We start from the raw sequence: 57146 nt of genomic DNA, 5'->3' as shown, positions 1-57146 counted from the left end.
CAGGGCGCACTCATCTTCGTCGGCGAAAGCGAGGCCCCCATCCAGGCTGTGCTGCTCGCCCAGGGCGACGCACTCGTCTCCGCCGAGATCGCGGACAAGGACTGCGCGGCGGCCCTGATGGCGGCGGAGACCGAGGCACGGCGCCAAAAAAAGGGCAACTGGGCTGACGCGTCGGCCATAAAAAACGCGGAAAGTCCGGACGATATTTTGGCCGGGATAGGGCGCTTTATGGTGGTCGAGGGCAAAGTCCTGTCGGTCCGGCAAGCTGGGGCAATCACCTACCTCAACTTCGGACGGAACTGGACACGCGGCTTTGCCGTGACTATTTCAAAGCGTACGCAACCCGCGTTCGAGAATGCCGGGATCACTCTTAAGTCCCTGGAGAATCGACGCATTCGCGTCCGGGGCTGGGTCGAGGGGAATACAGGGCCGCGCATCGATGTGCGCCTTGCAGGGCAGGTCGAGTTGCTGGGCGCAAACGAGCCGACAGGGGTAAGGCCCTAAAAGGGCCAGGCACGGGTTAAGCGACGTGGATGGGGTGCTAGAACGGCACGTATCAAGTGAACGCCGCCGCCTGCGGGCTGCGCCGGCGGCGCTGTGCCTCGTGCTGGGCTCAGCCCTTGCCGGTTGCGGCGACATGAACCGGTTCCAGACCGCGGCGGCCCCGCCGACCGTGGCGATGCCCAAGCCGAAACCGGCCGTCGCGCAGACCCCCGCCACCGAGAAGGAGCACGAGCGCATCCTGGCGAGCTACGGCGGGACCTATGACGACCCCAGGCTCGAATCACTCGTCAGCAAGACCGTCGACCGGCTCGTCGCGGCGTCCGACCGCCCCGACCAGGGCTATAAGGTCACCATCCTCAATTCCGGCGCGGTGAACGCGTTCGCCCTGCCGAACGGCCAGCTCTATGTCACCCGCGGCCTGCTCGCGCTCGCCAGCGACACCTCGGAATTGTCCTCCGTGCTCAGCCACGAGATGGCGCATGTGCTGTCCAAGCACGCCGCGATGCGCGAGGACCAGGCGCGCCAGGCCGCGATCGTCACCCGCGTCGTCACCGACATGAGCAACGATCCCGATCTCACCGCGCTTGCGCTGGCCAAGACCAAGCTCACCATGGCGAGCTTTTCGCGCAACCAGGAGTTCGAGGCCGACGGCATCGGCGTCGGCCTTTCCGCCAAGGCACATTTCGACCCCTATGGCGCCGCCCGCTTCCTGTCGGCGATGGAGCGCAATGCCGAGCTCAAGGTCGGCAAGACCTCGCTCGATCCGCGCGCGCAGGATTTCACCTCGTCGCATCCGGCGACCCCCGAGCGCGTGCAGAATGCGCAGACCATCGCACGGCAATATGCGGCGCCCGAGGGCGCCGAGCGCGACCGCGAGACCTACCTCGCCGCGATCGACAACCTCGTCTATGGCGAAGATCCCAGCGAAGGTTTTGTGCGCGGCCGGCGTTTCCTGCATCCGAAGCTCGGCTTCACCTTCCAGGCACCGGACAATTTCACGCTCGACAACACCGCGCAGGCGGTGATCGGGGTGCGCGACGGCGGCTCGCAGGCGATGCGCTTCGACGTCGTGAGGGTGCCGGCCGAGCAGTCGCTGGGCGATTACCTGAATTCCGGCTGGATGGAGGGCGTCGAGAAGGCCTCCACCGAAGACATCACCATCAACGGCTTTCCGGCAGCCTCCGCCACCGCCAAGGGCGATCAGTGGCAGTTCAAGGTCTACGCGTTGCGCTTCGGCAGCGACGTCTATCGCTTCATCTTCGCGGCTCGGCAGAAATCGACCGAGAGCGAGCGCAACGCGCGCGAGACCGTCAATTCATTCCGCCGCCTGACGCTCGACGAGATCCAGGCCGCGCGCCCCCTGCGCATCAAGGTCATCACCGTGCAGCCCGGCGACACCGTGGAATCGCTCTCCCACCGCATGGCCGGCGTCGATCATCCCGCCGAACGCTTCCGCGTGCTCAACGGGCTCGATCGCAACGCGCAGGTGAAGGTGCGGGATCGCGTGAAGGTCGTGGCGGATTGACGCGCGCAAAGCGCGCGTCATCCCGGGGTGCGCTTAGCGCGAACCCGGGATCTCGGGCCACAAAGACAGTGCCGTAGGGTGGGCAAAGGCGCGTAGCGCCGTGCCCACGATCCGTAATGATAGCGACAGATGGTGGGCACGCTTCGCTTTGCCCACCCTACGAGACCTGCTCTGCCGACCTACCGCGCCCTTTCCTTCAGAAACGCGATGATGTCAGCGCGATCCCGCGCGTCCGGGACGTCGAAGAACATCTTGGTTTCCGGCACCATGGCCTGCGGTCCGGCCAGCCATTTGTCGAGATTGTCCTCGGTCCAGACGATCCCTGAGTTCTTCAGATCGGCCGAATAGTCATAGCCGGGCACGCTGCCCGCCTTGCGACCGACCACGCCCTTGTGCATCGGGCCGACAGCGTTCTCATTGATGGAGTGACAATCTGCGCAGCCCTTGTAGAGCGTTTGGCCGCGCGCGACGTTGCCGGTGGCGTGGGCAAGCCCGGTCGAGAAAACGATCGCGACGATGGTGAGGACCAGGCTTACGGTAAGGACTAGGCTTGCAAAACTTTGCGGGTGGACGGGATTGGACCGGACGTTCATGGAATCTCCTGCTTGCGTCGCCGCAAACAGGATCGTCCGGCCTGAATTTTATTCCCGTCCGCTGGACGCGGCTTAGGCGCCCGCGTCCATGTCGCCCGCCTCGCGCTGGCCGCTGAGCCAGAGTGCGAGCAGGGTCCAGAACGCGCCTGACAGCAGATACGCACCCGACGCAATGACGCCGAGATTGGTGGCGAGCAGAAGCGCCACCAACGGCGCGAAGCCGGCACCGAACAGCCAGGCCATATCCGAGGTCAGCGCGGAAGCCGTGTAGCGGTACGCCTGCCGGAAGTTCGAGGCGATCGCGCCCGAGGACTGGCCGAAAGAGAGACCCAGCAGGATGAAACCGATCACCATGTAGATGGTCTCACCGAACGCGCCGGCATCGAGCAGCTGCGGAGCAAAACCGCTGTAGATCGCGATCGCAATGGCCGATCCCATCAGTAGCGATTTGCGGCCGACGCGGTCGGCGATGATGCCGGAGGCCACGATCGCCGCGACGCCGAACACGGCGGCGACGATCTCGATGATCAGGAAGCGCACCGGGCTTTCGCGGGTGAACAGGAACACCCAGGACAGCGGAAACACCGTGACCATGTGGAACAGCGCGAAGCTTGCGAGCGGCGCGAATGCACCGAGCATGATGTTCTGGCCCTCGCGCGCGACGGTCTCGGAGATGCGCGCGGGCTGCAATTCGCGGGTCTCGAACAACGAGGCATATTCTTCCGTCGTCACCATGCGCAGGCGCGCGAACAGCGCCACGACGTTGATGGCGAAGGCGACGAAGAACGGATAGCGCCAGCCCCAGTCGAAGAAGTCGTCGGCCGAGAGGTTACCGGCGAAATAGGCGAACAGCGCGCTCGCCACGATCAGGCCGAGCGGGGCGCCTAATTGCGGCACCATCGCGTACCAGCCGCGCTTGGAGGGCGGCGCGTTCAGGGCCAGGAGCGAAGCCATGCCGTCCCAGGCGCCGCCCCAGGCCAGACCCTGCGCGATACGCGCCAGCGCCAGCAGCCAGATCGCCGCAACGCCGATGTCGTGATAGCCGGGCAGGAACGCCAGCGCGACTGTGGCGGTGCCAAGCAGAAACAGCGCCGAGACCAGCTTGGCGGTTTTGCCGTACTCGCGATCGACCGTCATGAAAATGACGGTTCCGATCGGCCGGGCCACGAAGGCCAGCGCGAAGATCATGAAGGAATAGAGGGTGCCGGTCAGCTCGCTGGTGAACGGGAACACCAGGCGCGGGAATACGATCACCGAGGCGATCGCGTAGACGAAGAAGTCGAAGAATTCCGAGGTGCGGCCGATGATGACGCCGATGGCGATCTCGCCGGGACTGGCCTGGTCGTGGCCGTGCTCGCCCGAGTGGAGGTCTGCCATTGCAGGGGTCTGTGCCGTCGCCATTCGTGCGCCCTTAACGTCCTGAAAACCAAAGCCGACCGCCCGGCGGGGCGCCAGGCAATCTGCCCCTGTCTGACCCAACATTCCGCACTGCAACATTGGACAAATTGTCCAATGTCCGGATTGCTGCGCCGCAGCTACCCCTTGGGCCCGCAAAGGAAACTCATTCTCATAAGGCTCGGCCCGTGTCCCGTCTCAAGATCCTGGCGCTGCTACCCCTGGCAGCTGCGCTCAGCGGCTGCAACTACGTCGTGCTGGCGCCTGCCGGCGATATCGCAGCGCAACAGCGCGACCTCGTCATCATCTCCACCGTCCTGATGCTCCTGATCGTCGTCCCCGTGATGGCGCTGACGGTGCTGTTTGCCTGGCGCTACCGCCAGTCCAACACCTCGGCCCGCTACGAGCCGGATTGGGACCACTCGACCAAGCTTGAGCTGGTGATCTGGTCGGCGCCGCTGCTGATCATCATCTGCCTGGGCGCGCTGACCTGGATGGGCACGCATCTGCTCGACCCCTATCGCAACATCGGCCGCATCCATGCGGAACGCGCCGTGGACCAGTCCAAGGCTCCGCTCGTCGTCGATGTCGTCGCGCTCGACTGGAAGTGGCTCTTTATCTACCCCGATTACGGCATCGCCACCGTCAACGAGCTCGCCGCGCCGGTCGACCGCCCGATCAACTTCCACATCACCGCCTCCTCGGTGATGAACTCGTTCTACATCCCCGCACTCGCCGGTCAGATCTACGCGATGCCGGGCATGGAGACGTCGCTCCACGCCGTGATCAACCACGCCGGTACCTACAAGGGTTTTTCGGCGAACTACAGCGGCGCCGGCTTCTCTGGCATGCACTTCAACTTCCAGGGCCTCGACGACAAGGGCTTTGACGCCTGGATCGCGCAGGCCAAATCGGCCGGCGGCTCGCTCGGCCGCGCCGAATATCTCCAGCTCGAAAAGCCGAGCGAGAACGAGCCGGTGCGCCGCTGGGGCACCGTCGATTCCGACCTCTACCGCCTGATCCTCAACATGTGCGTCGAGACCGGCAAGATGTGCCAGAGCGAGATGATGGCGATCGACGCCAAGGGCGGCAACGGCCATGAGGGCCTGAACAACACCCTGCCGCTGGCCTACGACAAGTACGCCCGCCGCGGCAGCGCGCTCGGGCCCCAGCCAACCTTCGTCGCCGGCACCTGCACGCCCGATGCGCCGCAGGGCAGGACCACCGCCTCCATCACGGCACCCGCCGACACCGCGCCGCTGCTCGGTGCCGGCCTGAAGCGGCCGATCTTCACGCCGCTGAAGTCCTCGTTCTTCTTCCTCGGACAACGTCCGAAGTCAGACTCCTAAAGAGAGCTCGCATGTCTCCTGATCTTCTCAAGCTCATCTTCGGCCGTCTCGGCCTCGATTCGCTGCCGCTGCACGAGCCGATCCTGGTCGGCACCTTCGTGATGGTCGCGCTCGGCGGCGGCGCACTGTTCGCCGGCATCACCTATTTCCGCCTCTGGGGCTATCTGTGGCGCGAGTGGTTCACCACCGTCGACCACAAGCGCATCGGCATCATGTACATGATCCTCGGCATCGTGATGCTGCTGCGCGGCTTCGCCGACGCGCTCATGATGCGCGCGCAACAGGCGCTCGCGTTCAACGGTTCCGAAGGCTTCCTTCCCGCCCATCACTACGACCAGGTCTTCACCGCCCACGGCGTGATCATGATCTTCTTCGTGGCGATGCCGCTGGTCACCGGCCTGATGAACTATGTGGTGCCGCTGCAGATCGGCGCGCGCGACGTGTCGTTCCCGTTCCTGAACAATTTCAGCTTCTGGATGACGGTCGGCGGCGCAGTGCTGGTGATGGCTTCGCTGTTCATCGGCGAATTCGCCCGCACCGGCTGGCTGGCCTATCCGCCGCTGTCGAACATCGGCTACAGTCCTGACGTCGGCGTCGACTATTACATCTGGGCGCTGCAGGTCGCAGGCGTCGGCACGACCTTATCCGGCATCAACCTGATCTGCACCATCGTCAAGCTGCGCTGTCCCGGCATGACCATGATGAAGATGCCGGTGTTCACCTGGACCGCGCTCTGCACCAACATCCTGATCGTCGCCTCCTTCCCCGTCCTGACCGTCGTGCTCGCGCTGCTCTCGCTTGACCGCTACGTCGGCACCAACTTCTTCACGAACGATTTCGGCGGCAGCCCGATGATGTACGTGAACCTGATCTGGATCTGGGGTCATCCCGAGGTCTACATTCTGGTTCTCCCCGCCTTCGGCATCTTCTCGGAAGTGACCTCGACCTTCTCCGGCAAGCGGCTGTTCGGCTACACCTCGATGGTCTACGCCACGGTGGTCATCACCATCCTGTCGTACCTGGTCTGGCTGCACCACTTCTTCACGATGGGCTCGGGCGCCAGCGTCAACTCGTTCTTCGGCATCACCACGATGATCATCTCGATCCCGACGGGCGCGAAGATGTTCAACTGGCTGTTCACGATGTATCGCGGCCGCATCCGCTTCGAGCTGCCGATGCTGTGGACGATCGCCTTCATGCTGACCTTCGTGCTCGGCGGCATGACCGGCGTGCTGCTCGCAGTGCCGCCGGCCGACTTCGTCCTGCACAACAGCCTGTTCCTGATCGCGCACTTTCACAACGTGATCATCGGCGGCGTGGTGTTCGGCGCGTTCGCCGGCATCAACTACTGGTTCCCGAAGGCATTCGGCTTCAAGCTCGATGTGTTCTGGGGCAAGCTGTCGTTCTGGTTCTGGGTCACCGGCTTCTACATGGCCTTCATGCCGCTCTATGTGCTCGGCCTGATGGGCGTGACCCGCCGCCTGCGCGTGTTCGACGATCCGTCCTTGCAGATCTGGTTCGTCATCGCCGCGATCGGCGCCGGCCTGGTCTTCCTCGGCATCCTCTGCATGCTGATGCAGTTCGCAGTCAGTTTCCTCAAGCGCGAGCAGCTCAAGGACGTCACCGGCGATCCCTGGGATGCACGCACGCTGGAATGGGCGACCTCCTCGCCCCCGCCGGACTACAACTTCGCCTTCACCCCCGTCGTTCACGACAATGACGCGTGGTGGGACATGAAGAAGCGCGGCTATCAGCGTCCGCTCTTGGGGTTCAAGCCGATCCACATGCCCAGCAGCACCGGCACCGGCATCATCCTCGCCGGCCTCGCCACCGCGATGGGATTCGGCCTGATCTGGTACATCTGGTGGCTTGCCGCCGTGAGCTTCATCGCGATGCTCGCCGTCGGCATCGGTCACACCTTCAACTATCACCGCGACTTCGACATCCCGGCCGACGACGTCATCCGGACCGAGGACGCGCGCACCAAACTGCTCGCCGGAGCCAAGTAAATGACTGTCGCTGTCAATCCTAGCCAAACCGGCGAGCCGGTCTTCTATCTCGCCGACGAACACCCGCATCCGGAAGGCTACAGCACCCCGCTCGGCTTCTGGATCTACCTGATGAGCGACTGCCTCATCTTTGCGATGCTGTTCGCCACCTTCGGCGTGCTCGGCGCCAACTACGCCGCTGGGCCCGCGCCGAAGGACCTGTTCGAGCTGCCGCTGGTCGCGGTGAACACCTCGATGCTGCTGCTGTCGTCGATCACCTATGGCTTTGCCATGCTGACGATGCAGCAGAACAAGATCGCCCAGACCCAGATGTGGCTGGCGATCACCGGCCTGTTCGGCCTCGCCTTCATCGGCATCGAGCTCTCCGAGTTCGCCCACATGATCCATGAAGGGGCGACCCCGCAGCGCAGCGCCTTCCTGTCCTCCTTCTTCACGCTGGTCGGCACCCACGGCCTGCACGTCTCCTGCGGCCTGATCTGGCTGGTGACCCTGATGGTGCAGGTCTGGAAGTTCGGCCTGATCGAAGCCAACCACCGCCGCCTGATGTGCCTGTCGATGTTCTGGCACTTCCTGGACGTGGTCTGGATCGGCGTCTTCACCTTCGTCTATCTCCTGGGAGTTCTGCGATGAACACCGATACCCACGCCGCCCACGCGGACGGCCATCACCACGGCGACGACCACGCCCACGGCACGTTCTCGACCTACATGCTCGGCTTCGTGCTCTCGGTCGTGCTGACCGCGATCCCGTTCTGGCTGGTGATGAGCGGCGCGCTGCCGAGCAAGCAGATCACCGCGCTCGTCATCATGGCCTTCGCTGTCGTGCAGATCGTCGTGCACATGATCTACTTCCTGCACATGAACACCAAGTCCGAGAACGGCTGGAGCATGATGGCGCTGATCTTCACCATCGTCATGGTGGTGATCGCGCTGTCCGGCTCGCTGTGGGTGATGAACCACCTCAACAGCAACATGATGCCGATGCACCAGATGACGGGAATGAAGTAAGCGAGACTCCGAAGTGAGCAAGGCTTGGAAGTGAGCAAGGCTTGAAAGTGAGCAAGGCTTGGACCGTGACAGGCAGGAACAAGGACGCGCGTCGCAAGGCTGCGCGTCCGCGCCTGTGGCTCACGGTTCTCTCGCTCGCGGCCTTTGCACTTCTGATCGCACTCGGCGTCTGGCAGATCGAACGGCGCACCTGGAAGCTGGCGCTGATCGACCGCGTCGAGCAGCGCGTCCATGCCCCGGCCCAGCCGATCCCGTCGCCCGCGGCCTGGCCGGCCGTCTCCACCGCAAACGACGAATACAGGCATGTCAGCCTCACCGGCCGCTTCCTGCATGACCGCGAGACACTGGTTCAGGCGGTCACCGAGGAAGGCCCCGGCTATTGGGTGCTGACGCCGCTTCAGCGCGGCGACGGCACGCTGGTGCTGGTCAATCGCGGCTTCGTGCCGTCCGAGCGGCGCGACGCATCGACGCGCCAGAGCGGCAATCCGAACGGCCAGGTCGAGATCACGGGCCTGCTCCGCATGACGGAGCCGAAGGGCGGATTCTTGCGGAACAACGTGCCCCAGCACAACCGCTGGTACTCGCGGGATGTCGCCGCGATTGCGGCAGCGCGCGGCCTCCACGATGTCGCGCCGTTCTTCATCGATGCTGACGCCGGATCACAAACCACCGGCGCGCCGATCGGCGGATTGACCGTGATCCGCTTTCCCAATAACCACCTGATCTACGCGCTGACGTGGTTTGCCCTGGCTTTCATGCTGGCCGGTAAACTTTTCGTCACATTCGGCGGCGGGCTGTTCCGCCGCAAGCGCTTCGTCCACGAACCGGCCGGCGGCTCCGATGCCACCGCCCGCAGGACGGGATCAGATGCTGGAACGATCGTCGAATCTACCTGACGACGGAATGACGCATGACGCCGTCACGCTGCAATCGCAGGCGGACGCGCGCAGCGAGCTGATCGGCGTTGCGCCGACCGACGACGAGACCAACCGCAAGAACATGGCGCTGCTGATCCAGCTGCGCTGGACCGCGGTGGTCGGCCAGATCGTGACCATCGGCGGCGTGCATTTTGGCCTGGGTATTCCCCTGCCATTGGAACGGATGGGCGCGGTGATCGGCGCGCTGCTGCTGCTCAACGTCTCCAGCCTCGTCTGGGTGCGCCATCGCGCCGCGATCACCAACAACGAGCTGCTGGTCGCCTTGATGCTCGATGTCGCGGCGCTGACGGCGCAGCTCTACCTCAGCGGCGGCGCCACCAATCCCTTCACCTCGCTGTTCCTGCTCCAGGTCACGCTGGGCGCGGTGCTGCTTAATGCCCGTTCGACCTGGTCGCTGGTCGCACTGACCTGCGCGAGTTTCATCTGGCTGACCATGGCCTACCGGCCGCTCGACCTGCCGCCGAACCCGATCAGCGAGGCCTACAGTCTCACCGTGACCGGCATGCTGCTGGGCTTCGTCCTCAACGCCGTGCTGCTGGTCGTGTTCGTCACCCGGATCAACAGGAATTTGCGCGAGCGCGATGCGCATCTGGCGGCACTGCGCCAGCATGCGGCCGAGCAGGACCACATCGTCCGCATGGGCCTGCTCGCCTCCGGCGCGGCGCATGAGCTCGGCACACCGCTCGCCTCGCTGTCGGTCATCCTCAGCGACTGGCGCCGCATGCCCGATCTCGCCGCCGATCAGGAACTTGCCGAGGATCTCGCGGAGATGGAAACCTCTCTGCAACGCTGCAAGACCATCGTGACGGGCATCCTGGTGTCGGCGGGCGAAGCGCGCGGCGAAGGTTCCTCGCCGACGACGGTGACGGCCTTCGTCACCGCGCTGGTGAACGAGTGGCGCGACGCACGCTCGGCCCGCACGCTCTATTTCGTCAACACGTTCGGCGAGGACGTCGCGATCGTCTCTGACATCGCGCTGAAGCAAGTGATCTTCAACGTGCTCGACAATGCCTATGAGGTCTCGCGCGAATGGGTGGAGCTGCTGGCCGAGCGCGAGGGCGACAATCTCGTGCTGTCGATCAGCGATCGCGGCCCGGGCTTTGCGCCGGAGATGCTGGCGCAGCTCGGAAAACCCTATCACTCGAGCAAGGGCCGCGCCGGCGGCGGGCTCGGCCTGTTCCTGGTGGTGAACGTCGTGCGCAAGCTCGGCGGCAGCGTGACCGCCGAGAACCACAGGAAGCGTGGCGCCACCGTCCGCCTGACGCTGCCGCTCGCAACGCTCGCGATCGGAGGAAATTTTGACGCCTGACCGTTCGCTCATCGTCGTCGAGGACGATGCCGGCTTCGCGCGCACGCTGAAACGCTCGTTCGAGCGCCGCGGCTACGACGTCGTCCTCGCAGCTTCGATCGAAGAGGTGCGGAAGGTGCTGGAGGAGCGATCCTTTGGACACGCGGTGGTCGATCTCAAGCTCGGCGGCGCCTCGGGCCTCGCCTGCGTCGAGCTGCTGCACACGCATGATCCGGAGATGCTGATCGTGGTGCTGACCGGCTTTGCCAGCATCTCCACCGCCGTCGAGGCGATCAAGCTCGGCGCCTGCCACTACCTGGCAAAGCCGTCGAACACCGACGATATCGAAGCCGCCTTCAACAAGGCCGAAGGCAACGCCGAAGTCGCCCTCGATGCACGGCCGACCTCGATCAAGACGCTGGAATGGGAGCGCATCCACCAGACGCTGATCGAGACCGATTTCAACATCTCGGAAGCGGCGCGACGATTGGGCATGCACCGGCGCACGCTGGCAAGAAAGCTCGAGAAGCGGCCGGTGAAGTGAGCCTAGGACGACGCCGTCGCGAGCTTGCCGACCTCGGAGAGAAGCAACTTCAGGATCGGGGATTGATTCGCCTTGTGATAGGCGACAACGAGATCAAGCTTGGGTGCTTCTCCCCGCACCGGCCGGGTGGTGATCGTCTCCGGCAGATATCGCTTGGTGTAGGCCGGCAGCATCATGACGCCGCGCGTGGAGGCGATCATGGAGATCGCGTGGACGACATTGTGGACTTCGCGGTCTGGCTTGAGGTCGATTCCGGTCCGGCTGAAATAATCCAGAACGATACGACGAACCGCGGGAGCGGATTTGGACGGTAGGTAGAAGGTCTCGTCCCTGATCTCCTCGGGCGCCACCGCGGCTTGCGATGCCAGCCGATGGTCGCTCGGAAAGACGAAGACCAGCGGATCGGTGCGCACGCGCCGGCAGACCAGATCTTCCATGTGCTCCTCCGGCCGGATGAAGGCAGCATCGAGCTTTCGCCGCATCAGGGCCTTGGCAAGCGAGGGCGAATAATCGCTCGACAGGCGGATATCGATGCCGGGAAATGCGTCGCGCAGAATGCGATCCACCTCGGGCAGCAGGTCGATTTCGGCGCCCGACAGAAAGCCCAACGAGAAAGCGGGCTGCGGGGGCTGCGCGGCACGGAGCGCCGCTTCCTTGGCAGCCTCCGCCTGAAGCAGCGCCATTCTGGCGTGCTCGAGAAAGGCCTTGCCGGCCGCCGTCAGCGCGATGCCTTGGGCGCTGCGGTTCATCAAGGGAACGCCGACCTCCCGTTCGAGGTCCCGGATTTGCCGGCTGAGCGACGGCTGCGACGTGTGCAGCTTCTGCTCGGCCGCAACAGTCAAACTGCCTGCATCGGCAACGGCGACGAAATAGCGGAGATGCCGAAGCTCCATCGCGATCTCCCATATCTTGCAGGCATGGGGCCAGCTTACAAAGTCTTTTTCCAAGCGGCCAGCTGCCCGTATAGCCGGCGTGAACGAGGTCTGCCTGGCAGGCAGAGGCGCACGGGAGCGAGCTTCACATGCTCAAGAGCATTCAGACGTCGCTGCTGATCCTCGCGCTGGCGGGATCTGGCGAAGTGGCTGCGCAATCCTCCAACACGCAGGCAAAGGCAAACAGCATGGAACTGGATGTGACAGGATTGAAGCAGGCGTTGCTCGGCGACTGGGAAAGCATCGCACCGGAGGTGCGCCCGAGCGCGGCGAAGAACGCCGATGGCACGCTCAAGCCGTTCTATCTCAAGCGGGCCTTCAAATATCTCCCCTCCGACCGTTTCGAGCTCGAGATCGTCAACTCGGCCGATCCCTACAGCGCCGTGCCGCTCGCGCGGATCAGGATTGGCGGCCATATGCTGTGGAGGGGTGCGCATCCCATCGCTCCGGGCGCGCAGAAGGTCGACTTCGTTGCCGACGAGACCTACGAGGTTACACCGCTGGCACAGGGATTCGCCGATGTGCTCAACAAGGTCGCCGCGGTCGGATATGCACCGTGGGCCGTAGGCGCGCCTCAGAGCATCTTCGGCAAGACCTTCGCTCCCTTCGGTCTCGCCGAGGCCACGAACTTCATGGAATATGATCTCGTCTATCTCAGGGGCGACCTCCTGTTCTGGGGCGCCCGCAACATCGACGGCCGTGGCTTTGACACCGAGCAGAACCGGCCGACCAATTTGCAGATTCCGCTGATCAGGAAGTGACTCGGGTCAAGTTCGTCACACTCTCCCTCGACGCGATGCCCCCGACACGGGGCCTGAACACCCGTGGCCGTGCGAACGCATGGATTGCACCGTCACAAAGTCTGATCCACTCAAAACAAAAAAGCCCGGCCAACCGGCCGGGCTTTTGATTGCTTGCGATCGACGCGAGACGCTTACGCGGCCTCGTCGGCGACGGCGGTGTCGTCGCCATCGGTATCGCCGTCGGCATCCGCCTCGCCCTCGCCGTCGGCGGCTTCCGCCTTGGCGTTGGTGCGGCGCGGGCTCTTGGCGAGCTGGGCCTCGATCTCCTTGACCGCTTCGGTCTCGGTCGAGTGCTGCACAACCGCGATCTCGCGGGAGAGACGATCGAGCGCCGCTTCATAGAGCTGACGTTCAGAGTACGACTGCTCGGGCTGCGACTCGGAACGGTAGAGGTCGCGCACGACTTCCGCGATCGCGACGATGTCGCCCGAATTGATCTTTGCTTCGTATTCCTGGGCGCGGCGCGACCACATGGTGCGCTTGACGCGGGCGCGGCCCTTCAGCGTCTCCAGCGCCTTCTTCACCAGCGCGGGGTCGGACAGCTTGCGCATGCCGACGTTCGCAACCTTGGCGGTCGGCACGCGCAGCGTCATCTTGTCCTTGATGAAATTGATGACGAACAGCTCGAGCTTCGCACCGGCGATCTCCTGCTCCTCGATGGCCAGGATCTGGCCAACGCCGTGAGCGGGATAGACGACGAATTCGTTGGCCTTGAAGCCCTGGCGCTGGGTCACGACCTTCTTTTCCTCGACCTTCGGCGCGGGTGCAGCAGCCTTCACGGCCGGCTTCGCAGCAGCAACGGGGGCTTTGGCAGGGGCGGCAGCAACAGGAGCCTTCGGAGCAACGGGCTTGGCAGCGGAAGCCTTGGCAGCAGCAGGCTTGGCAACGGTCGCTTTCGCGGCCGGTTTGGCAGTCTTGTGAGGCATTGCGCTTCTTTTGTTCTTCGAGGACTTTGCAGCCGGTGCCTTAGTCGCGGTCCGACCCTTGGATGCGCTACGGCTGGCCGCGGCGACTTTTTTGGCCTCCTTATGGGAAGCCCTCGCTGAAGTACTCTTTTTACGCGTTTTCTGTGACACAGCCTGCGCGCGGAAACTGCCACGCCCCTGTTCGACATTTGGTTTCACGGGAACCCAACGGGGCCAACTGGGCTGACGGGGTTCAGCTTAATGTGCTCAATATAGCACATTTCCCGCAAAAATCAATGATTTAGGGGTCTTGAGGGCTGGTTTTCGGCGCTGACGAAGGTATTAGGGTTAAGTTTGGGCGAGAATTAGTCTCCCGAGCCCGGGTTCGGAGAAAAATATTTCTCGAACTTGCCGTCCTGACCGTCGAATTCCTTCGCGTCGGGGGGTGATTCTTTCTTCTGGGTGATGTTCGGCCAGCTTTTGGCGTAGTCGGCATTGACCTGGAGCCACTTTTCGAGGCCCGGTTCCGTGTCCGGCTTGATCGCGTCGGCGGGGCATTCCGGCTCGCACACGCCGCAGTCGATGCACTCGTCAGGATGGATGACGAGCATGTTCTCGCCCTCGTAGAAACAGTCGACCGGGCAGACCTCGACGCAGTCGGTATACTTGCACTTGATGCAGGCTTCAGTGACGACGTAAGTCATCCAACGCTCCGAAAAGCTCTTTTAAAAGTCGCGGCTTGCGTAGCGCGGATGGCCGGGCGCCGCAAGGTCGGGAACGGCCGATCATGACGGCTTTGCGCTTTGATCGGCCAAGAAATGAACTCAAAGCGCAATTAATTGCGCTTCGCTTCGCTCAGCTCCTCGTAGAGCACGCGGGCCGAGGCGGCATCGCCGCGGCGCTCGTTGAAAGCGGTTACTTTCAGCACGCGCACGGTGCGATCGAGCGCGATCGTGATCACGTCGCCGATCTTGATCGCATGGCCCGGCGACTTCTCGCGCGTACCGTTGATGCGAACGTGGCCGGACTCAACAAGCTCAGCCGCGGAGGTGCGCGCCTTCACCACCCGCGCGTGCCACAGCCATTTGTCGAGTCGCTGCCGCTCGGTCGTGGGATCACTCCTTGCGACCGGACAGCTGCTCTTTCAGCGCAGCAAGCTTTGCGAAGGGCGAGTTCGGATCGGCCGGACGATCGCGCTCGCGCGGGTTCGCGCTCGAGGCGTAGGGGCGCAGCGACGGCCCGCCCTGACGGTCGCGGCCCTTGTCGCGGTCACGACCGCGATTGTCGCGGCCCTTGTCGCGATCTCCGCCGAACTTGCCCTTGTTGCGATCGCGATCCTTGTTGTCGCGATCCTTGCCCTCGAAGCGGCGGTTCTTGTCGTCGCGCCCCTCTTGGCGCGGCGCGCCTTCGCCACCTTCGCGCGGCTTGCGGAAATCCTTTGCCCCATCTCTGCGATGACCGCCGCCGTGACGATGACGCTCGCCGCGCTTCTCGCCGTCAGCAGCCTGCGCTGCTTCGCCTTCCGCTGGTGCAGCACCCGCCTCTGCGCCCGCCTGCGGACGCGGCTGATGGTGACGCTGGTGGCGATGGCGCTCGTGGCGCGGCTTGCGATCCTCGTGACGGCCGCCGGGACGCCAGACCTCGACGAGCTCGGGCTCGGCAGGCGCAGCGGCAGCCTCGACCGGCGCGGCCGCATCAGCGGATGCAGCGGCTTCCGTTGCAGCGGCCTCGGCAGGAGCGGCTTCCGCAGCCTCGGTGGGCCCAGCAGCAGCCTCTTCCGCCGGCGGCGCGATGCCGGGGGCATCCTCGGGCGTGACGGGGGCTTCCGGCGATGCTTCGAGCGCCGGCTCTTCATGCGCGGGCTCGTCGTGCTGCTCCATGCCGGGCGCGTCTTCGACGGTGACTGGCTCGGCGGCGGCTTCGACCGCGGTGTCCGCGGTCGCGGCGGCGTCATCGGTCGCAGTCGGTTCAGTCGGAGCCTCTGCGCTTGCTTCAGCAGCCGGCGTCTCCGCAGCAGGCGCAGCCACCGGCTTCGGCGGCAGCGGCGCACGCTTCTCCATGCGATAGCCGAGCGCGCGCAGCACCGAGGCGAAATCCTCGCCGGCCGAGCCGGTGAGCGAGGTCATCGCCTGCGTCACCACAAAGCTGCGGCCGTCAAACGCGCCGGCGGGCTTTTCGCCGGGCGAGTTCTCGCGCCAGGCCAGCGCCGGGCGGATCAGATCGGCAAGGCGCTCCAGAATGTCGACGCGCACCGCGCGCTCGCCGGCCTGCTTGTAGCCGAGCACGCGATAGGCATCGCGCGGCAGCTGCTTGTCGACCGGGAACGAGGTGCGGCCCGAAGATGCCAGATGCTGCGCGCCCGACAGCGAGGACAGATCGACATTGTCCTGCTTCAGCGCCCACAGCAGCGCGGCCAGCGCGCGTCCGGCGGGCTTCAGCAGGCCGGGGAAATAGATGTGATAGGCGCCGAAACGGACGCCGTATTTGCGCAACACGGCGCGCGAAGGCTGGTCGAGATCCTTCAGCTCGTTGGCGATCTTGGGACGCTCGAGCACGCCGAGCGCCTCGACCAGCTGATAGGCGATGCCGCGGGCAATGCCGGTGACGTCCTCGGCCTTCGAGAGCTCGAACATCGGCCCGAGCAGCTTTTCGATATGCGTCTTGAGCCAGAGCTCGAGCCGGGCCTGCACCTTCTCACGCGGCGCACCGGTGAGGCGCTCGTCGGAGATGATGCGAATGCGCGGATGCAGCGCCTCCTCCGCGGCGGACAGGCGCGCCACGGCGTCGCCGGTCCAGCGGATCGTGCCTTCCGAGGTCAGCACGAACTGATCGTCCGGCGCATTGCCCAGCTTTTCGGCGCGCGCGTTGATCTCGCCGGCGAGCACCGCTTGCGCTGCAGCCTGCAAGGCTTTCGCATCGGAGCCTGCTTCCGCCGCATCCGGTGCAAAGGTGAAGCCATCGAGGCGGCCGATGACATGGCCTTCGACGATGACTTCGCCGGTCTTGCCGATTTCAGTATTCAAGCTCGTGTTCTCCCGCAGGCGGCGCATCAATACACTGGTCCGGCGATCAACGAAACGCTCAGTCAAGCGTTCATGGAGCGCATCCGATAATTTATTTTCGACCTCCCGCGCGATCCCCTGCCAGCGTTCGGGGTCTTTCAGCCAGTCCGGGCGGTTGGCGACGAAGGTCCAGGTGCGGATCTGGGCGATCCGGGCCGACAGCGTGTCGATGTCGCCGTCGATGCGGTCGGCCTGGTCCACCTGGGCGGCGAACCAGGAATCGGGGATGCAGCCCTTCTGCATCAGGAAGCCGTACAGCGTGGTGACGAGCTCGGCATGGGCCGCCGGCGACAGTTTTCGGTAATCGGGGACCTGGCAGGCCTCCCACAGCCGTTCCACCGCGGCCTTGCCATGCGCGATATCGCGCACCTCGACGTCGCGGGCGGCATGGTCGAGCACGCGCATGTCCTCGGCGATCGGCGCGCGCGTCAGCGCCTCATGGCCGGGCGACTGGTTCAGGGACACCTGGAGCGCGCCGAGGGAGGCGAAATCCAGCTTCGCATTGCGCCATTGCAGCATCTTCACGTTGTCGAAGGTGTGGTTCTGCAGCGCGTTGACGAGCTCGGGCTCGAACGGCCCGCAGCGGCCCGTCGTGCCAAAAGTACCGTTGCGCGTGGCGCGCCCCGCACGCCCGGCGATCTGCGCGAACTCGGCCGGCGTCAGGCGGCGGAACTGGTAGCCGTCGAACTTGCGGTCGGAGGCGAAGGCGACGTGGTCGACGTCGAGATTGAGGCCCATGCCGACGGCGTCGGTGGCGACGAGGTAATCGACATCGCCGTTCTGGAACATCTCCACCTGCGCATTGCGCGTGCGGGGCGAGAGCGATCCCAGCACCACGGCCGCGCCGCCATGCTGGCGGCGGATCAGCTCGGCGATGGCGTAGACCTCGTCTGCCGAGAACGCGACGATGGCGGTGCGGCGCGGCTGGCGCGTGATCTTGCGGTCGCCGGCGAATTCCAGCTGCGACAGGCGCGGCCGCGTGATCATGGACACGCCCGGCAGCAGCCGCTCGATGATCGGGCGCATCGTGGCGGCGCCCAGCAGCAGCGTCTCGTCGCGGCCGCGGCGGTTGAGGATGCGGTCGGTGAAGACGTGGCCGCGCTCCAGGTCAGACGCGATCTGGACCTCGTCGACGGCGAGGAAGGAGACGTCGAGGTCGCGCGGCATCGCCTCGACGGTGGAGACCCAATAGCGCGGGTTCTTCGGCTTGATCTTCTCCTCGCCCGTGATCAGCGCGACGGCCTCGCTGCCGACCCGCGCGGCGATCTTGTTATAGACCTCGCGCGCGAGCAGCCGCAGCGGCAGCCCGATCACGCCAGAGGGATGCGCGAGCATCCGCTCGATGGCGAGATGGGTCTTGCCGGTGTTGGTCGGCCCGAGCACTGCAGTGACGCCTGCGCCGGGTGCGCGCTCGGAGGCGAAGGGGGAGGAGGAGAAGGCCATGTCTGGGGATTAGGTAGTGGCGATTTGGGCGAATGTCAGTGCTGCTTTGGGGTGTGTTGAGGGCTGGGAGGTGTCGGCCATGCCTCCGAACGCTACGCTGCAGCCAAGCATTCCACTGTCATGCCCCGGCCTGCCGCCTTCGCCAAGGCTTCGGCGGGCCGAGCACCCCCCTGAGCCCCGGCGTAGCCTTGGCGGAGCCGGGACCGGGCCATCCAGTACGCCGCGGCCTGTCCGCTCAACCACAACGGCCTCGGCGTACTGGATCGCCCGGTCAAGCCGGGCGATGACACCGAGCGTGTGGGAGCGCACTCCCCAAACCTCGCGCAACTGTCTCACTTTGCGACGCTTTTCCCGTTGGCTTTAAGCTTCGGAACGACTCTAGAACGAATCGCGGCCGAATCGCTGACTCCCGCTGAAGTCCTGTTCCGTTCACGGCACATGTCGCGGGACTCTTATTGGTTGCGCACTAGATGGAGTTTTGCCCTGCCGCACAAGCGGCGTTTCGATAACCGGTTCCTTAAAATTGGGGACGGCGCGGAGTCGAATCAGAATCGGGCAGGAGTCAAATGGATTCCCGGGATCACGACCCCCAAACTCATTTTCGCAAAAACAACCCCATGCACAGTAGACATGCCGTTGAAAGGATTACATTTCTTTCCAGCCAAATTGCCTCTCCGTCATTCCGGCGCGCGACGCGGTCTTTCCGTCATCCTGAGGTGCGAGTGGCGCGTTGCGCAGCATCGCGCCGGGAGCCTCGAAGGATGGACGGCCCGGATGCGGCGGCACGCACGGATATTCCCTGCGGGAACAGCCGGGCTGTCGCCCTTCGAGGGCCGCTGAAGAAGCGGCCACCTCAGGGTGACGGTCTCTAAGGGGGAATGCGCAGCTAAAGCTCTACTGCGTCTTGGCGACCTTTGGCGGCTGGGCTGACGTGATGAAGCTGGTCGCTTCCAGCATGGCCGGGCCGAGCGGCGTCGGCACTTTCAGCCAGAACGGGACCAGGATGCGCGTGCCCGCGACGGGGGCGAAGGCGATCTCGATGTTGCGCTGGGCGGCGAGGTATTTGATCACGGGACGGTCGGGAATGTAGCCCGCCACGGGCACGAAATAGAGCGCGCAGACCACGACCGGGCCCCTGTAGCCCTTCTCCGCCTTCACGCTCTCCATGCGCTTGAAATCGAGTTTCAGCTCATAGCGCATGCGGCCGTCGAACACCGGCGCGGCGTTGTGGCAGGCGTCCGGGCTCACGGGATCGCCGGTGCCGGGCACGCGCAGCAGCGAGGCCGTCATCGGATCCCAGACGCCGCGGCGATGCGCATCGGTGACGACGATGCGGTCGGCATCGACCGGCGGCTCCGGCACGATGCCGAACTCCTTCACATTGCCCTTGTCGAGCGTGATGCGGATCTCTTCGGTCTTCTTCGAGGTGGTGGTGGAGGCCTGGTAGCCGGTCGCGACCAGCGCGCCGTTGACCACCCTACCTTGCGAGGCGCCGGTGCCGGACCCGCCCGCGAACGATTTCAGCAGCCCCGTGGTGCCGCCGCTTGCCGCGGCCGCGAACACGTCGTCCCCGATGTCGATGTTCCAGGCGCCCTTGCCGACGGGAATGCCCGCCAGCGTCGCCTCATACTGCGCCTCGAGCTTGCCCTGCGCCGCGACAGGCTCCGCGCCCCACGCCACGACGAGCCCGCAAAGGACTGCGAAGGCCAGCCGGCCGGCGGAGCGCAGACTGGCTGAGCCGTGACTGACCAAGCCTTGGAGCCAAAGTCGGGGGGATGTGAGCACGAAACAATCCAATCGGGGCGCGAACGGTTGTTACTTAAGCCAAAAACCGCGGCAAACAATGTGTCCGGGCGTCAAGGCATGCGGAACTCCATTTGATACTTCGGGGGTGAATACGCCCTTTATGTGATGGTAAGGCACTTCAATCATTGCCGTTTTGGTGATCGGGGGTGTGTCAGGGACGCGCACCTCGCCCGACCCATTCCGCCGTCATGCCCCGGCTTGACCGGGGCATCCAGTACGCCGTAGCCCCTCGGCTCCAGCCGCTCCGCCGCGGAGTACTGGATCGCCCGGTCAAGCCGGGCGATGACACCTGTTGTGGGGGATGCCGCGGAGCATGAATCCCAGCCCAAAACCTTGACTGCCCGCCCCTTCCCCCCTATACGTCCGCCCGCTCCCTGCAAGGACACAGAATTAGCCCCCGTGGCGCCCAAAATGGCGGCCGCAAATCGTTTGGGGGACAGAAGAGGATTTCTACCATGTCTCGCCGCTGCGAACTGACGGCCAAGGGCCCCCTCGTCGGCCACAAGGTCAGCCACTCCAACATCAAGACCAAGCGCCGCTTCCTGCCGAACCTCGTCAACGTGACGTTCATCAGCGAAGCGCTCGGCCGCAACGTGCGCCTGCGCGTCTCCACCAACGCGGTCAAGAGCGTCGACCACAATGGCGGCCTCGACCCCTTCCTGCTCAAGGCCAAGGCCGACGTCCTGTCGCCGCGCGCCCTCGAGCTGAAGCGCGCCATCCAGAAGAAGGTCGGCCCGACGGCCGCGCCGGCGAAGAAGGCCAGCTAATCCAATTTTGAAATCGGGCGGGGGCTAAGTTGCGTCGCGTGGCGTAGTCTTAGCCAGTAGAGTTTTGCGTCGCGGCCGGATCGAAAGATCCGGCCGTTTTTGTTTTTGGGGGGTGCGCTAGGCACTCTCCGCTTCCACAAACCTGTGTTTAATCGTCTCGCCCCAAAGTTATACCGCACCAACTCACCCGAAAAGGTTGTATCCGTCCTTATTGCTCGTTTTCCATTTTATGAGCTGAGGATTGCGTCAATGTCAGCTTCGTTTTCGGAAGTGACCAAACAACTCTTGGCCGGCCAAAGCGTGGCTTGGCAGAAATTCGGCGACCACAAAGCAGGGAGTATAAGGCTAGAAAAGCCTGAACAGCGTCGCCTGCTTGAGTTCTTATTAAGCGCTGACACTGACAAGGTTGCTAGCGGTGACGAAAGTCTTTTCAGCAGCCTGGTCGCGGTGTGGGAGAACAAAGAGCACGATCCGGCGAATGTGGCGGCGGCGGCGCCAACCTCATCCGACAATAAGTCTTGGCGTCTCACACGTGTTGAAGCTTCCGGCTTCGGCGGTCTTACTATTTTTGGCGGCAAACCTTTCGATCTATATGTCGGCGGACACAATTGGTGCCTAGAAGGCCAAAACGGATCCGGCAAAACATCGCTGGTTAGCGCAATTCTGTGGGCACTGACGGGCTATCGCATTCGAGAACACGAAGGGCCCGTGCTCGAACGAGGGTTGCGCGAAGACGTTGAAGGCGAGGACGGGAAACGGATTGGGACGTGGCCTCCTCTAGCGGCTTATCCGACCAAAGTTGCCGACCTGCAGAAATCTGCCGATGTTTCGGTTCGCCTAACCTTCGCTTCCAACGACAACAGCACCGTAACCGCTTTTCGTCGGATCGTTAGCGCCCCCCAAGGAGATCCAACATCAGAAGAACAAATCGATCCCGCGATTGTTGATGCGCTTCGACTCGCCGAGATCGGCATACTTATGCCAGCACGCATCACCAAAATCGGCTTCGGCAAAAGCAGCCTAACTCTGTATGAGGCCGTTAAACAGCTCACTGGCCTCGACCGACTATCTGACATCGCAGACGGCTGCGCGGCATTTGGGGCCGCCAACCGAAAGTTCATGAAATACGCAAAAGATAATCGCATCGATCTGCACGAAAATCGGTTCCACGAAAACATCGACAAGGCAAAGCAACTCGCAAACGAGTTCGATTTTGCGTTGCCGTCTCCTTTGACGCTCGAGGCGCGAATAGATGTTTCACTCAAAGAGTCGGCGCGATTGAGCCCGTCGCACTGGACGGACAATTCCTCATGACGAATACTAAGTCGATCAAGGCAAATGAGATAACGACGCTAGATGGGAGACTCATTGTGGCCATCGACGAGGATGGCGCGCGCTACTTCAAGCGGCTGCGCTGTCATGGCGCTCTAGTGGTCTTGGAGAGCCTAAATCCAGATGGACTGACACCCGCTGAATTACTCAGTTTGGATGGATCACATTCATTCCCGAGGCTAATGGAAGCACTCGAAGCTGTGGGCATCCTCTTCGAGCTACCAAACAACTAATTCGCGAGCACAAGACCGAACCCAGTCGGCACGATGACGGCGCCGGCAAACAGCGCCTCGCCCGTTAACCGTCCGTTAACCAACGCAGCCTAGCCTGCGGTAATCGTCCAGCCATCATTAGCTCGAAATGCCTTCCCGGTTTGCTCCAGGAGAAGCGCCGATGTGCGTTGCGTTGTTGACGTATGCCGATCTCAGTGCCCGCCTCAATATCTCGCGCGAGGCCGCGCGTGCCCTGGCGAGACGTCGCCGTTTGCCGCGCTCGCGGTCGGAGGACGGCAAGGCGCTCGTGAGCGTCGATCTCTCCGAACTCCGCTACACGCCCCGCCCGCGGCGGGCCCGCCGGGCGGACCACGTCGATGCCTCCCTGGCAAGGGTCGAGACATTGGAGCCATTTCCGTTCCGACAAGATCGGAACGGGGCTCCAGATTCCTGTTCTGACGCGTTTTCCTTGCGCGAACCGGTACCCACCTCGCTCGAAAACGCTATGGAGACCGAAGCATTCAAGGCGGAGATCGCGCGGCTCGAAGACGTCGCAGCCGCCTACAGGGCCGTGTTCGAGCGCGAGCGCGAGCGCGCCGATCGCCTTGCCGTCGAGCTGCTGCAGGCGGCCGCCGAGACGGCGGCAGCCAATGCGTGGGCGGCACGACTGGAAGACGAAGTGGCGGACTTACGGACCGGTCGCCAGGCTGGCGGCACGACCGCGGGAGCCGCGCGTCGATTGGGACATCTGGCCGCGGCCATCGTGGGCGCAGACCGCGCGGCTCGCAGATAGCACTCGAACCCTTCTCCATCCCGGCCTGCCGGAGCAATCGCGAGGACAGAATGACTGGCATGACCGATATTCACGAGATGAAGGCGCGCATTGTCGTGTTCGGAGTGGGCGGCGCCGGCGGCAATGCCGTCAACAACATGATCACATCCGGGCTGCAGGGGGTCGACTTCGTCGTCGCCAATACCGACGCGCAGGCGCTTGCGATGTCGAAGGCGCCGCGCCTGATCCAGCTGGGCACCCAGGTCACCGCAGGCCTCGGCGCCGGCTCGCAGCCCGAATTGGGACGCGCCGCAGCCGAGGAGGTCATCGATACGATCCGCGATCAGTTGACCGGCGCGCACATGGTGTTCGTGACGGCCGGCATGGGCGGCGGCACCGGCACCGGGGCCGCCCCCATCATCGCCAGGACCGCGCGCGAGCTCGGCATCCTCACGATCGGCGTTGTCACCAAGCCATTCTACTTCGAGGGCCAGCGCCGCATGCGCTTTGCCGAAGCCGGCATCGAGGAGCTGCTGAAGACGGTCGACACCCTGCTGATCATCCCGAACCAGAACCTGTTCCGGGTGGCCAGCGCAAAGACCACGTTCGCCGATGCCTTCGCCCTTGCCGACCAGGTGCTTTATTCGGGCGTGGCCTGCATCAGCGACCTCATCGTCAAGGAAGGCCTGATCAATCTCGATTTTGCCGACGTCCTCTCCGTGATGCGGGAGAAGGGCAAGGCCATGATGGGACGGGGCGAGGCTTCCGGCGAGAAGCGCGTGCTCGCTGCCGCCGTGGCGGCCATTTCCAATCCGTTGATCGAGAACCCCTCGATCAAGCGCGCCAGCGGCCTCATCATCTCCATCACCGGCGGCAAGGATCTCATGCTGTACGAAGTCGACGAAGCCGCAACGCGGATTCGCGACGAGGCCGACCCGGACGCCAACATCATCGTCGGCGCCTCGTTCGATGAAAGCCTCGAAGGCATCGTCCGCGTCTCGGTGGTGGCGACCGGGATCGACAATGTCGACCCGGCGCAGCTGGCGGCGCCGGTGGAAACCGCACTCACGCAGCTCGCCGGCAGGCTGCGCGACGACAGCCGCCGCATCGCCGATCGCATCGAGCAGCGCAGTGCGCCGCTTCCGCACGTGGAAAGCCCGCCGCTCCGCCCGGCGGCCGGCCGACCCGCAGTGCAACCGGCAAGGCCCGATCCGGAATATGCGCGCCGCGCGGCTCAACAGCCGCTCGATCCCTACGGCCGCACCTCTCCGCGCAATATAGCCGACGAAGACCTTCTCGACATCCCGGCCTTCCTGCGCCGCTCGGCTAATTGAGCGGGCGCGGGGGGTTATCTGTCTACCGCGGGGCAATCGCTCGAGCGCGATGCCCCCACATCGTCATGGCCGGGCTTGTCCCGGCCATCCACGACCTTTCCCACGGCACGAAGAACGTGGATGCCCGGGCCTTCGCCTCGCCGAAGCGGCTTCGGCCGCGCAGGCGGGACAAGCCCGGGCATGACGAGTTTGTGGCCCCGGCTGTGCCGAACCACTGTGATACGAGGCTCTGATATCTCGCCGCGAAACGCGACCTCATCCTGAGGAGCCCGCCGAAGGCGGGCGTCTCGAAGGATGGCCGCAGGCTAGCTTCCGATCTGCGCAGCGCGCCGATCGTTCACGCTGCCGTGCTGCGCGGGGTCTCCGCCGTTTCCCTTTTTTCCGGCTCCTTGTCGCGAGACAGCCATGCCGGGAAGCGAAGCAGGCGATCGTTGCCGTCTTTTGGCGGCTCGATGGGCGGTGCTTCATTGGCCGAACGCGGGAGGTCCAGCACGGCCTGCCCTGCCCGCACCGCATCCGCGCGCTGATCCAGTTCGCGCATCAGGGGATCGAGCACGCTGTCGATTTCGGTCGCCACCGACACGATGAAACTATTGAGCTCGCGAGCCTCGGGCACAACGGCCGAGGCCGACTCGATCGCCCTGGAGAGACCATCGACGACGGGTGCAAACGCGCCGGCGGCTTGTTTGATTCGCGTTCTTATCGCTTCGATCTCGGCCAAGACGCGATCACGCTCCCGCCTGGTCTTCTCTTCCGAAAGGCGGGCTTCGATTTCGGCGATCTGAGCCGTGAGAGTCGTGGCTTCGGATGCGAGTGCATCGCGGCGCAGGCGCGCACGATCGAGATCGCGACTGAGATTGTCCACTAGATCGTCCTTCCCGAACATGGCTTTGCTCCGTAGGACAGCCGTAACGCGAACCGCCGGCCCGATCAGCGCATGAAAGGCTGGATCGGCTAAAACAGGCATCAATTTCGGTCGCGTCATATGGGCCGACATGGTGACCCCCACCGTCCTCATTAGGCGACGACATGGTTAACAGGTGGTTAATGTCAACAGATGATGGAGCAATGAGGCACCATGCCGCCGCCGCCGACTTCGTCTCCTCGCTGCCATCCATTTTCGCTATACTCGCCCCGGTAGCATCACCGGGAGGGGCATACCGTGGAGCACGACGACCAGCACAAACCCAAAACCGAGCCGAAAAACCTCGTCATCTGCTGTGACGGCACCGGCAACGAGATCTCGGAGAACATCTCCAACGTCCTGAAGCTCTATCGCTGCCTGCGCAAGACCGACAAGACGCAGCCGCGGCAGATGGTGTTTTACGATCCCGGCGTCGGCACGGTGACGGAGCCTTCGACGTGGCACCGGCTCAAGGCCAACGTCAATCTGGTGCTGGGGCTCGCCACCGGCTACGGGCTCGATGACAACGTGCTGTCAGCCTATTGCTTCCTGGTCGAGCATTATGCGCCGGGCGACCGCATCTACCTGTTCGGCTTCTCGCGCGGCGCCTACACCGTGCGGGTGCTGGCGGGGCTGATCCACAAGATCGGCCTGATCTCGCCGGAGCAGGCGAACCTCGCAGGCTCGGGCCTCGTCGCCTACAAGCAATATTCCGGCACCGGGCGCGGCAACGACATCGAGGACCTCAAGGATGTCGCCTTCGACGAGAGCGGGCCGCTGCCGAAGGACGAATTCGACCTCGCGGCGCAGTTCGCGCGAATCACCTCGACGCGCTGGCCGACCATCCACTTCATCGGCGTCTGGGACACGGTGGCGAGCGTGATCGTGCCGCGGCGCGACAATTTCTTCTTCGTGTTCAGCCTGGAGGAGCTCGCCTTCACGCTGCGCAATCCGAGCGTCAAAATCTTCCGGCAGGCGATCGCGATCGACGAGCGGCGCTGCATGTTCCGCCTCAAGGCGTACAAGGAGCCGCAGGAATATTGGCGCAACCGCTACGTGCCCGACGAGAAGAAGGAGCCGCAGGACATCCTGCAGGTGTGGTTCGCCGGCGTGCATTGCGACGTCGGCGGCGGCTATCCGGAGGCCGAGAGCGGCGAGTCCAAATATCCGCTGATCTGGATGATCGAGGAAGCCGCGAAGGCCGGGCTGAACTTCAACCCGCGCACCGTGAACCAGCTCGCCTGGGGCATCCAACGCAAGAACTCGCCGTTCCAGTATGTCGAGCCTGAATACACCGGCAAGGTGGGCGAGCTGCACAATTCGATGACGACGCTCTGGCGCGTGCTGGAATATCTGCCGAAGAGCGCGAAGTACAAGGAATGGCCGGAGCGGAAGGTTTTTCTGGGCTTCTACATCCCCGATTGCGAGCCGCGCGTGATCCCCGAAGGCGCGCATGTGCACGAGAGCGTGCTGAAGCGGATGGCGGTGGAGCCGGGCTACCGGCCGGTGAACTTGCCGAAGGATTATGTGACCGTGCCGATGCCGGTGAGGCCGCATGCGGAGGCTAGTGCTGAGGCTGATGAGATCGTGACGGCGTAATGGCGCTGCAAGCTCGTCATTGGAGGCGGGAGCGCGCCACACGTTCAGCTGTCGTCCCTGCGAAAGCAGGGACCCATAACCACAGGAAGCGGTTTGGCGCGGACCAGTGGCTCGGTACGCCCACCGCCGCCAACCGACAGATCACGCGGTATGGGTCCCTGCTTTCGCAGGGACGACAGTGGAGATGGAGACCGCCCCACCCCGCTACCGGCGCTTTCTGCGTTCGCTGCTACTTTCCATTAAAATTCTCGGGCCGCCCTTAGTCGGATCGCATCAACTCTTTTCCATCATGCCGCTCAAGACCACCCGCGCCGTCCGCGGAATTGGAGGAGAGTGCCAATGCATCCGCGCCGACATGCCCGCGTGAAGCCTTCCGGGCTGGTGTCCCGCCAGGCCAAGATCATCACCGACCCGCGCGCGCCGGTGATCCCCTGCACGCTGATCGACTACTCGCCCGGCGGCGCCTGCGTCGATCTCGGCGGGCAGGTGAATATCCCCGACAGGTTCGAGCTGCTCCACGTCAACACCAAGAAGCGCTGCCGCATCGCCTGGAAGCGCGGCTCGCGGATCGGCGTGGTGTTTTAGCGAGAATAGCGAGCCGCTTGCTTACCCTCCCCTAGAGGGGGAGTGTAAGCAAGAAAGCTACGCCCGCATCCTGGCTTTCGTGCCGGCGACGATCTGCATGGCGACGCCGGCGATCCAGCCGAACAAAGCGAGCCAGGTCCACGCCAGGTGCGGCTCGAGGCGGAGCACGATGACGCCGACGGAGGCGAGCGCGGTGAGCGTGGCGCAGAGCGTGCCGGCGGCGCTGAGGAATTCCGCGGCGTCGATGGCGCTGTGCGCGTCGTCGAAGGGCAGCTGCGGCGTGTCGATGCCGAGATAGAAGCCGACGAAGCCGAGCAGCATCATCAGCAGCAGGAAGCCTTGCGTGGTGAGCGGGGCGATCGAAGATCCCACATAGGCGCCGACGAACAACCCGCACGCCGCGCCTGCCATCGCGAGACCCACGCGCTCGAACACGTGGGCAGTCTTGCGAACACGAAACCGCATGGCGGGCCTCCCTGAGGAGTTGGGTGCGCGGGAGGGTAGGCCAGTTTTACGGTGCGTGGAAGGTGAGGAGAGTTACGGATGCGTGAGGGCGCGGGATAGTGAGGGCACGATGGCCCGCGCTGCCCCCACCGCTGTCGTCGCGGACAAGCGAAGCGCAGATCCGGGATCCATCACCACAGGGAGAGATTTGGCGAAGACTTTAAGTTGTGCGGCGGCAACTCATACCGCGCATTATGGTGAGATCACGCGGTATGGGTCCCTGCGCCCCGTGCGCAATTGCGCACTAGGCAGGGACGACAGTTGTGATTGCAGCGCCCCCGTCGCGCCCTACCTCGCCCCGAACGTGGTCTTGCCGAACAGCGCCTTTTGCGTCGACGGCTGCGAGCGCCAGTATTGCGGCGGGGCTTCGACTTCGCCGCCGAGTTCGGCCGCGGCGTGCCAGCCCCAGCGGGGATCGTAGAGCAAGCTGCGGCCGAGCGCGACCATGTCGGCCTTGCCGGATGCCACGATCTCTTCCGCGTGCTTCGCTTCGGTGATCAGGCCGACGGCGATGGTGGGCAATCCGGTCTCGCGCTTGATGGCCTCGGCAAACTGCACCTGATAGCCGGGGCCGAGCGGGATCTTCTGCAGCGGCGAGACGCCGCCGGAGGAGGCATCGATCCAGTCGACGCCGCGCGCCTTCAGCGCGTTTGCGAATACGATGGTCTGCGCCAGATCCCAGCCGCCCTCGACCCAGTCGGTCGACGACACCCGCATGCCGACCGGCTTGTCGTGCGGAAACACCGCGCGCACCGCGTCGTAGATCTCGAGCGGAAAGCGCATGCGGTTTTCGAGCGAACCGCCATATTCGTCGGTGCGCCTGTTCGAGATCGGCGACAGGAACTGATGCATGAGATAGCCGTGCGCGCCGTGCAGCTCGATCGCGTCGATGCCGAGCCGGGCAGCGCGCTTGGCGCTGTCGACGAAGGCCTCGCGGATGCGCTTCAGGCCCGCGGCATCGAGCGCCAGCGGCGCGGCCTCGCCCTCCTTGTGCGGCAACGCCGACGGCGCCACCGTCTGCCAGCCGCCCGCGCTCTGCGGAATGAGCTGGCCGCCGTCCCAGGGCCGCGCGCTGGAGGCCTTGCGGCCGGCATGGGCGAGCTGCATCGCGATGGCCGTCGAGGAATGCTTGCGCACGGAGGAAAGGATCTGCTTCAGCGCGGCCTCGCAGGCGTCGCTGTAGAGCCCGAGACAGCCCGGCGTGATGCGGCCGATCGCCTCCACATGGGTCGCCTCGATGCAGAACATCGACGCGCCCGACAGCGCGAGATTGTTGATGTGGGTGAAGTGCCAGTCGGTGGCGACGCCGTCGTCGGCCGAATACTGGCACATCGGCGACACCACGACGCGGTTCTTCAGCGTCAGGCCGCGCAGCTTGATCGGGGAAAACAGGGCGCTCATGCGGGGAGTTCCGGGGGATGGAGGAATGGAAGCGATTGCATGAAGTTTAGTAGCCCTACGGCGAATTGCCAGCTGCGCGGCGGACATGCCCGCCCGCGGCGCCATGCATTGCGCGCGTCATATGATCACGGGATCGTGCCGCGATCTCCGCAGTCGTCCCTGCGAAAGCAGGGACCCATAACCCCAGGGAGGAGTTTGGCGAAGATTGGTCGTTCAGGATTAGCACCACCCGCAATCGGTAGATCACGCGGTATGGGTCCCTGCGTTCGCAGGGACGACAGCCGGGCCTACTCCAGCTCCTCGAACCTGCCCGGCACGGGCTTGCCCATGCGGATGCGGCCGTCGGGCAACAGCTCGCCGTCGGCTTCGGCCGAGAACTGGATCGTGTTGCCGCCGCCGTCGCGCTTGCTGGCCTTGCCGAGCGGGCCGAGCTTGTCGGCAAGCGCGGTGTCGTCGAGCACGAACACGCGGTACTCGGTGAGGTGAAAACGGCGCGGCGCCTGCCATGTCAGCGCGGGCACGGATGTGCGCATGTCGCCGTCGGTCTTGATGTCGACGCTGCGGCCGGTCACGTCGCGGAACAGATCCGGCCCGGCGACCAGCCGCGCGCGGCCGCCGTCGATGGCGTAGAGATTCAGCGTGACGATATGGCGCTCGCTGCGGAACGAGACCGCGACGGTGCGCGAGTCCTGCGACCAGGCGGCGTGGAAGGCATCCGGCGCCGAGTCCAGAATGTTGTCGTCGTCGACATTGTCGAGCGTCATCAGCCGACGATGGCCGGGCTCAGCCATCAGGTAGATACGAAAGCCTTCGCTCCCGGACTCGCCGCCGCCATGGGCTGCGACGGACAGCTTCCCATTCGGCGCACGGCCGCCCTGGATGATGGCGTATTCGTTCTTTCCATACCGATGCTCGGCCGTGGCGAAGGCCGGTGAGGATGCAGCGAGCGTGAGGACGAGGGCGAGGATGGCGCGGAAGTGGGGCATGACGGTTTGTCGGAGAAGGGCGGGCGGACGTTCACTCCACCAGCGTGAACTGCAGCAGCAGCGTGCGCTGGAGCATCGAGAAATTGTCATCCGACACCAGCGTCAGAACGGTCTCGCCCTCGGGCGTGACGTGGGCGTCGATGCCTTCCATGTTGTCGACCTCGTGGCCGAGATCGGCGGCGAACAGCGCAGGGCCGTCGACCAGCGCGTTGGGCGCGATGGATCTCAGGGGGATCGACCGGATGCGGATATTGATGCCGGTGAACCAGGAGAATTTGCGTTCGAGGATGAGAAGCTCGCCGGACGGCAGCAGCACGGCATCGCTGATGTCGAATTTTTCGGTGCGGCGGACGCTGAACTGGCCGGGCGACGGACCGCCGACCAGGAACGCGACCAGATTGCCGTCGGCATCCAGCCCGCGCTCGGAGAAGGCGATCAGGGTGCCTGCCAGCGGCTGGCCTTTCGGCACGACGACCATCGCTTCGAGCCCCTTGTTGGAGGGCAGCTTGCGCACGGCGGGCGGCGTCGGCAACACCTCGCCGCGGGCGCGCGTGCCGCCTTTCGCGAAATCGAAGCGCAGGACCTGGTTGACGCGTTCGAGCCCGACGTAAACGACATTGCCGTCGCGCGCGAGCGACTCGGTGTCGTACCAGAACCGCTTCTCCGTGATCGGCCGGCCCTCGGAATTGAGCATCGGGGACGCCTCGACATCGTCGAGCCCTATCATCTTGCCGCCGGAATAGCGGATGCTGCCGGTGAACCAGCCGCCCTGGTCGGAGATCGCGAGGAAGCGCTCGCCCTTCGCATCGAGCCGGATGCCGGACAGGCCGCCGAAGCCGCGATAGGGCGAGGTCAGCACCAGGCCGCTGCGATATTGCAGCTGACCGAAGCGCACGCGCGAGCGGTCGCGCGGCTCGAAATTGGGAATCGGCCGCGCGTTCACCTCGACGCTGACCGGCTCGGTGACGGCGTGCTCGATCTGCGCGGTGCGCGGCGGCGGCTCGGTCGTCGGCTGCGCCTGCGCCAGTCGGGAGAGTGCGAGAGTGGAAAATCCCGCCGCCGCGTGGCCAAGAAAGCTGCGGCGGGACGATTGCGCGCTCACGAATGCAATTTGCGTCGCGGGCGACCGGCCTGATGCGTGGGCGCGGTGTTGGTCTCGCTGAACAGCTCGGCGAGCTTCTCGGTGATGGCACCGCCGAGCTCTTCGGCATCCACGATCGTCACCGCGCGGCGATAGTAGCGCGTCACGTCATGGCCGATGCCGATCGCGATCAGCTCGACCGGCGAGCGGGTCTCGATCTCCTCGATGATGTGGCGCAGGTGCCGCTCGAGATAGTTGCCGGGATTGACCGACAGCGTGGAATCGTCGACCGGCGCACCGTCGGAGATCATCATCAGGATCTTGCGCTGCTCGGGCCGGCCGAGCAGGCGCTTGTGCGCCCAGTCGAGCGCCTCGCCGTCGATGTTCTCCTTCAGCAGACCCTCGCGCATCATCAGGCCGAGATTCTTCCGCGCGCGGCGCCAGGGGGCGTCGGCGGACTTGTAGATGATGTGGCGGAGATCGTTGAGGCGGCCGGGATTGGCCGGCTTGCCGGCGGCAAGCCACGCCTCGCGCGATTGCCCGCCCTTCCAGGCGCGCGTGGTGAAGCCGAGGATCTCGACCTTGACGCCGCAACGCTCCAGCGTGCGCGCCAGGATGTCGGCGCAGGTCGCGGCGACCGTGATCGGGCGTCCGCGCATCGAGCCGGAATTGTCGAGCAGCAGCGTCACCACGGTGTCGCGGAACGTCGCCTCCTTCTCGTGCATGAAGGACAGCGGGTGATATGGATCGGTCACCACGCGCGACAGCCGCGCCGGATCCAGAATGCCCTCTTCGAGGTCGAAGTCCCAGGCGCGGTTCTGCTGCGCCATCAAGCGCCTCTGCAGGCGGTTGGCGAGACGGGCGACGATGCCTTGCAGATGCGCGAGCTGCTTGTCGAGATAGGCGCGAAGGCGCTCCAGCTCGTCATGGTCGCAGAGGTCTTCGGCCGCGATGACCTCGTCGAATTTCGGCGCGAAGGCATGATATTCCGGCCCGCGCGGCTCGTTCTTGCCGTGCGCGTTCGGACGCGTCGCCTCGCCCGGCGTCTCGTCGTCGCCGAGCTCGCCGTCGTCGAAGGTGTCGGAGGTCGAGGCCTGCGCGCTTTCCATCGCGCTCTCGCTCATCTCCTCGCTGGAGGCCTGCGCCTGGTCGGCGCTCATCTCCTGCGCGGCATCGGAATCGGGCGAGCCTTCGGCGCCGGACTGGTCGTTGTCGCCGTCGCGGTTCTCCTCGTCGTCGTCGTTGTCTTCGCTGTCGGCGCTGCGCTCGTCGCCGAGCTCGAGCGCGGTCAACAGGTCATGCACGGCGTCGCCGAACCTGGTCTGGTCCTCGACCAGGCCATCGAGCCGGTCGAGCCGCTTGCCGATCTTGTCCTCGAGAATGGGCCGCCAGAGATCGACCATCTTCTTCGCCGCCGTGGGCGGCGCCATGCCGGTCAGGCGCTCGCGCACCAGCATCGCCAGCGCATCCGCCAGCGGCGCATCGGCACGGTCGGTGATTTCGTCGAACTTGCCGCGATGGAAGTGGTCGTCCAGCATCGCGCTGAGGTTTTTCGCAACGCCCGCCATGCGGCGCGCGCCGATCGCCTCGACGCGGGCCTGCTCGACCGCCTCGAACACGCCGCGCGCCTGCGGATTGCCGGGCATCAGCTTGCGATGCAACTTTGCGTCGTGACAGGCGATCTTGAGCGCGATGGAGTCGGCGTGGCCGCGCACGATCGCAGCGTCACGCTTGGTCATCTTGCGTGCGGGCTCGGGCAGCCGCGCTTTGCCCGGCGCCAGACCAGGGCGCTCGGCAGCAAAACTGACCTCGAGCTCCGGCGACTTCGCGATCGCCTTCAGGCAGGAGGCCACCGAGCGCTTGAACGGCTCGGTCGGGGCTTCCTTGGTGTTACGGAATTTGGAGTTGGATGATGATGTGCTCATAGCGACTTCATAAACGAGTGGCGCGTCACGCCGCCGGGATAGCCCTTGAGGGTGCCGAACTCCTCGTACCCGCAGGAACGATAGAAGCCCGGCGCCTGGAAACTCATCGTGTCGACATGGGCCTGGATCGCGCCCTGCCGTCTTGCCTCGTCCTCGATCGCCGCGATCAGCTTCGTGCCAAGACCCTTGCCGCGCTGCTTCTGGTCGATCCAGAAGTACTGGATGAACAGAACCGTGGCCCAGAGGTGTCCGACGATGCCGCCGACGATCTTGCCGCGGTCTTTCAGCGAGACTGCGATGCTCCTGACCTTCTGCTTCCCGAACTGCTCGTCGTTATAGGCGCCGAGCCCGGCGAGCACAGCCTTCTTGGTGGTCCCAATGGTACGCTCGACGGTGATGTTTGGCATGGTCTAGCTGAGCGCCACGTTGACCGCCGATTCCGGCAGCTCCGCGTTGAAGCAGCGCTGGTAGAACTCGGCGACCAGGGGACGCTCGAGCTCGTCGCACTTGTTGAGGAAGGTGACCCGGAACGCGAAGCCGATATCGCCGAAGATATCAGCGTTCTCGGCCCAGGTGATCACCGTGCGCGGGCTCATCACCGTCGACAGATCGCCATTGGCGAAGGCGTTACGGGTGAGATCGGCAAGGCGGACCATCTTGTTGACGATGTCGCGGCCTTCCTGCGTGCGATAGTGCTTGGCCTTGGCCAGCACGATCTCCACTTCCTCGTCATGGGCGAGATAGTTCAGCGTGGTGACGATCGACCAGCGGTCCATCTGGCCCTGGTTGATCTGCTGGGTGCCGTGATAGAGGCCCGAGGTGTCGCCGAGGCCGACCGTGTTGGCGGTCGAAAACATGCGGAAGGCCGGATGCGGCTTGATCACCTTGTTCTGGTCGAGCAGCGTCAGGCGTCCGGAGACTTCCAGCACGCGCTGGATCACGAACATCACGTCGGGACGGCCGGCGTCGTATTCGTCGAACACCAGCGCGATGTTGTGCTGGAGCGCCCAGGGCAAAATGCCGTCGCGGAATTCGGTGACCTGCTTGCCGTCGCGGACCACGATGGAGTCCTTGCCGACGAGGTCGATACGGCTGATGTGGCTGTCGAGGTTGACGCGCACGCAGGGCCAGTTCAGGCGCGCGGCGACCTGCTCGATATGGGTGGATTTACCGGTGCCGTGATAGCCGGTCACCATCACGCGGCGATTGCGGGCAAAGCCGGCGAGAATGGCGAGCGTGGTGGCGCGATCGAAGCGGTAGTCGGAATCGACTTCGGGCACATGAGGATCGACTTCGGAATAGGCCGGGACTTCGAGATCGCTGTCGATCCCGAACACCTGGCGCACCGACACCTTCATGTCGGGCAGACCGGAAATTTCCTCAACTTTGGACAGAGCGGCGGTCGTCATCAATCCTCCGAGGCCCCGGGCGATCCCGAGACCAGTTATTTGCACGTTGGCTGCGGCTGGGTGCGGTTGCGAACTTATCAGAGACAACGTGCCGGCAGAAGCCCGCGCCCCAATCAAAGTTCCATTGTCTTTTCATCTAGATAGGCAAGGAACGCGATTTTTGGAGGGCTGCCTTGCGAATCACGCTCGAATTTCGGGCGGGAGGCGTGGCCTGCCCACGCGAATGGCACTTTTACCGCGTGCACCTACTTATGTAGGGTCCGAACCCCGGTGCTCCAGCCCCCCACGAAAGACGACGTGACGTCCTTTCTCGATCCGCTCATATCCTTCGTTTCGGCCCATGCGTGGCTGGCCTATCTGACCCTGTTCCTGGCGGCGCTGCTCGAAGCCGTTCCGGTGGTGGGATCGGTGATCCCCGGCTCGACCATCATTCTGGCGCTGAGCGCGCTGGTTCCAGGCGGGGAATTGAAGCTGCAATGGGTGCTGCTGGCGGCGGCAATCGGCGCCGTGCTGGGCGACGGCTCGGCCTACTGGATCGGGCACCGGCAGCAGCGCGAGATCCTCAACACCTGGCCGCTGACCAACTATCCGCGGGTGGTCGCCGAGAGCGAAAGCTTCTTTCACCGCTTCGGCACCTGGGCCGTGTTCTTTGCCCGTTTCGTGCCGCCGATCCGCGCCTTCGTGCCCGTCACCGCCGGCGCGCTGGGGATGCCCCCCGCGAAGTTTTATGCCGTGAATATCCCGGCGATCCTGGTCTGGGCTCCCGCGCATGTGCTGCCGGGCGTGCTGGCGGTATCGGCCTTTCACCAATATTTCGGCGTGCCGCACCATGGGCATCCGTTCAAGCACATCTGGATCTTGATGGTGGTGGCCGTGGCGATCATCGGCGGCCTTGGCATCTGGTACTACCGCCGCCGGCAGAACGGCCTCGTCGCGACGTCCAAGCCGCGGGCTTAGTGCGCCGGCGTCGTCCCTGCCTAGTGCGCAATTGCGCACGGGGCGCAGGGACGACAGCGGAGGACGACGCGCTCGCAGAGAGATTTTAACTAGCCCTTCTTCCCGGCGCCGGTCCGACATAGCGCGCCCGCGGGCGGATCAGCTTGCCGAACTGTAATTGCTCGCTGGCGTGCGCGATCCAGCCGACGCTGCGGGCCATCGCGAACAGCGCGAGCTCGCTGCCTAAGGGCAGGCGCAGCGCATGCACGAGGACGGCGAGCGCGTAGTCGATATTGACGAGCTCGCCGGTCGCCTCGACGATCCGCTCCGGCACTTCGCGCGTGAATTTGCGCGGCGCACCGGCACGCGCCAGCGCATTCAGCAGCGACTGCGCGCGGGGATCGCCGCGCTTGTAGACGCCGTGGCCGAAGCCGGCAAAGCGCTCGCCGAGCGCAACGCGCTCACGGACCATCGGGGCGACATCGCGATCGACCAGCGCCTTGACGAGCTGCGAGGCCAGCACGCCGGCGCCGCCATGCTTCGGCCCTTTCAACGCGGCGAGGCCGGCGATGACGGAGTCATAGAGGTTGAGGCCGGTCGATGCCGCGCAGCGCGCGGTGAAGGTCGAGGCGTTCAATTCGTGATCGGCGAGCAGCACCAGCGCGCGGCGGATGAGGTCGGGCGCGTGCTTGTTATCGGGCGCCCAGGACTTCGCGATCTGCTGGTGCAGCGGCTCGGACGACGGCTCGGCGTTGAGCATGGTCGCGACCAGGAGCCGGACAATGCGCCCGCCGACCATCGCACGGCCGTCGGGCGCGCGGGTGAAGGCACGCGCGTCCGCGCTGGTCGCGAGCGCCAGCACTGCGATGGCACGGTCGATCGGCGCGGCGCGGCGCGCGGCCTCTGCGATCGCGCGCATCTCGTCGGAGATCTGGGGCTGATTGTCCGGCGTGAAGGGATCGACATCGGAGACGTCCCACAGCAGCGTCGCCGTGTGCTCCAGCGTGTCGTTCTCGGCGAGATCGACGCAATTGACGCCGCGGTAGATCGCGCCCTCCTCGGTGATGGTCGAGATCTCCGTGTCCATGACAGGCAGGTCGGCATCGAAGCTGCGCAGGCCGCGCGGCTCCGGCGACGGCACCCGGCGCTCCTTGAGCGCGCGGACGTCCTCCGCCCGATAGCGGTTCTTGCGCGAATCCGGCGTCGGCTCGGAGCGGATCAGGCCACGGCTGACATAGGCGTAGAGCGTGGCCGGCGAGATCGCGAGCTCGGCGGCAGCTTCCCGGGCCGACAGATAGAGTTCCTCGGAATTATTCATATTGATTTATGTAATCAAGATTGATCAATCTGTCGAGAGGCCTGATTTTCTCCTGGTGCAGTGCAAAGGAGATTGGCCATGAACATCCACCTCACCAAAAGCCAGATCGGGCTGGACGGCGTTCCCGCGGCCGAGACCGTGCTGAGCCATGTCGATGGCGAGCGCGGCGAACTGATCATCGCCGGCGAGCATGTCGGCACCCTCGCGAGCCAGTCGAGCTTCGAGGGCGTCACCGCCCGGCTCTGGAACGGCGCGAGCAAGACCACGCTGAGCGAAGCCAATGTGCGGGCGAGCCTGGGCGCGGCGCGCGAGCGTGCGTTCGCGCGTTTGCCGGAGCTGTTGCCGGCGACACGCGGCATGGGCATCGTCGACGGGTTCCGCGCGGCGGTCGCGGGCCTGCGCGCGGAGAACGGGCTGGAACATGAGGCGACGATCGTCGGCGCGTTTCCGGTGATCGCAGGCGCGCTGGTCCGTCGTGCCAAGGGATTGGAGCCGGTCGCGCCCGATCCGAATGCGAGCCATGCCGCCGATACGCTGCGGATGCTGCGCGGCGCCTCACCGGAGCCGCGCGAGGTCACGGCGCTCGACGCCTATCTCGTCACCGCCAGCGATCACGGCATGAATGCGTCAACCTTCACCGCGCGCGTGGTGGCTTCGACGCAAGCTGACCTGTTCGCGGCCGTCACCGCCGGCTATTGCGCCCTCACCGGTCCATTGCATGGCGGCGCGCCCGAGCCGGTGCTGGAAATGCTCGACGCGATCGGCTCGCGCGAGCGCATCCAGCCCTGGGTGGATGCGGCGCTGGCGCGCGGCGAACGGATGATGGGCTTTGGCCACCGCGTCTATCGCGTGCGCGATCCGCGTGCCGATGTGCTCAAGACCGCAGTCGAGGCGCTGGCGTCCAGCGGCACCGATTTGCCCTTTGCCGGCGAGGTCGAGGCCTATATCCGCAGCGCGCTGCGCAAGAAGAATCCTGACCGGCCGCTGGAGACGAACGTGGAGTTCTTCACGGCGATTCTGCTCGATGCCCTCGCCATTCCACGCCAGGCCTTCACGCCGATCTTCGCAGTGGCGCGTGCAGCGGGATGGACCGCCCATGCGCGCGAGCAACAGCGGACGGGGCGGCTGATCCGGCCGAGTTCGTCATATGTGGGTGAAATGCCGAAGGCTTCCGTCGGATAGAGTAGAAAGCGCACGACAGCCGGGCCGTTCACTGCGCTGTCGTGCCTCGCCCGGACGCACGATGACACGGCAGAGCCGTCGCGCGAGATCGTAATTGCGGGAGCGCGCGCACGGTCCGGGCGACGAACTTGGAACATCTTTGGGTCTGGGGACTTAACCGTGAGCCCCCTCGGATCAAGATTCCAATGCTGGACCTGTTTGGACAAGCGGACGAGGCCAGGATCGGCGAGATCGCCGCAGGCTATGCCGCCAACCGGACCGAGGCCGGCACGGATTCTGAAAGACGATTCCGCGACTTGCTGCAGGCTCTGCCGGCCGCGATCTACACAACCGACGCGGAAGGTTGCATCACCTTCTTCAATCGCGCCTGCATCGATTTTGCCGGACGCATGCCGAAGATCGGCGAGATGTGGTGCGTGACCTGGAAGCTGTATCTGCCCGACGGCACGGCGCTTCCCCACGATGAATGCCCGATGGCAATCGCGCTCAAGCAGAACCGGCCGGTGCGCGACGTCGAGGCCGTGGCCGAGCGGCCGGACGGCTCCCGGATCTGCTTCATGCCATATCCGACGCCGCTGCGCGACGAACGCGGCCGGTTGGTTGGTGCGGTCAACATGCTGGTGGACATCACGGCTCGCAAGCAGGCCGAGCAGAGGATGATGCTCCTCACCTCCGAGGTCGATCATCGTTCCAACAATCTGCTCGCAGTGGCTCAGGCGATGCTGCGGCTGACGAAGGCGGATACCGCAGAAGAGTTCCAGACCGTGTTTGCAGGCCGGCTCAGCGCGCTTGCCAACGTGCAGAGGCTGTTCTCGGCTTCGCGCTGGACCGGCGCGAATCTGAAGACCATCGTCGAAGAGGAACTCCGGCCGTACGCAAGCGGGGACGGCGAGCGGATCAGGATCGCGGGAGACGACGTCCGCCTGCCGCCCACGCTGGCCCAGTCGATCGCCGTCGCGCTGCATGAGCTCGCCACCAACGCCGCCAAGTATGGCGCGCTGTCGAGGCCTTCGGGCAGGTTGGAGATCAGCTGGGAGACCAAAGGTGCAGAGGCTCTCGTGCTGCACTGGTCGGAGAGCGGCGGTCCTCGGGTCAACGAGGCGCCGACGCGCAAGGGCTTTGGAATCGGCGCGGTCGACGGCATCATCCGGACCTTGCGCGGAACCATTACCCGGCAGTGGAGGCCGGAAGGACTGGTTTGCGAACTGTCCTTCCCGGAAGGCGTAGCCTAGGCCTCGCGGACCACCGTCTTCAGGTAATTGTAGGCCTTGATGATCTCGATCAGGCGGTCTTCGGTTGACCGGTCGCCGCCGTTGGCGTCGGGGTGGTGCTGCTTGACCAGCGCCTTGTACTTGCTCTTGACGTCGGCGAGCGTGGAATCGGGGCCGAGGCCCATGACCTGGAGCGCCTTGCGCTCGGCGTTCATCACCTTGCGCGTCTCGGCCTTGGGCTCGGCCTGCGGACCCTTCCGCCAGCCCGCGCGGCCGTTGATCTCACTGAACATGCTGAACGGATCGGACGCCATGTCGATCTCGGCTTCCGCGCCCTTCTTGCCGCCATTGGCGCCCATCTTCCAGGTCGGGCGGTGACCGGTCAGCGCATCCTTCTGGTAGCGCGCGACGGCATCGGCATTCATGCCGGAGAAGAAATTGTAGTTCTGGTTGTACTCGCGCACGTGGTTCAAGCAGAAGTGCCAGTACTCGCGCTGGTTCTCGCGGCCCTTCGGCGCACGGTGCGCGCCCTTGTTCTGACACCCGGCCCATTCGCAATTGACCACGGCGTCGCGCGGCTTCACTTCCGGCTGCTTGCCTTTCGGCTTGACCCGGATGGAGTCGAAGAACTTTGATGAATCGATCGGCATGACTGACTTTGACTACGCAATGCAAAAACCTTCAAGTCTTGACATTGCAATTAGCTGGGAACCCGCAGCCGAAGTTTCGCTCCGGCGTCTTCGAGGTACGGCCGCCGCAGGCGGCCTATGCAATTGACGGAGTGCGGCTGCGCGCTTTAATGGCACTCATGGTTATGAAAGACACTATCAGCAACAAGTTGCGGGAAGCTTTCACGCCGGAAAGCCTGCAGGTCGTCGACGAGTCACATTTGCATGAGGGCCACGCCGGCCATCGACCGAGCGGCGAGACACACTTTCGCGTTTATATTGTGTCTCAGGCCTTCAAAGGGAAGAGCCGGGTCGATCGCCACCGCATGATAAGTTCGGCGCTGGCCGCGGAACTTGCCGGCAGCGTGCACGCGCTCGCGATCCACGCGCAGGCACCGGGGGAAGGCGGAACGTAAGACTCCGCTGTCATGCCCCGCGAAGGCGGGGCATCCAGTAAGCACTGCTGGCGAGATTCAATCGATAGGCTGCGGCGTACTGGATCGTCCGCCCCCGTGCGCAACTGCGCACAAGGCGGACGATGACACCGTGCGTCAAAACGACGTTCCCGCCCGCCTTGGCTTGGCCTCTTCCATCTCCGCGTCACGCGGCACCGGTGAAATACGGAGCGCGGTGATGCGGTTGCGTTCGCGGCGGAGGACGCGGAAACGGAAGCCGTGGAACGTGAAACTCTGGCCGCGGTCGGGGATCGAGCGCGCCTCGTGAATGACGAGGCCGGCGACCGTCGTTGCCTCTTCGTCGGGCAGGTGCCAGTCCATGGCGCGGTTGAGATCGCGGATCGGCACCGAGCCGTCGACCACGACCGAGCCGTCCGGCTGGGCGCGCACGCCGGCGACCACGACGTCGTGCTCGTCGGAGATGTCGCCGACGATCTCTTCCAAAATGTCTTCCAGCGTCACGAGACCTTCAACCTCGCCGTACTCGTCGACGACGAGGGCGAAATGGGTTTTTCGCCGGCGGAATGCCTTGAGCTGCTCGGAGACCGGGCGCATTTCCGGCACGAACCAGGGCGGCAGCGCGATGGTGGAGACGTCAATGCGCGAGGTATCGCCGTCCGCGGCGCGGATCGCGCGCAACAGATCCTTGGCGTGAAGCACGCCGATGATGTTTTCCGGCTTCTCGCGCCACAGCGGAATGCGGGTGTACTCGGTCGCCAGCACCTCGCGCACCAGTTCCTCCGGCGGCAGGTCGGCGTTGATCATCATCATCTCGGTGCGGTGGATCATGACGTCGGAGACCTGCAGCTCGCGCAGATCGAGCAGGCCGCCGAGCATGTCGCGGTCCTGCTTCTCGACCTTGCCCTCGTGGTGCAGCAGGTCGACCGCGCCGCGCAGGCGCTCGGTCGGCGACAGGATCGCCTGGTGCTCGCCGGCCAAACCAAACAAGCGCATCAGCAGACGGACGATGACCTCGACGATCCGCAGCAATGGTCCCAGCACATACATCGTCAGTCGCATCGGGCGGGCGACCGCAAGCGCCATGCGGTCGGGCGCGTTGATCGCGATGGTCTTCGGCAGTACCTCCGCGAAGATCACGACCAGCGCCGTCATCACGCCGGTGGCATAGAGCACGCCGACATCGCCGAACCAGGCCGTGAAGATGCTGGTGGCGAGCGCGGACGCGCTGATATTGGCGATGTTGTTGCCGAGCAGCAGCGCGCCGATCAGGCGCTCGCGCATGTCGAGCAGCTGCGAGACGACATCGGCGTCGTGGTTACCCTGCTTGGAGAGCCGCAGCATGCTGGCGCGCGAGGCGCCGGTCAGCGCGGTCTCGCTCGCGGCGAAGAAGCCCGAGACGAGCAGGCAGAGAATGACGATGGTGAATCCGAGCCAGTCCATGCACCACTCAAAAACCGGTTAGCCGCGCATCAAGCCTTCTGCGCGAGCTTCTCTTTGAGGAAATCGCGCACCGGCGCCGGCTCGACGTCCTTCGCGATCACGGCACGCCCGACCGCCTCCAGCAGGATGAAGGTGAGCTTGCCGCGCTTGACCTTCTTGTCCTGCGCCATCAGCGCCATCAGCGCGTCGGCGTCGGCAAGCCCTTCCTGCGCGAAACCGGCGATGTCCTGCAGGCGCGTCGGCAGGCCGGCCTCGACGAGGTGACGCTCGACGCGCGCGGCATCGGCCTCGCCGATCATGCCAAGCTTCGCCGAGAACTGCGCCGCCAGCGTCATGCCGATCGAAACACCCTCGCCATGGAAGAGGCGATCGGAGAAACCGGTCGCGGCTTCCAGCGCGTGACCGAAGGTATGGCCGAGATTGAGCAGCGCGCGCTCGCCGGTCTCGCGCTCATCGCGCGAGACGACGCCGGCCTTGGCGCGGCACGAGGTCGCGATCGCATGCTCGCGCGCCGAGCCGCCCTTGAAAAGGTCGGAGTGGTTCTTCTCCAGCCAGGTGAAGAAGGCTTCGTCGCCGAGCACGCCGTATTTGGCGACCTCGGCATAGCCGGCGCGGAACTGCCGCGGCGACAGCGTGTCGAGCACGGCGGTGTCGGCAATGACGAGCACGGGCTGGTGGAAGGCGCCGAGCAGATTCTTGCCCTGCGGCGAGTTGATGCCGGTCTTACCACCGACGGAGGAATCGACCTGCGCCAGCAGCGAGGTCGGCACCTGCACGAAATCGACGCCGCGGCGCAGGATCGCGGCCGCAAAGCCGGCGAGATCGCCGACCACGCCGCCGCCGAGCGCGATGACGAGATCGTTGCGCTCGACCTTCGCGGCGATCAGGGCCTCGCTGACCTTTTCGAGGCCGGCATAGGTTTTGGAGATCTCGCCTTCCTCGACCACGATGCGCGAGGTCGGAATGCCGGCAGAAGCGAGCGACGCTTCGGTCGGCTCGAGCCAGTATTTTGCGACGGTGCGATCGGTGACGATTGCCGTACGCACGCCGGGTCGCAAGCGCGCGACCCGTTCGCCGAGCGAGGCCAGCACGCCGCGGCCGATGACGATGTCATAGGCGCGATCGCCGAGCGCGACGTCGACGTTGACAGGATCTGAATGTTTCAACGGCGCAGTCATCGTACGGCACTCGCAACGTCGGCAGGTGATTGGGCGGCTTGTTCGCCGCGGAGATGGGCGCGCAGCGTCTCGATGCATTCCTCGACGATCTTGTCGTGCGGCACGTCGCGCGAGGCGATGGTGAGGTCGGCATGGCGATAGATCGGCTCGCGCTCGGTGAGGAGGCGCGTCACGGTTCCTTCGGGATCGGCGGTCTGGAGCAGCGGGCGGTCGGCGCGGCGGCGCACCCGGCGCATGATGACGTCAGGGTCGGCCTTGAGCCAGATCGAGACCGCCTTGGCCGCAATGCGATTGCGCGTCTCCTCGCGCATGAAGGCACCGCCACCGGTCGCCAGCACGATCGGCTCGCCGTCGAGCAGGCGCGCGATCACCCGCGCCTCGCCATCCCGGAAATACGGCTCGCCATGGCGCTCGAAAATCTCCGGTATGGTCATGCCGGCATGAGCGACTTCGATCTCGGTGTCGGCGTCAACGAAGGGCAGCTTGAGCCGGGCCGCCATGCGGCGCCCGATGGTGGATTTGCCCACCCCCATCATGCCGACGAGCACGATCGAGCGCGTCCCGAGCGCCGACAGGATGTCGGCCTCAGGGGCAGCTTGTATCGGCAACGCGGCGTCGGGCATGGGTCTCGCTCGATCTGCCGCCGGAGGCGGCATGCTTTGGCCACCTATACGACCCCCTCGGGGCCCTCGCCAGAGGACTCTTGCCACGAAACGGCGAACATGTTGGATGATTTCATTGGTTAATTTGGACGCCTGAGACCTTCCCGAGACCTTGCCCAATGCCCAGCCTGTTCCGCTTCCTGACGGTCGTCGCCGTGCTCGCCGGCATCGTCTATGGCGTGGTCTTCGCGCTGGCGAACTTCGTGAGCCCGAAGTCGCGGGAAATGACGGTGACGATCCCGCCGGATAAGTTTCTCAAGAAATAGGAGCTAGCCTCCAGGGCATGCGCGTACAGCCCTCAGACAGCAAGCTCACCGGCCTGTTCCTCGACATGCTCGCGGCGGAACAGGGCGCCGGCCCTAATACGCTCGACGCCTACCGCCGCGACCTCACCGATTTCTCGGAATTTTTGGGCCGCGTCGGGCGCAGCTTTGCCGACGCCGAGACGCAGATCCTGCGCGATTACCTCGGCGATCTCGACAGCCGCGGCTTCAAATCCACCAGCGTCGCGCGGCGGCTGTCGGCGATGCGGCATCTCTACCGCTTTCTCCTGAACGAGCGCATCCGCACCGAGGATCCCGCGGCGATCCTGTCCGGCCCCAAGCGCGGCCGCGGCCTGCCGAAAGTGCTGTCGATCGCGGATGTCGACCGCATGCTCGGCCGCGCCAAGGAATTGAGCGAGGCGGAGGACGCTTCGCCCTCGAAACGGCTGCGCGCGTTGCGGCTCTATTGCCTGCTCGAGGTGCTCTACGCCACCGGCCTGCGCGTCTCCGAGCTGGTGGCGCTGCCGCGCTCCGCGGCCAAACGCGACGCCCGCATGATCGTGGTGCGCGGCAAGGGCAACAAGGAACGCCTGGTGCCGCTCAACGAGGCCTCACGGCAGGCGATGGCCGATTATCTCGCGGCGACGGAAGCGGCAAAAGCCGACAAGAAGAACAGCGTGGCCGCCTCGAAATGGCTGTTCCCATCGTTCGGCGAGAGCGGGCATCTGACGCGGCAGCATTTCGCCCGCGACCTGAAAGAGCTTGCTGTCGCCTCGGGGCTGCAGGCCCGGCTGGTCTCCCCGCACGTGCTGCGCCACGCCTTTGCCAGCCACCTCCTGCACAACGGCGCGGATTTGCGCATCGTGCAGACCCTGCTCGGCCACACCGACATCTCCACGACCCAGATCTACACCCATGTGGTCGAGGAGCGCCTGAAGAGCCTGGTGCGCGACCTGCACCCGCTGGCGGAGAAATAGTTCTCTTGTAGCCCGGATGGAGCGCAGCGAAATCCGGGGCCGCCCGCCTCGCGGAAAGACCTTCCCGGATTGCGCTTCGCTCCATCCGGGCTACAGGCAACCCATGAAACCGCCTTGACTTCGGCCACTTCTCCGCAGAAAGAGCCGTGGCCTCACGCATGAATTGGCGGGCTGCTTTAGAGCACACAAGCCAACTCATTGAAGAAGCTACATTTCTTTCCGCCGATCCAAAGCCGCTTCGACGCCCCGCCCCGTCCTCGCTATATTGAGTTGATGCCAGATCACATGCGCAGCTATCTCGACTTCGAAAAGCCGGTCGCCGAGCTCGACTCCAAGGTCGACGAGCTGCGGACGCTTGCGGCCTCGGGCACCGATATCTCCGAGGAGATCGGGAAGATCGAGGACAAGGCGGCGCAGGCGCTGGCCGACCTCTATCTGAACCTGACGCCGTGGCAGAAGACGCTGGTCGCGCGGCATCCGCAGCGGCCGCATTTCAACGACTTCATCAAGGGCCTGATCACCGAATTCACTCCGCTCGCCGGCGACCGCAAGTTCGGCGAGGACGAGGCACTGGTTGCCGGCTTCGGCCGCTTCCGCGGTGAGGCCATCTGCGTGATGGGCCAGGAAAAGGGCGATTCCACCGAGAGCCGCATCCGGCACAATTTCGGCATGGCGCGGCCCGAGGGCTATCGCAAATGCGTGCGGCTGATGGAGATGGCCGAGCGGTTCGGCCTGCCGGTGCTGTCGCTCGCCGATTCCGCCGGCGCCTATCCCGGCATCGGCGCCGAGGAGCGCGGCCAGGCCGAGGCGATCGCACGCTCGACCGATGCCTGCATGGCGCTGACCGTGCCGAACGTCGCCATCATCACCGGCGAGGGCATGTCGGGCGGCGCCATCGCCATCACCACCGCCAACAAGGTCCTGATGCTGGAGCACGCGATCTACAGCGTGATCTCGCCCGAGGCCGCCTCCTCGATCCTGTGGCGCGACGGCTCCAAGGCGCAGGAAGCCGCCAACAACATGAAGATCACCGCGCAGGACATGCTGCGCTTCGGGGTGATCGACAGCATCTTGAAGGAGCCGGTCGGCGGCGCCCACCGCGACCCCACCGCCATGATCGCCACCACGGGCGATGCCATCGCCAAGGCCTTTGACGAGCTCCGCGGCCTGGACGGCGACACCATCCGCAAGCAGCGGCGGCAGAAATTCCTCGATATCGGCCGGAAACTGGGCTGATTCGGCCGTTTTCGGTGCCGTAGAGTGGGCAAAGCGAAGCGTGCCCACCATCCCAAACAGTATGGGGAGCGAGATGGTGGGCACGGCGCTTTGCGCCTTTGCCCACCCTACGAGACCTTTCGGGCGGCCCCCGACCGCCCCGGTAACTCCCCGTTAACCCTTTTTTTGCCCAAATCAGCGATCTCTGTGCGGATTGGGCCGGAAGGCCCAAGTACGGCCCAAAGTCGCGTCCATTTAGTCTTCGTTGACCATGCCACTGGGCCAACGGGCTCGTGATCCCAGCTCGGGTTGCGACCACATGACCCAGAGGTTAGAATTTTAATCAATGGCTTCAGGGCACAAGCGCTGGAGCGTGGTTCGAAAACGCCCGTCACGACGGGTCCGGATCTCCGGTCGGATCATGCTTCGAGATTGGGGTTCGCGCTCTCTGCCCGGCACGGTGTGGGGTCCATCTTGATTTCTCGTTCGCTTGTTCGCGCGCTTTTGGCTTCGGTTGCGCTGCTGACGGCCAGTGTTCTGCTGGCCGGCTGCGACACCGACCAGGTTTCGCTCGCGACCAACGCCAAGGCCAACCAGCCGGTGCCGCCAAAGCTTCTCGCCGCGATGGTCGAGAAGGACATGGACCTGCAATCGCCGATCCTGGTGCGCCTGTTCAAGCAGGAGGCCGAGCTCGAGGTCTGGAAGCAGGCCCGCAACGGCCAGTTCGCGCTGCTAAAGACTTATCCGATCTGCCGCTGGTCGGGCGATCTCGGCCCGAAGGTGCGCGAAGGCGACCGCCAGGCGCCGGAGGGATTCTACTCGATCAATCCGGGCCAGATGAATCCGCAGTCTGCCTACTATCTCTCGTTCAACACGGGCTATCCGAACGCGTTCGACAAGGCTCTGGGGCGCACCGGCTCGCAGCTGATGGTGCACGGCGATTGTTCGTCGCGCGGCTGCTACGCGATGACCGACGAGCAGATCGCGGAGATCTATTCGCTTGGGCGGGAGTCGTTCTTCGGCGGCCAGAAGGCGTTCCAGCTCCAGGCCTATCCGTTCAAGATGACGCCGGTGAACATGGCCAAGCACCGGAACAACCCGAACATGCCGTTCTGGAAGATGATCAAGGAAGGCTATGATCATTTCGAGGTGACGCGGCAGGAGCCGAAGGTTGATTTCTGCGAGCGCAAATACGTGTTCGACGCAACGAAGACGCCCGACGCGAAGCGCGATCCGGTGTTCGATGCGTCCGCGAAGTGCCCGGCCTATGTGATCCCCGAGAACATCGCCAGCGCGGTGCGCGACAAGGATGCGCGCGACCAGGTCGAGTACAACAAGCTCGTCGCCAAGGGCACGCCGATTGCGCGCATGAACACCGGCATCGACGGCGGCATGAACAAGATTTTTGCCTCGAAGATTCCGGAGGGATCGACCGGACTGTCGGAGAACGCCGAAGGCTCGACCCTGGAGATGCTGGCGATGGCGAAGGCGCCGGGCACGATCCCCGGACACGTCAATCCGCCCAAGCCCAATCTCGATGCGGTCGCCGCCGCTCCCGCGAACCAGGAGCCGGTCGGCGCCGTCAGTGCGCCCGCCGCCACCACCCGCGTCGCAGCAGCCGCGCCGGCCAGCGAGAAATCCCAAGAGAAATCGTCAGGCGGCTTCTTCTCCAACCTCGGCCGCAAGATGGGCCTCGGCACCGCCGACACGACGGCGACCACGCCGCCGCCGCAAGCGACCGCGTCCGTGGCCCCGACCACTGCTCCAGCAACGCCGCCCACCGCGACGTCGAGGCTGAAGGCCGCAGTGACGAGGTTCGTGCCCGGCCGCGACACGTCCAAGGACGCGCCGAAGCCGACTGTGGCCACCGCCGCCAAGCCGGCCGAACCGGTGAAGCCGGACACGCGCCTCGCCGCGACGCGCCCCGCGCTGAAGCCGTCGGTGTCGGATGGCGCGAGTGAAGCGACGCAGATCATGGGCGCCGCGCCGGTGGTGTCGTCGAACTCGTTCGACAGCCGCTTTGGGGCGGTGAAGTAAGGGCGGCGCTCCGCTTAATCTCTCCGATCCATCCCAGCCTGACGCCGTCATTCCCCGCGACCCGGCTACGCCAAGGCTTCGCCGTGTCGCGGGGCATGACAGTTGATGAGATACAGTGAGAGCGCTGCGCCTCACTCAAAGACGGGCAGCGCGACCTACGGCGCCAAATACCGCATCAGCTCCGGATTGCCGCGCACATCATTCGCCTGCCCTTGCAGAGCGACCCTGCCGCGGTCGAGCACGTAGGCATAGTCCGCGACGCGCAGCGCGAGGTCGAGGTGCTGCTCGACGATGATGACGGCGATGCTCTTCGCGAGCTCGATCAGGCGCTCGGTGATCTCCTCGATCACGCCGATCCAGACGCCTTCGGTCGGCTCGTCCAGCAACAACAGCTTCGGATCGCCCAGCATCGCGCGGCCGATGGCGAGCATCTTGCGCTCACCGCCGGAGAGGGTGCCGGCGGGCTGGTCGAGGCGCTGGCCGAGTTTCGGGAAGATGGTCAGCACATGGTCGACCGCGTCGGCCTTCTTGCTGGCGAGCGAGCCGACCGCCAGATTGTCGCGCACCGACAGGCGCGCGAACACCGAATGCTCCTGCGGGACGTAGCCGATGCCGGCGCGCACGCGCTCCTGGGTCGCGCGGCGGCTGATGTCGCGTCCATCGAACGCGACCTCGCCCTTCCATGCCGGCAGCTCGCCGACGATGGTCTTCATCAGCGTGGTCTTGCCGGCGCCATTGCGGCCGAGCACGGCGACGCCGCCGCGCCAGGGAATGCCGAGGGTGACGTCGAACAGGACCTGGCTGCGGCCATAGCCCGCGTCGAGATGCTTGATGTCCAAAAATTCAGGCACGGCGCAGATAGATCTCCTGGACGGATTTATTGGCCTGGATCTCCGACACGGTGCCTGATGCCAGCACCTTGCCCTGGTCGAGCACGGTCAACCGATCGCAAATGTCGCGGATGAAATCGAGGTCGTGCTCGACGATGACGAGCGAGCAATGTTTCTTGATCGGCTGAAGCAATTCACCGGTGACGCGGCGCTCCTCCAGGCTCATGCCGCCGGTCGGCTCGTCCAGCAGCAGCAGCTTCGGTTTGCCCGCGAGCGCCATCGCGATCTCCAGCCATTGCTGCTGGCCGTGCGACAATGCGGCCGCCGCGTCGAAGGCGCGATCGGCGAGACGGAACTGCGTCAGCATGGTCATGACCTGGTCGTGCAGCGCGCCCCGCGTGCGCGAGAATACGAGATCGAACAGCGAGGACTGCGCCTGCAGCGCGAGCAGGATGTTGTCGTAGAGCGTCAGCGTCGGCAGCACGCTGGTGATCTGGAATTTCAGGCTCATGCCGGCCCGGGCCCGTTCGGTCGGCGTGAACGCGGTGATGTCGGTGTTGATGAAACTCACTTTGCCTTGGGTCGGCACTTCGGCCCCCGCAATGCACTTCATCAGCGTGCTCTTGCCGGAGCCGTTCGGTCCGATCAGGCCGTGAAACTCGTTCTCGCCGACGGTCAGCGCGGCGCCGTCGAGCGCGGTGAGCTTGCCAAAGATCTTCTTGATATCGGCGGCTTCAAGGAGCGGCATTGCGCTTCTCCTTCTCAGTCTGCTTCTCGGTCTTCTTCTCGGTCTCCTTGGGCTTGGCACCAAAGCTGCCGACCCGTTCGCGCTCGCCGAGCACAAAACTGATCAGGCCAAGCGGTCGGAACAGGATCACGAGCAGCAGCAGCAGACCGAGGATGATCGGCCAAATCTCGCGATAATTGTCGGAGAGCCAGAAGCTGACGCCCTCGACGATCACGGTGCCGATGACGGCGCCGATCAACGTGCCGGAGCCGCCGAACAGCACATAGAGCACCACCTGCGTCGAGACGACGACGCCGACCATGTTGGGCCAGACGAAACCTTCGTGGAAGGCATAAAGGCTGCCGGCAAGACCTGCGATGGCGCCGCCGATCGCGAAGATGATCGCCTTCAGGTGCTGTACCTTGTAGCCGAAGAAGGCGATGCGCTGCTCGTTCTCGCGCAGGCCTGCGAGCGCCAGCCCGAATTGCGAGCGCACCAGGAAGCGGCAGAGCAGATAGACGACGACGAGGATGCCGAGCACGAGATAGTAGAACGCCGGGCCTTCAGAAAATTCGTAGCCGCCGAGCGACATCGGCGCGATCGAGGGGATGCCGTTCTGGCCGCCGAGATAGTACCAGCCGCGCGCGAGGCGATCGGCGGCGTAGGAGCCGGTCAGCGTGCCCAGCGACACGAAGATGACGCTGGAGGGATGCCGTCCGAGCAGCAGGAAGCCGCCGAGCAGCAGCGCGAAGGTAAGGCCGATGATCGTGCCGGCAGGGAGCACGAGGAAGATGTTGGTGATGTCGAGGTCGCGCGCGAGCAGCGCGACGCCATAGCCGGCCGAACCGAAGAACAGGGCCTGGCCAAAGCTCATGATGCCGGCATAGCCCCAGACCAGATCGAACGACAACGCGAACAGCGCGAGGATGATCACGCGGGTCGCGAACACGGTGAGGTAGTCCTGCAGCACCAGCGGCGCGAGCAGCGCCGCGACGAGCACGACGCCCTCCACGATCGGCAGGACCTTTCGTCCTGCCTTGACCTGTTCCTTGGCCTGTCCCGCTGCCACGCGTTCAGCCATCGCATCGTCCGCTTCGTCGCCGGCGATGGCTTCTCTTACCACACTCATCGACTTCGGCATTCCGCCTCAGCATTCCTTGGGATCGACGAGCCCGTCGCTGCGTCCGACGATCTCGTAGTTCCCACCCTTGGCGACCGCGGTGTACATCTTCATCTTGCAGTGCCGCTTGCCCGGCACCATCTCGGCCGGTCCACCCGGGCCTTCGGCGATCTTGGCGTGATCGAGCGCGGCGGCAACCGAGTCGCGATCGACCTTGCCGGCTTCCTTCACGGCCGCTTCCCACAGCTTGAGGCCGCGATAGGTGCCGGTCGCGGCACTGCCGGCCGCGAACAGGAAGTTGCCGGGAAAGTCCTTCTCATACGCCGCCTGGATTTTGGCGTCGAACGGGTTCTCCTTGGTCAGCACCTTGAAATAGTCGAGACAGCTTGCGAGCCCCTCGATCTCGGCGGCCTGGTTGATGTTGAGCGTGTTCTCGTCATAGTAGACGCAGGCCAGGCGCCCGCCATTCTTGAGGAAGCCCGCTTCATAGAGCTGCTTGAAGAACGGGCCGACGCCCGGCGGAATGACAGTGTTGAAGACGACGTCGACCTTGTTGGAGATGATCCGGTTGACGGTCGATGAGAAATCGATCTGGTCGAGCGGGTAATATTCCTCGAACACGACCTCGCCGCCGTTCTGCTCGATCACCTTGCGGGCGTAGACGTTGAGCGTGTGCGGCCAGACATAGTTGGCGCTCGGCAGCGCGAACTTCTTGCCACCGTTCTTGATCAGCCAGGGAATGAACTCGTCACACTGCTGCGCCGGCGTCGGCCCGGTGCAGAACAGATAGGGTGTGCACTCCTTGCCTTCGTAGAGCTGCGGATAGATGTAGAGCGTCTTGCCGCGCGCCACGATCGGGTCCTTGATCGCGTTGCGCATCGACGAGGTGATGCCGCCCAGCACCATGTCGACCTTGTCGCGCTGGATCAGTTTTCGGACGTTGCCGACGGCGACGGATTCGTTCGACGCAGTGTCCTCGATATAGAGCTCGAGCGGACGGCCGAGCAGACCACCGGCCGTATTGATCTCCTTGATCACCATCTTGGCGACATTGGCGTCGGCATTGCCGGCATAGGCGATCGGGCCGGTGAGATCGGTCGCGATACCGACCTTGATCGGGCCTTCCGCCGCGTTCGCCCACGGCGCCGGGATCACCCAGCTGCCGACGCCGGTCGCGACCGCGCCGGTGGTGAAGGCAAGATTGGAGAGGAAGCGGCGACGCGAAAGCTGAGTACGATCGAACATGACTAAACCCCTTTTCCAGCGATGAGGCCCTGTGGCCGAAATTTGATGAAGACAATGGCGAGCACGAAGACGAGGACGTCGGCGACGACGGGCGCCATCACCCATGGCAGCGCGGCGCTGAGGGTGCCGATGACGCCGGCGCCCGCCACCGGTCCGATGAAGGAGCCGACGCCGCCGACCATCACCGCGACAAAACCCTGGATCAGGAAGCGCAGGCCGAGATCGGCGTACAGGCTGAACACCGGCACGATCAGCGCACCGGCAAGGCCGGCGAGCGCGGAGCCGAACGCAAACGTGGCGCCGTACATCAGGGGCGTGGAAATGCCTGAGGCCCGCGCCAGCGAGGGATTTTCCAGGGTGGCGCGCATGCGCAGGCCAAAACTCGTGCGCGACAGCAGGAGGTAACAGCCCGCCATCACCAAAAGCGTGATGACGATGATGGTGAAGCGCCAGGCCGAGATGTGCATGGCGCCGATATCGATCGAGCCGCCGATCGGCTCGGGCACGGTCAGATAGAAGCCACCGATCAGGCCGCGCACCGATTCGCGGATGATCAGGCCGAGCGCATAGGTGCCGAGCATCGCCACGATCGGCGCGGCGTAGAAGCGGCGGATGATCAGCGCCTCCAGCACGAAGCCGAGCGCACCGACCACGAAGGGCGCCGCGACCATGCCGGCCCAGATCGGCAGGCCCTTGGCGTAGGCGAGATAGGTGATGTAGGCCCCGAGCAGGACGAACTCGCCTTGCGCGAAGTTGAAGATGCCCATCATGCTGGCGATGATTCCGAGCCCCAGCACGATCAGGACGATGATCGCGCCAAAGCTCAGGATCTCGAACGCCGCGACGAACGCGTTAGCCATGCGCTAGATTCTTGTTTTGACGCGTTTTCTCGACGCGAACCGGTATCCACTTCGCTTGAAGACGCTCTGCTCCGTCCGTCTGCATTAGTTCCTCTCTCACATCTTCTTCCAGTCGCCGATCTGCTCGAAGGCATGGGCGGCGCGGTAGATGGTGGATTCCTCGAACATGCGGCCGACCAGCATCAGGCCAACGGGCAGGCCGTCGACCATGCCGCAGGGCAGCGACATCGCGGGATGATGGGTGATATCGAACGGCGCGGTGTTGGAGATCATCTCCAGCGCGCGGGCGACGTAGTCTTCGCGGCTTGCGGTGGGCTCCGGCAGCTTGGTCGCCTTCATCGGCGTGGTCGGCAGCAGCAGCAGGTCGTATTCGCCGAACGCCTTGTCATAGGCCGCGGTCAGGCGACGCGAGATGTTGAGGGCCTTTCCGTAATAGCGGGGACCGAAGCTGTTGTTGATGTAGGTCCCGAGCATCAGGAACAGTTTTGTCGTCTCCGATAGCGAATCCGCCTGCCGGCGCCAGCCACGATGGAAGTCCATCAGCGAGGTCGAGTAGAGGTCAGAGCGGCTCAGGCCATAGCCATCGCCATACATCATGGTCTGGGTCATGCCCTCGGTGCCGATCGGCGTCCAGATCGCGGGGCCCACGAGGTGCATCGGGATCGAGACGGTCTCGACGGTGGCGCCAAGGTCCTTGAAGCGCTTGGCGGCCTCGCGGACGCTTTCGTTCACCGCGGCCTCGGCGTTCGCCTGCTCAAAACCTTCCTTGAGAATGCCGATCTTCATGCCCTTGACGCCCTGACCGAGCGCCTTGGTGTACTCCTCGACCTTCGGCGCCTTGATGCGGGGATCGTAGCCATCGTCGCCGGCGAGCACTTCGAGCAGCAGCGCATTGTCGGCGACGGTCGCGGTCATCGGACCGGTGTGGTCGACGAAGACCTCGATCGGCATGATGCCGGTGTAGGGGACGAGTCCCCAGGTCGGCTTCATGCCGTAGGTGCCGCAGAACGAGGATGGCATGCGGATCGAGCCGCCCTGGTCGCCGCCGATCGCCATGTCGACCTCGCCGAGCGCGACGACGACGCCGGAACCAGAGGACGAGCCGCCGGCCGAATAGCCCATCTTGTGCGGATTGTGCACGGCACCGACCGCGCCGGTGTGGCTGCCGCCGGACATGCAGAAGGATTCGCAATGCACCTTGCCCGCGATCTCGGCGCCGGCATCGAGCATGCGCGTGACGATAGTGGCGTCGAAATCGGGGACGTAGCCCTCGAGCGTCGCCGAGCCGTTCATCATGGGCACGCCGGCGAGCATGATGTTGTCCTTCAGCGCGACGGTCTTGCCCTTGAGCTTGCCGCTCGCCGCACCCTTCACGGTCGACTTGCGGTACCAGGCGTTGCGCGGGTTCTCCTCGGGCGAGGGCCGATAGCCCGGCGTGCGGGGATATTTGACCTCCGGCACTTCGTCCGGCATCGCGCCGACGAGATTATAGGCCTCGATCGAGCCCTGCATCAGGCCGCGGAACGAGGCGACATCGGCATCGGTCAGCGAAAGGCCGCACTGCTTGGCGACGTCAAGAAGTTGGGCAGGCGTGGGAAGGACAACTGTCACGGCGCTCTCCTGAAGTTTTCTTGGTACGGTCCCTGGCGCGCGGCCGCGATTGGCGCGACGCGCGCAGCGGCCCTGCTGAAACATTCAAAGCGGAAATATTTTCCTTTTCAAGTATTATTTTAAAATGGGGCTGTCCGGATTGCCGCAGCAGGCTCAGACCGGCTTGATCAGCTTGAAGTCGAGACCGTCGGCCTCGGCGAGATACATCTGCATGCGGGCGTGACCGTTGCGAACGACGACCGGGCCGCGCGCGCCGCCATAAACGATGTTGCGGCCCGCCGCGAGCATGGGCGCCATCGACAGCGAACCTGCCTTTTTCGCCACGGCTTCGAGGAAACGCAGGCCTTCATAGCTGGACTGGCCGAGCGATCCGATCGGCGGGGCGTTCGGCCCGAACATCGCGCGATAGCGGATCTGGAAGTCGTCATTGGCCCGCGAGCCGATACCGGAGAAATAGCCGGATGCGCAGAACATGTTCTCGCTGTTGTCGGCGCCGATGCCGAGCAGCACCGTCTCGTCCATGGCCCCCGCCAGCCGCAGCGTCGTGGCGCCGAGGCCGCATTCGCCGAAAGCACGATTGAAGGTGACGCTGTCGGTGCCGATCAGCGAGATCAGCACGACATCGGGCCTGGCGGCACGGATGCGCGCCAGGTGCGGCTCGTGATTGTCCTCGCCGAGGGGGACGAACTCCTCGCCGACGACGTGGCCCCCGGTTTCCCTGATGTAGTTCTTCACGGCGCGGTGCGATTGCCAGGGCCAGACGTAATCGCTGCCGATCAGGTACCAGCGCGACGCCTTCTTGACGTCGGCAAGCCAGTGGATCGACGGCCGGCTCTGCCAGCGCGGCGTCTCGCCGATCGCCATCACGCCGGGCGTGCGCTCGCCGCCTTCGTAGACCGGCGTATAGATGTAGGGAATGCGGTGACGCGTGGTGACGTCGCGCAAGCCGACGCGGACCGCGCTGGTGTGCAGCCCGACGATGAGATCGACCTCGTCGAACGCGATCGCCTGCTCGGCGCGGTTCAGTACCTCGTCGAGCGGCCCGCCGGCGTCGTAGATCGACAGCTCGATCTCGCGGCCGAGGATGCCGCCGCGCTTGTTGATCTCGGCAACGGCGAGTTGCGCGCTGTTGGTCGCGCAGGGGCCCCACACACCCGGCGATCCCGTGCAGCAGATGAAGCCGCCGATGCGCAGCTTGTTCGCGCCACGCCGCCTGAGGAACGCATGATCGCCCGGCGACAGCGAGCTATCGGCTCCCGACGACGACAGATTCCTCAGCAGCAAGGACGGCGGCATCGCCGGACTGCCGTGAGCCGGGAAGTTTACCGTCGCGTGCACGCCAACTCCTGTCTGGCACCAGACCTGAAAGCACAATGAGCAGGCGGCCGCGGCATCCGCCCTTTTGTTAGGCAAACATCCTATTTTGAAAATATTGAATATTCAACAATTGAAGTGCATATAGAAGCAGCATTGATTGCAAGACATTCACTCATTTGGGTCAAGACGAAGTCTTAGCCGTGGCAAAACCGAACTCCCCGATCACCGAACACCTCGCCTACCTGCTCGCGCAAGCCAACCGGGAGATCAACCGGCAGCTGGAACTGCGCCTGAGCAAGGAAGGCGTTCCCGTCGAGCAGTGGCGCATCCTTAAGGTGTTGTCGGACGGCGATGGCCACTCGATGGGCGAACTCGCGGACGCGGTGCTGCTCAATCATCCGACGCTGACCAAGATGATCGATCGCATGGTCTCCGACACGCTGGTCTATCGCGTGCAGGACCCGAACGACCGCCGCAAGGTTCTGATGTTCATCTCCGACCGCGGCAAGGTGCTGTGCAAGAAGCTGAACTCGCTCGCGGTGGACCAGGAGGAGCACATCCTGGAGAGCTATGGCGACAAATCGACGAGCGAATTGAAGCGGCTGCTGGAGAGCTTGATCGATAGTTCGAATTGAGCGTTGGCTTGGCGCGCTCTCGCAACCCTTCGTCTCGTGAGGGCGTGGCGCAAATCGCCACACACTCAGCCGTCATCGCGCGCGAAAGCGGGCGATCCAGTATTCCAGAGACGTTAGTGATTCAACCGAGAGGCCGCGGCGTACTGGATCGCCCGGTCGAGCCGGGCGACGACAGTGGAGCGTGAGGCACGAACATCGCGTGTCACGCGCGCATGACAGCGGGGCTCGGCTAGGCGTACCGCCCGTGACAGTGCTTGTACTTGTAGTGGATGTTACGTAGTTGCTGATGTTGTTGGGATTTTTGTTGCTCGATTTTGGGCTGTCAATCTTTTGTCGAGAACCCTGCCTCTTCTCCTGTGCATCGTGGGCTGGGGAAGCGCCCCA

At 64.6% G+C, this 57146-nt stretch carries 52 protein-coding genes and 1 pseudogene (1 of these 53 running past the window's edge); 25 read left to right on the top strand and 28 right to left on the bottom strand.

Annotated features, from left to right (window positions below; genetic code table 11):
• Together CT676_RS35635 and CT676_RS35630 are read left to right on the top strand one after the other, a co-directional pair.
• Positions 1-504 carry the 3' portion of a thermonuclease family protein gene (locus CT676_RS35635; protein WP_081369088.1) on the top strand. The gene continues 267 nt to the left of window position 1, outside the view, so 504 of the gene's 771 nt are visible here — the last part of the coding sequence; its start codon lies beyond the left edge, outside the window; the stop codon is at positions 502-504.
• 133 nt (positions 505-637) lie between these two features.
• Positions 638-2029, top strand: coding sequence for a M48 family metalloprotease (locus tag CT676_RS35630; RefSeq protein WP_028151370.1), 1392 nt, complete (start codon positions 638-640; stop codon positions 2027-2029).
• 179 nt (positions 2030-2208) lie between these two features.
• On the opposite strand, the gene CT676_RS35625 is transcribed toward CT676_RS35630, so the two are convergent.
• Entirely contained in the window at positions 2209-2622 is a 414-nt protein-coding gene (locus CT676_RS35625) for a cytochrome c family protein (RefSeq protein WP_135216453.1), read from the bottom strand.
• A gap of 72 nt (positions 2623-2694) precedes the next feature.
• Positions 2695-4023, bottom strand: a complete 1329-nt coding sequence (locus CT676_RS35620; RefSeq protein WP_135216452.1) for an MFS transporter — start codon at positions 4021-4023, stop codon at positions 2695-2697.
• Between the two features lie 182 nt (positions 4024-4205).
• Here CT676_RS35620 and cyoA point away from each other — a divergent pair, with 182 nt between their 5' ends.
• Genes cyoA through CT676_RS35585 form a run of 7 tightly spaced genes read left to right on the top strand, consistent with a single transcriptional unit; the run spans position 4206 to position 11152 of the window.
• Entirely contained in the window at positions 4206-5366 is a 1161-nt protein-coding gene (gene cyoA, locus CT676_RS35615) for a ubiquinol oxidase subunit II (protein WP_135216451.1), read from the top strand.
• A gap of 11 nt (positions 5367-5377) precedes the next feature.
• Positions 5378-7375, top strand: a complete 1998-nt coding sequence (gene cyoB, locus CT676_RS35610) for a cytochrome o ubiquinol oxidase subunit I (protein WP_135216450.1) — start codon at positions 5378-5380, stop codon at positions 7373-7375.
• Complete coding sequence (gene cyoC / locus CT676_RS35605) at positions 7376-8005, top strand: cytochrome o ubiquinol oxidase subunit III (RefSeq protein ID WP_135216449.1); 630 nt, start codon at positions 7376-7378, stop codon at positions 8003-8005. It abuts the gene before it with no gap.
• On the top strand, positions 8002-8382 hold the full coding sequence (gene cyoD, locus CT676_RS35600) for a cytochrome o ubiquinol oxidase subunit IV (protein WP_085399178.1): 381 nt from the start codon (positions 8002-8004) through the stop codon (positions 8380-8382). The genes cyoC and cyoD overlap by 4 nt, the downstream gene beginning before the upstream one ends.
• Before the next feature lie 47 nt (positions 8383-8429).
• Positions 8430-9278, top strand: a complete 849-nt coding sequence (locus CT676_RS35595) for an SURF1 family protein (protein WP_135216448.1) — start codon at positions 8430-8432, stop codon at positions 9276-9278.
• A complete protein-coding gene (locus tag CT676_RS35590) occupies positions 9250-10629 on the top strand; it encodes an ATP-binding protein (protein WP_166346186.1) in 1380 nt (459 codons plus the stop codon). Before CT676_RS35595 ends, CT676_RS35590 begins: the two co-directional genes overlap by 29 nt.
• The gene (locus CT676_RS35585) at positions 10619-11152 is read left to right on the top strand and encodes a response regulator transcription factor (protein WP_014490373.1); all 534 of its coding nucleotides are present in this window, start codon (positions 10619-10621) and stop codon (positions 11150-11152) included. Before CT676_RS35590 ends, CT676_RS35585 begins: the two co-directional genes overlap by 11 nt.
• Before the next feature lie 2 nt (positions 11153-11154).
• Here CT676_RS35585 and CT676_RS35580 read toward each other — a convergent pair whose 3' ends face one another.
• Positions 11155-12045, bottom strand: a complete 891-nt coding sequence (locus CT676_RS35580; RefSeq protein ID WP_135216446.1) for a LysR substrate-binding domain-containing protein — start codon at positions 12043-12045, stop codon at positions 11155-11157.
• Positions 12046-12173: 128 nt separating this feature from the next.
• On the opposite strand from CT676_RS35580, the gene CT676_RS35575 reads away from it, so the two are divergent.
• Positions 12174-12845, top strand: a complete 672-nt coding sequence (locus CT676_RS35575) for a hypothetical protein (RefSeq protein WP_244623370.1) — start codon at positions 12174-12176, stop codon at positions 12843-12845.
• Positions 12846-13018: 173 nt separating this feature from the next.
• Here CT676_RS35575 and CT676_RS35570 read toward each other — a convergent pair whose 3' ends face one another.
• The 5 genes and pseudogenes from CT676_RS35570 to CT676_RS35545 all read right to left on the bottom strand — a co-directional run bounded on the left by CT676_RS35570 (position 13019) and on the right by CT676_RS35545 (position 20025).
• Complete coding sequence (locus CT676_RS35570) at positions 13019-13813, bottom strand: CarD family transcriptional regulator (RefSeq protein ID WP_084794942.1); 795 nt, start codon at positions 13811-13813, stop codon at positions 13019-13021.
• Positions 13814-14157: 344 nt separating this feature from the next.
• A complete protein-coding gene (fdxA, locus tag CT676_RS35565; protein WP_135216445.1) occupies positions 14158-14496 on the bottom strand; it encodes a ferredoxin FdxA in 339 nt (112 codons plus the stop codon).
• A gap of 131 nt (positions 14497-14627) precedes the next feature.
• Positions 14628-14897 (bottom strand): annotated as a pseudogene (locus CT676_RS35560) (RNA-binding S4 domain-containing protein); the annotation flags it as partial.
• A gap of 10 nt (positions 14898-14907) precedes the next feature.
• Positions 14908-18297, bottom strand: a complete 3390-nt coding sequence (locus CT676_RS35555; protein ID WP_135216444.1) for a helicase-related protein — start codon at positions 18295-18297, stop codon at positions 14908-14910.
• An 894-nt stretch (positions 18298-19191) separates the two neighbouring features.
• Positions 19192-20025, bottom strand: coding sequence for a DUF3108 domain-containing protein (locus CT676_RS35545; protein ID WP_135216458.1), 834 nt, complete (start codon positions 20023-20025; stop codon positions 19192-19194).
• A 533-nt stretch (positions 20026-20558) separates the two neighbouring features.
• Between CT676_RS35545 and rpmB the strand changes: the two genes are divergently transcribed.
• The 4 genes from rpmB to ftsZ all read left to right on the top strand — a co-directional run bounded on the left by rpmB (position 20559) and on the right by ftsZ (position 24520).
• Positions 20559-20870, top strand: coding sequence for a 50S ribosomal protein L28 (rpmB, locus tag CT676_RS35540; RefSeq protein ID WP_063980641.1), 312 nt, complete (start codon positions 20559-20561; stop codon positions 20868-20870).
• A gap of 249 nt (positions 20871-21119) precedes the next feature.
• A complete protein-coding gene (locus CT676_RS35535) occupies positions 21120-22184 on the top strand; it encodes an ATP-binding protein (RefSeq protein WP_135216443.1) in 1065 nt (354 codons plus the stop codon).
• Positions 22185-22595: 411 nt separating this feature from the next.
• Positions 22596-23207: a hypothetical protein gene (locus CT676_RS35525; RefSeq protein ID WP_167768274.1), complete on the top strand. Its 612-nt coding sequence runs from the start codon at positions 22596-22598 to the stop codon at positions 23205-23207.
• A gap of 50 nt (positions 23208-23257) precedes the next feature.
• Positions 23258-24520 carry a cell division protein FtsZ gene (gene ftsZ, locus CT676_RS35520; RefSeq protein WP_135216440.1) on the top strand — a complete coding sequence of 421 codons (1263 nt, stop codon included), beginning with the start codon at positions 23258-23260 and terminating at the stop codon, positions 24518-24520.
• 337 nt (positions 24521-24857) lie between these two features.
• Here ftsZ and CT676_RS35515 read toward each other — a convergent pair whose 3' ends face one another.
• Positions 24858-25517 carry a hypothetical protein gene (locus CT676_RS35515; RefSeq protein ID WP_135216439.1) on the bottom strand — a complete coding sequence of 220 codons (660 nt, stop codon included), beginning with the start codon at positions 25515-25517 and terminating at the stop codon, positions 24858-24860.
• Positions 25518-25682: 165 nt separating this feature from the next.
• Between CT676_RS35515 and CT676_RS35510 the strand changes: the two genes are divergently transcribed.
• Together CT676_RS35510 and CT676_RS35505 are read left to right on the top strand one after the other, a co-directional pair.
• Positions 25683-27023 carry a DUF2235 domain-containing protein gene (locus CT676_RS35510; RefSeq protein ID WP_135216438.1) on the top strand — a complete coding sequence of 447 codons (1341 nt, stop codon included), beginning with the start codon at positions 25683-25685 and terminating at the stop codon, positions 27021-27023.
• A 339-nt stretch (positions 27024-27362) separates the two neighbouring features.
• Positions 27363-27608 carry a PilZ domain-containing protein gene (locus CT676_RS35505; protein WP_028149457.1) on the top strand — a complete coding sequence of 82 codons (246 nt, stop codon included), beginning with the start codon at positions 27363-27365 and terminating at the stop codon, positions 27606-27608.
• A 57-nt stretch (positions 27609-27665) separates the two neighbouring features.
• Here the strand turns inward: CT676_RS35505 and CT676_RS35500 are convergent, their stop codons facing one another.
• The 7 genes from CT676_RS35500 to cobS all read right to left on the bottom strand — a co-directional run bounded on the left by CT676_RS35500 (position 27666) and on the right by cobS (position 34914).
• Positions 27666-28073, bottom strand: coding sequence for a hypothetical protein (locus CT676_RS35500; RefSeq protein WP_063980635.1), 408 nt, complete (start codon positions 28071-28073; stop codon positions 27666-27668).
• A 327-nt stretch (positions 28074-28400) separates the two neighbouring features.
• Positions 28401-29513 carry an NADH:flavin oxidoreductase/NADH oxidase gene (locus CT676_RS35495; RefSeq protein ID WP_135216437.1) on the bottom strand — a complete coding sequence of 371 codons (1113 nt, stop codon included), beginning with the start codon at positions 29511-29513 and terminating at the stop codon, positions 28401-28403.
• A gap of 287 nt (positions 29514-29800) precedes the next feature.
• Positions 29801-30499 carry a hypothetical protein gene (locus tag CT676_RS35490; RefSeq protein WP_135216436.1) on the bottom strand — a complete coding sequence of 233 codons (699 nt, stop codon included), beginning with the start codon at positions 30497-30499 and terminating at the stop codon, positions 29801-29803.
• A gap of 31 nt (positions 30500-30530) precedes the next feature.
• Entirely contained in the window at positions 30531-31601 is a 1071-nt protein-coding gene (locus CT676_RS35485) for an esterase-like activity of phytase family protein (protein WP_135216435.1), read from the bottom strand.
• Positions 31598-33505, bottom strand: coding sequence for a cobaltochelatase subunit CobT (cobT, locus tag CT676_RS35480; protein WP_014490393.1), 1908 nt, complete (start codon positions 33503-33505; stop codon positions 31598-31600). The genes CT676_RS35485 and cobT overlap by 4 nt, the downstream gene beginning before the upstream one ends.
• A complete protein-coding gene (locus tag CT676_RS35475; protein ID WP_135216434.1) occupies positions 33502-33912 on the bottom strand; it encodes a GNAT family N-acetyltransferase in 411 nt (136 codons plus the stop codon). Before CT676_RS35475 ends, cobT begins: the two co-directional genes overlap by 4 nt.
• Before the next feature lie 3 nt (positions 33913-33915).
• Positions 33916-34914: a cobaltochelatase subunit CobS gene (gene cobS, locus CT676_RS35470; RefSeq protein WP_063980631.1), complete on the bottom strand. Its 999-nt coding sequence runs from the start codon at positions 34912-34914 to the stop codon at positions 33916-33918.
• A 297-nt stretch (positions 34915-35211) separates the two neighbouring features.
• Here cobS and CT676_RS35465 point away from each other — a divergent pair, with 297 nt between their 5' ends.
• Positions 35212-35871, top strand: a complete 660-nt coding sequence (locus CT676_RS35465) for a DedA family protein (RefSeq protein WP_135216433.1) — start codon at positions 35212-35214, stop codon at positions 35869-35871.
• An 85-nt stretch (positions 35872-35956) separates the two neighbouring features.
• Here CT676_RS35465 and CT676_RS35460 read toward each other — a convergent pair whose 3' ends face one another.
• Entirely contained in the window at positions 35957-37168 is a 1212-nt protein-coding gene (locus CT676_RS35460; RefSeq protein ID WP_135216432.1) for a citrate synthase family protein, read from the bottom strand.
• 78 nt (positions 37169-37246) lie between these two features.
• Between CT676_RS35460 and CT676_RS35455 the strand changes: the two genes are divergently transcribed.
• Positions 37247-38350 (top strand): citrate synthase/methylcitrate synthase, encoded by a 1104-nt coding sequence (locus tag CT676_RS35455; RefSeq protein WP_135216431.1) that lies wholly within the window; start codon positions 37247-37249, stop codon positions 38348-38350.
• 185 nt (positions 38351-38535) lie between these two features.
• Positions 38536-39582: a sensor histidine kinase gene (locus CT676_RS35450; protein WP_135216430.1), complete on the top strand. Its 1047-nt coding sequence runs from the start codon at positions 38536-38538 to the stop codon at positions 39580-39582.
• Here the strand turns inward: CT676_RS35450 and CT676_RS35445 are convergent.
• Positions 39579-40211, bottom strand: coding sequence for a DnaJ domain-containing protein (locus CT676_RS35445; RefSeq protein ID WP_014490400.1), 633 nt, complete (start codon positions 40209-40211; stop codon positions 39579-39581). The two genes, CT676_RS35450 and CT676_RS35445, sit on opposite strands and share 4 nt — an antisense overlap.
• Positions 40212-40360: 149 nt before the next feature.
• Between CT676_RS35445 and CT676_RS35440 the strand changes: the two genes are divergently transcribed.
• Positions 40361-40645, top strand: a complete 285-nt coding sequence (locus CT676_RS35440; protein WP_193560926.1) for a BolA family protein — start codon at positions 40361-40363, stop codon at positions 40643-40645.
• Between the two features lie 135 nt (positions 40646-40780).
• Here CT676_RS35440 and CT676_RS35435 read toward each other — a convergent pair whose 3' ends face one another.
• From CT676_RS35435 to CT676_RS35425, 3 genes are read right to left on the bottom strand one after another with little or no spacing between them, the layout of a single operon-like run.
• A complete protein-coding gene (locus CT676_RS35435) occupies positions 40781-42085 on the bottom strand; it encodes an HlyC/CorC family transporter (RefSeq protein WP_071908474.1) in 1305 nt (434 codons plus the stop codon).
• A 29-nt stretch (positions 42086-42114) separates the two neighbouring features.
• A complete protein-coding gene (gene aroB / locus CT676_RS35430) occupies positions 42115-43263 on the bottom strand; it encodes a 3-dehydroquinate synthase (RefSeq protein ID WP_135216429.1) in 1149 nt (382 codons plus the stop codon).
• On the bottom strand, positions 43260-43886 hold the full coding sequence (locus tag CT676_RS35425) for a shikimate kinase (protein ID WP_085403588.1): 627 nt from the start codon (positions 43884-43886) through the stop codon (positions 43260-43262). The genes aroB and CT676_RS35425 overlap by 4 nt, the downstream gene beginning before the upstream one ends.
• Positions 43887-44044: 158 nt before the next feature.
• Between CT676_RS35425 and CT676_RS35420 the strand changes: the two genes are divergently transcribed.
• The 4 genes from CT676_RS35420 to CT676_RS35405 all read left to right on the top strand — a co-directional run bounded on the left by CT676_RS35420 (position 44045) and on the right by CT676_RS35405 (position 48417).
• On the top strand, positions 44045-44191 hold the full coding sequence (locus CT676_RS35420) for a hypothetical protein (RefSeq protein WP_035730492.1): 147 nt from the start codon (positions 44045-44047) through the stop codon (positions 44189-44191).
• Positions 44192-44208: 17 nt separating this feature from the next.
• Entirely contained in the window at positions 44209-45165 is a 957-nt protein-coding gene (xerD, locus tag CT676_RS35415; protein ID WP_135216428.1) for a site-specific tyrosine recombinase XerD, read from the top strand.
• A 273-nt stretch (positions 45166-45438) separates the two neighbouring features.
• Positions 45439-46401, top strand: a complete 963-nt coding sequence (locus CT676_RS35410; RefSeq protein ID WP_071916974.1) for an acetyl-CoA carboxylase carboxyltransferase subunit alpha — start codon at positions 45439-45441, stop codon at positions 46399-46401.
• 453 nt (positions 46402-46854) lie between these two features.
• Positions 46855-48417: a murein L,D-transpeptidase family protein gene (locus CT676_RS35405; protein ID WP_167768273.1), complete on the top strand. Its 1563-nt coding sequence runs from the start codon at positions 46855-46857 to the stop codon at positions 48415-48417.
• Between the two features lie 155 nt (positions 48418-48572).
• Here the strand turns inward: CT676_RS35405 and CT676_RS35400 are convergent, their stop codons facing one another.
• The 7 genes from CT676_RS35400 to CT676_RS35370 all read right to left on the bottom strand — a co-directional run bounded on the left by CT676_RS35400 (position 48573) and on the right by CT676_RS35370 (position 56148).
• On the bottom strand, positions 48573-49268 hold the full coding sequence (locus tag CT676_RS35400; RefSeq protein ID WP_014490408.1) for an ABC transporter ATP-binding protein: 696 nt from the start codon (positions 49266-49268) through the stop codon (positions 48573-48575).
• Positions 49261-49995 (bottom strand): ABC transporter ATP-binding protein, encoded by a 735-nt coding sequence (locus CT676_RS35395; RefSeq protein WP_071908479.1) that lies wholly within the window; start codon positions 49993-49995, stop codon positions 49261-49263. Before CT676_RS35395 ends, CT676_RS35400 begins: the two co-directional genes overlap by 8 nt.
• On the bottom strand, positions 49982-51115 hold the full coding sequence (locus CT676_RS35390) for a branched-chain amino acid ABC transporter permease (RefSeq protein ID WP_135216426.1): 1134 nt from the start codon (positions 51113-51115) through the stop codon (positions 49982-49984). Before CT676_RS35390 ends, CT676_RS35395 begins: the two co-directional genes overlap by 14 nt.
• Positions 51116-51121: 6 nt before the next feature.
• Entirely contained in the window at positions 51122-52339 is a 1218-nt protein-coding gene (locus CT676_RS35385) for a substrate-binding protein (RefSeq protein ID WP_071908481.1), read from the bottom strand.
• 2 nt (positions 52340-52341) lie between these two features.
• Entirely contained in the window at positions 52342-53199 is an 858-nt protein-coding gene (locus tag CT676_RS35380) for a branched-chain amino acid ABC transporter permease (protein ID WP_063980618.1), read from the bottom strand.
• 96 nt (positions 53200-53295) lie between these two features.
• On the bottom strand, positions 53296-54810 hold the full coding sequence (locus CT676_RS35375; RefSeq protein WP_071908482.1) for an amidase: 1515 nt from the start codon (positions 54808-54810) through the stop codon (positions 53296-53298).
• 153 nt (positions 54811-54963) lie between these two features.
• Positions 54964-56148, bottom strand: a complete 1185-nt coding sequence (locus CT676_RS35370; RefSeq protein WP_014490414.1) for a substrate-binding domain-containing protein — start codon at positions 56146-56148, stop codon at positions 54964-54966.
• 179 nt (positions 56149-56327) lie between these two features.
• Here CT676_RS35370 and CT676_RS35365 point away from each other — a divergent pair, with 179 nt between their 5' ends.
• Positions 56328-56762: a MarR family transcriptional regulator gene (locus CT676_RS35365; protein ID WP_014490415.1), complete on the top strand. Its 435-nt coding sequence runs from the start codon at positions 56328-56330 to the stop codon at positions 56760-56762.
• Positions 56763-57146: the final 384 nt, after the last annotated feature.

The organism is Bradyrhizobium sp. MOS001, from assembly GCF_004634465.1.
GTDB lineage: Bacteria > Pseudomonadota > Alphaproteobacteria > Rhizobiales > Xanthobacteraceae > Bradyrhizobium > Bradyrhizobium barranii.
The sequence above is the reverse complement of the archived record's forward strand: the minus strand, read 5'-3'. Positions and strand labels throughout refer to the sequence as shown.

What these genes read in the sequence shown, in the direction of transcription:
- CT676_RS35590 (WP_166346186.1), top strand. Translation starts at nt 9,250, where the DNA reads ATGCTGGAACGATCGTCGAATCTACCTGACGACGGAATGACGCATGAC.
- CT676_RS35505 (WP_028149457.1), top strand. Translation starts at nt 27,363, where the DNA reads ATGCATCCGCGCCGACATGCCCGCGTGAAGCCTTCCGGGCTGGTGTCC.
- CT676_RS35450 (WP_135216430.1), top strand. Translation starts at nt 38,536, where the DNA reads ATGCTGGACCTGTTTGGACAAGCGGACGAGGCCAGGATCGGCGAGATC.
- CT676_RS35460 (WP_135216432.1), bottom strand. Translation starts at nt 37,168, where the DNA reads ATGAATAATTCCGAGGAACTCTATCTGTCGGCCCGGGAAGCTGCCGCC.
- CT676_RS35575 (WP_244623370.1), top strand. Translation starts at nt 12,174, where the DNA reads ATGCTCAAGAGCATTCAGACGTCGCTGCTGATCCTCGCGCTGGCGGGA.
- CT676_RS35495 (WP_135216437.1), bottom strand. Translation starts at nt 29,513, where the DNA reads ATGAGCGCCCTGTTTTCCCCGATCAAGCTGCGCGGCCTGACGCTGAAG.
- cyoB (WP_135216450.1), top strand. Translation starts at nt 5,378, where the DNA reads ATGTCTCCTGATCTTCTCAAGCTCATCTTCGGCCGTCTCGGCCTCGAT.
- CT676_RS35580 (WP_135216446.1), bottom strand. Translation starts at nt 12,045, where the DNA reads ATGGAGCTTCGGCATCTCCGCTATTTCGTCGCCGTTGCCGATGCAGGC.
- cobS (WP_063980631.1), bottom strand. Translation starts at nt 34,914, where the DNA reads ATGACGACCGCCGCTCTGTCCAAAGTTGAGGAAATTTCCGGTCTGCCC.
- CT676_RS35380 (WP_063980618.1), bottom strand. Translation starts at nt 53,199, where the DNA reads ATGGCTAACGCGTTCGTCGCGGCGTTCGAGATCCTGAGCTTTGGCGCG.
- CT676_RS35390 (WP_135216426.1), bottom strand. Translation starts at nt 51,115, where the DNA reads ATGCCGAAGTCGATGAGTGTGGTAAGAGAAGCCATCGCCGGCGACGAA.
- CT676_RS35490 (WP_135216436.1), bottom strand. Translation starts at nt 30,499, where the DNA reads ATGCCCCACTTCCGCGCCATCCTCGCCCTCGTCCTCACGCTCGCTGCA.
- CT676_RS35425 (WP_085403588.1), bottom strand. Translation starts at nt 43,886, where the DNA reads ATGCCCGACGCCGCGTTGCCGATACAAGCTGCCCCTGAGGCCGACATC.
- cyoC (WP_135216449.1), top strand. Translation starts at nt 7,376, where the DNA reads ATGACTGTCGCTGTCAATCCTAGCCAAACCGGCGAGCCGGTCTTCTAT.
- aroB (WP_135216429.1), bottom strand. Translation starts at nt 43,263, where the DNA reads ATGACTGCGCCGTTGAAACATTCAGATCCTGTCAACGTCGACGTCGCG.
- CT676_RS35420 (WP_035730492.1), top strand. Translation starts at nt 44,045, where the DNA reads ATGCCCAGCCTGTTCCGCTTCCTGACGGTCGTCGCCGTGCTCGCCGGC.
- CT676_RS35445 (WP_014490400.1), bottom strand. Translation starts at nt 40,211, where the DNA reads ATGCCGATCGATTCATCAAAGTTCTTCGACTCCATCCGGGTCAAGCCG.
- ftsZ (WP_135216440.1), top strand. Translation starts at nt 23,258, where the DNA reads ATGACTGGCATGACCGATATTCACGAGATGAAGGCGCGCATTGTCGTG.
- CT676_RS35570 (WP_084794942.1), bottom strand. Translation starts at nt 13,813, where the DNA reads ATGCCTCACAAGACTGCCAAACCGGCCGCGAAAGCGACCGTTGCCAAG.
- CT676_RS35515 (WP_135216439.1), bottom strand. Translation starts at nt 25,517, where the DNA reads ATGTCGGCCCATATGACGCGACCGAAATTGATGCCTGTTTTAGCCGAT.
- CT676_RS35555 (WP_135216444.1), bottom strand. Translation starts at nt 18,297, where the DNA reads ATGGCCTTCTCCTCCTCCCCCTTCGCCTCCGAGCGCGCACCCGGCGCA.
- CT676_RS35455 (WP_135216431.1), top strand. Translation starts at nt 37,247, where the DNA reads ATGAACATCCACCTCACCAAAAGCCAGATCGGGCTGGACGGCGTTCCC.
- CT676_RS35440 (WP_193560926.1), top strand. Translation starts at nt 40,361, where the DNA reads ATGGCACTCATGGTTATGAAAGACACTATCAGCAACAAGTTGCGGGAA.
- CT676_RS35620 (WP_135216452.1), bottom strand. Translation starts at nt 4,023, where the DNA reads ATGGCGACGGCACAGACCCCTGCAATGGCAGACCTCCACTCGGGCGAG.
- CT676_RS35435 (WP_071908474.1), bottom strand. Translation starts at nt 42,085, where the DNA reads ATGGACTGGCTCGGATTCACCATCGTCATTCTCTGCCTGCTCGTCTCG.
- fdxA (WP_135216445.1), bottom strand. Translation starts at nt 14,496, where the DNA reads ATGACTTACGTCGTCACTGAAGCCTGCATCAAGTGCAAGTATACCGAC.
- CT676_RS35410 (WP_071916974.1), top strand. Translation starts at nt 45,439, where the DNA reads ATGCCAGATCACATGCGCAGCTATCTCGACTTCGAAAAGCCGGTCGCC.
- xerD (WP_135216428.1), top strand. Translation starts at nt 44,209, where the DNA reads ATGCGCGTACAGCCCTCAGACAGCAAGCTCACCGGCCTGTTCCTCGAC.
- cyoD (WP_085399178.1), top strand. Translation starts at nt 8,002, where the DNA reads ATGAACACCGATACCCACGCCGCCCACGCGGACGGCCATCACCACGGC.
- CT676_RS35535 (WP_135216443.1), top strand. Translation starts at nt 21,120, where the DNA reads ATGTCAGCTTCGTTTTCGGAAGTGACCAAACAACTCTTGGCCGGCCAA.
- CT676_RS35385 (WP_071908481.1), bottom strand. Translation starts at nt 52,339, where the DNA reads ATGTTCGATCGTACTCAGCTTTCGCGTCGCCGCTTCCTCTCCAATCTT.
- cobT (WP_014490393.1), bottom strand. Translation starts at nt 33,505, where the DNA reads ATGAGCACATCATCATCCAACTCCAAATTCCGTAACACCAAGGAAGCC.
- CT676_RS35630 (WP_028151370.1), top strand. Translation starts at nt 638, where the DNA reads ATGAACCGGTTCCAGACCGCGGCGGCCCCGCCGACCGTGGCGATGCCC.
- CT676_RS35395 (WP_071908479.1), bottom strand. Translation starts at nt 49,995, where the DNA reads ATGCCGCTCCTTGAAGCCGCCGATATCAAGAAGATCTTTGGCAAGCTC.
- CT676_RS35525 (WP_167768274.1), top strand. Translation starts at nt 22,596, where the DNA reads ATGTGCGTTGCGTTGTTGACGTATGCCGATCTCAGTGCCCGCCTCAAT.
- CT676_RS35500 (WP_063980635.1), bottom strand. Translation starts at nt 28,073, where the DNA reads ATGCGGTTTCGTGTTCGCAAGACTGCCCACGTGTTCGAGCGCGTGGGT.
- CT676_RS35475 (WP_135216434.1), bottom strand. Translation starts at nt 33,912, where the DNA reads ATGCCAAACATCACCGTCGAGCGTACCATTGGGACCACCAAGAAGGCT.
- rpmB (WP_063980641.1), top strand. Translation starts at nt 20,559, where the DNA reads ATGTCTCGCCGCTGCGAACTGACGGCCAAGGGCCCCCTCGTCGGCCAC.
- CT676_RS35625 (WP_135216453.1), bottom strand. Translation starts at nt 2,622, where the DNA reads ATGAACGTCCGGTCCAATCCCGTCCACCCGCAAAGTTTTGCAAGCCTA.